Here is a 57,671-nt window from a genome sequence, read left to right on the forward strand (position 1 = left end):
TACACTCTGTCTGCATCGGGTTTTCTTATAGCTTACGAAAATTTCTTTTGTGCAAAACAGACTTTTTCATAATCTAACCCGATGTACAACCCTTCTGTGAGATTTCCGCGTTGTGGACGCACCAAGCCTTTTGCGGATGCGGCGCAGGTGGTTCTCTACTGTGCGTTCCGAAAGCCCCACGGTCGCAAGCGATTTGACCTGCCTGCGACCGCACGCAGTCACTTTTATTTGTGGGCAGCCTCAAGCAGGACTTCAGCCGCCAGTTTACCGAGACTGTTCGACGCCAGCGGGCTATCGCCCGTCAGCAAAAGACGATCACGATGTACCTGACCGGTAATGCCTTTGTTGACGATTTTTACGTTGTATTTTCGAAGATTTTCACCGACCAGCCACGCCATCGGCCCCGGGATATAGCCGATTTCGATATTGGCACCGGTATCCAGACTGTCTGGAAATACGCACATCTCATATCCTTCGTATGCAAACCTGCCACCATCGACGGCTGTAGCCAGCAGGCTGGCAGGTCCATGACAGAGCGAGATCGTGAAGCGCTCGTTGTTCTGTGCCCAGCGCAGGATATCACCGACCTGTTTGCTGAAAGGCACACCATTGAGAACGCCGTGACCACCTGGAATGAACACGCCGAGATATGGCGTGTCAGCGGTGAAGCCTTCTCCTATTAAGTCAGCAAGCTTCTTCGGTGTTTTGAGCTGCTTTTCGTATTTCTTGTAGATCGATTGGACGGCCTCGTCTTCATGCGGAAAGGCCCACCATTCGAGCTTGACCGGATCGCCGGAGATGGTCGCGATATCGATCTCAAATCCCGCCGCATCCAGATGATACATGGGCAGAAGCATTTCGACCGGATGATTGCCGGTCGAGAAAAACTCGCCGTCTTTCATCATCAGATACCGCTCCTGCGTGCCAATCATCAGGATTTTCCACTTTCCGCCGGTGTAGGGCTTAGGGTAGGTGGTGCCGTCAAAATCGGTCTTTGAAGACGTGTATTGGGTCAGGGAATATTCCGACGGGAAGAAGGCGTTGTCCTCTGCCCGATCGGGCACTGGCGTGCGGCTCAGCTGTTCGTCGCTCATGGGTATTCTCCTGTTGTTAGTCTGTCGCGAGCGAGCGGCTGCTGGTCAGACCTCGCGGTGTCCCCAGTCAGAAAGCGCGGCAGGGATGCAGGAGACCATATGGTGCTTTGTAGCAGAGATGAATGCGGGAAATCCCTCAACACCGGATTGTTGCGCAGAGCGCTCATATGACTTTCCGGTCGCCCGGGATACAATCCTCTAGCCGACGTTCCATTCTCCCCCCGCCTGCGCCATTGAGCGCAGCGACCAATGCGTGGCATCGCGCGGTGTTTCTTCCGGGGTCATGCCGATCGTCTGTGCGATCTCCTCGTCGCCGATCGAACGCGGCGTCCCCGGCCGGGGTTCATCGTAAAGCCCGTCCAGACGGTCCGCCGCAAAACGCCGGCGCCACTTGCCAACCATGTTGATGTCCGCGCCCGTAAGGTCACGGATCGCTTTGTTCTCATGCCCATTGGCGGCGGCAAGGACAATACGGGCTCCCCGCGCAAGCGCTTGGCCCGTCTTGCGCGCCCTTGCCAGAGATTCCAGTTCCTGGGGCTCCAATACCGTCAGTTCGATCGCAACCGCCGTGCGTCCCATTCGATTGCCCCTGCCATCAGGATAATCATATAAACTTCTCGATCAGGACACTAGTTAGCTGATCGGATTGGTGCGGAGACTATCGCTTTCGCTCCGCCCCAAATTAGCTAGTCTTCCCACTAGGGCGGAGGGGCGGTACGGTGCTTTCTTGCTTAATTCGCGGGTGAGCAGGAGGGGGAATTGGTGGACGAGGACGAGACAGCAGCACCAGAGGAGGCGGTGGCGTTCGAAATGATCGCGGAGCTTGCCGGGCCGGACACGGATATGTTGGAAACGCCAGATGCGTTTCTGACCGGGGTCGCTGCTGCGCTCAACGCCTCCGATGATGTGGATGCCGATTTGGCCGCGATCCTGACGGATCATCTGTTGACCGTGATGCCGCACGAAAATGTCATTGCGAATGCCAAGGCGGCGATCCTGACGCTGGCCGCTGAGCGCGCGGCCACGGCCGAGGAAGCGGCCGATGGCTGATCCGACGCTGTTTCACTCGCTGACGCTCGAAGGCTTTCGCGCCTATCTTCAGCCTAAGACCTTCGATTTCAGCAAGAAGCCGAGCCTCGCGATTTTCGCGCCCAATGGTCTCGGCAAGTCGAGTGTCATCGACGCGCTCGAATTCCTCTTCTCCGAACATGGCACGCTCGATCGGCTCGGGCAGCGTGCGCTCAATAACCAGGCCGGCCCGTCCGCGCTGGTCCATAATGGCGCGCAGGCGGCAGGGATCGCGCCGGTGGTCAAGTTCACGACCATCACCGGCAAGGCCACCACTGCGGGAAGCCGCACGGCGCTGGGCAATCCACGCCCGATCCATGCAGCAGCCACCGCAATGAAAGCCGGGTTCGTCGTCGCGCCGATCATCCGCGGTTATACGCTGCGCACTTTCGTCGAAGAGCAGAAGGCGGAGACCCGCTACAGCGACGTGGTGAGCTGGCTGCAGCTCTCGCCACTGGTCGAGGTCCAGAAGAATCTCCGGCTGCTGCGCCGCGAGGTCAAGGCCGCTGCCGAGAGCACGACTGAGCAGGTTCGTCTCGCCGGGCAGCTACGCACCGAGACCGCCCAGGCCGTCCAGGCGTGGGACGACGCGGCTGTGCTCGACTTCGTCAACACAAACGTCATTGCGCCACTCGATCCCGCATTGACGATGGCGGCGCTCGATGCCGCAGACGCCGGCTATGTCGATATCGGCAAACGCGTCGCGGTCGAGGAGAAGAGCGTCGGCCTCGCCGGTCTGCGACAGGTCCGCAACTCGGTTATCGCGCTGTGGCAGAAGATTGTGCCCGAGGACGGCGGCGACCCCGAATATTCGGGTGCCATTGCCGCCTTCGACGAAGCGCTGGCGGTGCTGGCCGATGCCATGGTCACCGAAGCCGACGAGCGCGACAAAGCGGCGGACACGGTCTTCCGGTCGGTGTGGAAGGAAGCCGAGAAACTGTTTGCCGACGATGCTGCGGCTCCGGACAAATGTCCGGTCTGCGCGACGGCGATCGGCGATACCGCTGCCGGAAGCGTCCCCGCGATCCGCGATCTTCTGAAGACCCACCTCGACGATCTGCAAAGCTACAACGACGCCAAGACCGCGCTGGACGACGCCGACAAAGCCACTATCAAGGCGCATAACCAGTTGATCGCGCGGCTTCCAGCGATGATCGATCATCTGTCCGAAGATGATCCCGACGACTTCAGGGCAGCACTCATCGAGTATCAGGCCGGGGTTGCCGCATGGCCGGCCGCCGCCGCCGCCCCTGCGTCCGCCGCGATCACCGCCGAGCTGGAGGCGCGCCTCGCCGGTCTCGACCAGGATATCGCCGACATCGAGGACAAGCAGGGCGAACATACCTGGGTGAAGGCAAAGGCGAGCATCGACCGACTGGTGAAGCTCCAGACTGATGTAGCGGCGGCGACACGGACGACCGAGGAACTCACCGCGCTGCACGAGTCTCTCGGCACCCAGGCCACGCTCGTCTCGGGCAAGATTCGCGAGAAGATTCAGTCGCTGCTCGACACCCTCCAGGCGCCGATGAACGACATCTACAAGGAAATCCAGGGCGACAAGGCCAGGCCGATCCGGCTCGAGCTGCCCAGGGAGGACGATACCAATCAGCAGCGCATGCAGCTGGTCATCGACTTCGCCGACAATCGTCAGGGCGTTGCGCCCGGCGGCTATCTGAGCGACTCCCAGATTCACTCGGTGGCGCTGGCGCTGCGCCTCGCGGCGATCAAGAAGTTCAACAGAGCCGCCCCTGTGATCGCGCTCGACGATGTCGTTACCTCCTATGACGCCGACCATCGCCGCGCGATCGGCGCGCTACTCGCCAAGATGTTCACCGACTGCCAGATCATCCTCGTCACCCATGACGAGCGGTTCTTCAATCACTTGAAGGATCAGCTCGCCGCGAAGGACTGGCAGTTCACGCGCATCATCGGACTAGACCCGGCATACGGCCCGCGCTTCGCCGACCATAAGGTGACAGACGAGATGATCGCCGATCGCTGGGACAAGGGCGAATCCGCTGCCAACGAGATGCGTCAGGCCGAGGAGGAATGGCTGCTCGGCATCGCTCGCGGCTTCGGCGTTAACGTCCGCATCCGTCAGCTCGAGAAGGCCTATTCCTACGAGCGATCCGAATTGGCCTCGGCGATCGGCGGCTTCCTCAGCGATATCAAATTGACGCCGGCCGACGTGCCCGGGGTCAACAACCGATTCATCACCAGCTTGGTGAAGGGCGACATCGAGAATTTCGGCAGCCACTTCCAGGACGCGCCCTATGGCGATGGCTCGATCGGCGACGAGAAGACACGCTGGGGCGAATTCAAAGCATTCTGCGGTCAATTCGAATGCGTGTGTGGCCGAACGAAGTATCAGAGGCCTTTCGGCCTTAGCAAGCCGGTCTGCGCTCACAATAAATGCGAGACACAATTCGAGTTCAAACCGCTTGTCGTGTGAGGAAAGCAAGGTTGAAGCGCTCTGCTATTGATGAGGAAAAACCGAGGAATGCCGACCTATTTCTTCATCGGCGGCAAGGTGAGGGTGTGAGAACTGTGCACAGTCAAATTGAAACTACGGAACGCGATCCACGTAGCGCGCAGGGCCCCTGGAGCGATCTCGCGCTTCACACGATCGGTTGGCGCGCCTTTCAGGACCTTTGCTCGCAAGTCTGCGAAGTGGTCCTAAGGCGCCCCGTCGAAATATTCCGAGAAGCGCAGGACGGCGGTCAGGATGCGGTCTTTCTCATACCCTCGCCAAATGGCGAGCAGCTCATCGGCACGATCCAGTGCAAGCACACTTCGGACGCCGGCAAAGCATTGAAGCTCAGCGACCTCTCCGCTGAAATCGGTAATGTCGAGGAACTCGTTAAAGGCGGCCAGGCAGACACATACATCTTCATGACCAACATGAGCGTGGATGCGCCGGTTGCGGCCGCCATGCGCGCCAAACTGCGCGAGTTCGGCGTTCGCAAGCCGCATATCCTGGGCCGCCAATACATCGTTCGGGTCATCAAGAGTAGCGCACGCCTGCGCGCCCTCGTCCCGCAGGTTTACGGTCTAGGGGATTTGACAGCGATCGTCGATGAACGGCTTAGCGAGCAGAGCCGCGCGCTGCTCGATAGCTGGATTCCGAAACTTCGTACCTATGTTCCAACTCAGGCGCATCGCGACGCCGTCAACGCCATCTCGGACCACGGCGTGGTGCTTCTGCTCGGCAATCCTGCGAGCGGCAAATCGGCGATCGGTGCGATCGTTTCAACGATCGCTTCGGAAAATCCCGACAACACCGTGTTGGCGCTGACCAGTCCACGCGATTTCGAGGCTGGCTGGAATCCCAACGATCCCGGGCGATTCTTTTGGATTGATGACGCTTTTGGCTCGAACGTGCTGCGCGACGATTACGTACAGGATTGGGCGTCGGCGTTTTCGAAGCTGCGCGCAGCAATCAAGCACGGCAACCGCTTCCTGCTGACATCGCGCAAGCATATTTACGAAGCAGCTCGGCGCCGACTGGGGCAGCGTAATCTAGCGCAATTCGCTGATGGCAGCGCCGTGGTCGACGTCGGTGAACTTACCTTCGAAGAGAAGGCACAAATCCTTTACAACCACATCAATTTCGGCGAGCAGAGCCAAAGCTGGCGTTCGAACGTCAAGCCGCATCTAGCCGCCGTTGCCGCCGTCGAAGAGTTCTTGCCCGGAATCGCTGAGCGGCTTGGCGACCCGAACTTTACCAAGGGACTGACGCCGCGCGAAAGTTCGCTCGTCCGCTTCATGGAGGAGCCGACCGAGCACCTTATCGACACGGTCAGCGCACTGGACGAGCAACTCCGGGCCGCGCTCTATCTCATTTACGTACATCAAGCCGGCTTCGATCCCAGCGATCATGATGCGGCGGCAGCGCAGGCGGTTTCGGACTTGACCGGTTTCAGCCTAGCCAAGATCCAAGATTGCTTCGCCGAATTGAAGGGATCCTTTCTCAAGCAATCCGGCGCCAAATGGACCTTCGCGCATCCGACCATCTCGGATGCTCTGACAGAGGTTTTGCGGCAAAAACCTCATATGATGGCCGCACTGATCCGCGGCGCACCAATTGATACGATCCTCGGCAGCTTCACCTGCGAGGGATCGCCGCTTATTCGGGATGCCTTGGTCATTCCGTCCGGGCTGAACGAAGCGCTGGTAGCGCGTCTCAGCCACACGCCGGACGAAAACCATCGAAATTGGATGCTGTTTCACTTCCTGTCCTACAGGGCGAACGACGCGGTTTTCGCCAAACTAATCGGACAGTTTCCGGAGATACTCAGGCGCCACTGCTGGCAGTCCGATCCCCTCGCCAATGACCCTCGGTTTCATACCTACGGCCGCGCCCATCAATTCGGTCTACTCCCGGAAGATTTGCGGTGCGAGGCCGCAAGGAGCCTCGAATCCGCAGCGCTCTCAGACTTCGATATGTCCTTCTTTGCCGAGAGGGGGATGCTCGCACTCATATCGCCGCTTCGTCTCGTCGGATTAGGCTTGGCACTGCGAACCAATCTTCTGCCCGCTCTTGAGGAGAAGATCGACGAGATCGCCGCAGATGCCGATCTGGATGAAGAGCCCGACAGTCACTTCAAGAAATTGCTCGGTGCGCTCGAGCGCATCGAGGAGATGGGCGTCGAGCTGGATGACGATGCGGTTGGCTTGGTCGGCGACGCGCGGGATCAGGTGAATCGGGCGGTCGACGGACTTGAAGAACGCAAGCGGGAGCGCGACGAAGAGAACGAAGACGACACGGACTGGACCTATATCGTCACGCAGAAGAAAGAAGAACCGTCACCGCCGGAACCTGCGGTTACGAAGCGCTCGGTCTTCGACGATGTCGATAAGTGACGATCACCAGATGGGACGATCGGATACAAGCGTATAACTCCGCAACTTCGGCAACTCCTGTCCAGCGGCCGGAAGCAGCCCGAATGACTGCTCTTGTGAGACTACAACGTTCGTGCAGCCAGTAACGAACGTCTCAATTGGTCGTTAATCGTCATAAGCGTGAGCACTGCGAATGGCAGCTTTCGATCACTCCTCCCCGATAACCGACTTACTGCTTGCCCCCCAAATCTGACATCAAGAGGGGGTTCACGGGGGAGAGCAGTGCTCTCCCCCGTGACCAGTTTGCAAACCATCGCGACACAACGTGTCCGCTGGTTTGCACGACTGGCTCTCCTCTTTTCTCTCCTCTTTTTTGACAAGTTAGCTTCACGCCATACATGGCCCCTTCTCTCTTTTGGCTTGACGCCACCAGAGTGTTTAACCAAAATCAGAAGTAGAAAATTCAACCAGAAGACCGCGTGTCATTATCCGCTGTCTTTTCAAGATGTTGCGAAGCTGACCTTGCGGGTCAGTGCGGGTTCGAGTCCCGCAGTTCGCACCACAGACACCTGAAATAGCACGATTTTTCGGCTGAATGAGGGGCAAAGGCTGTCTTTGCTCCATCGTCCTTCCCCACTTAGGGAAGATTTTATGCTCCGAGTTAGAGGCACCACTTACCACTTCCGCCGTATCGTTCCCCCTACCCTGCGAACAGCCCTAAATCGGCGGGAAATCTGGGTTTCCCTGAAAACTGGCTACCAGAACGAAGCCCGCAAACGGGCATCACTCCTTCATGCTAGAACCACAGAACTGTTCATGCAGGCCCACTCTGTGCTGGCTGAACCGGAGGCTTTAAGTAGGCTTGAGGGACTGCGGGTTGCACTGCGGGATTTGCAGAGCGTGAACCTGCCTTCATCTGCTCAGGAAACGGGGGCCATGCCAGTTTCAGCACCGATGCCAAAACCCCGAACAATGAAGAAAACGGCCAAAACACCCAAAGCCCAGCCTTTAATGCTCTCGGACGCTCTGAAACGCTTTGTTCTGGATAATCCCCATGCCAGCGCCGACACAAAAAAAGCCACCCAACGGGCTGTAGACCTGTTCCTGCAAGCCTTTGGCGATGCTCCTGTGTCCATTATCGGTGGCGAGAAGGCTGGAGCCTTACGCGACCTGCTGTTTTCCCTTCCCGCATCACTGGGCAAACGTAAAAGCAATCTTACCCTTGAGGAAGAGGCTCAGAGGGCCAGAGAGGAAGGTTTACCCACCCTGAGCGGTAAGAGCGTCAAAAATCACATGATGAGACTGTCAGCCCTGTGGAACCAGTTACACCAAAGGGAATTGGTCACACGCAACCCGTGGACGGGCTGGAATTTCGAGAATGGACAGAAGATAGTCAGGAGAAGCTGGACGACAAAGGAACTCGCTTTGCTGGCCTCTGCCTCATGGCATAGCACGTCAGTGCCAGAGCAGACCTTCCGACTGGTCACATTGATTGCTGCTTATAGCGGAATGCGATTGGGCGAGATTTGCGCCATGCGCAAAGAAGACCTCCAGACCGTTGACGGTATCCCTTGCTTTCTCATTCGCCCACACCCCGAAACCGGCTGGGCACCCAAGACAGAAGCTGGCACCCGCATTGTGCCCGTACATTCAAAACTGATTGAAGCAGGAGTACTGGTCCTTAAGAATACCATTGACGGCCCTTACCTCATTCCCGGTCTGGAAAACTCGAAACAGGGTATCAGGGGCGCAGCACTGGGACGGGCCTTCTCGTTACTCAAGACCCGTATCGGCCTGCCCGCTGAAATCACGTTTCACTCGTTCCGGCATACCGTCTCCACCCAACTCAGAAACGCAGACGCCAATATTCGGGAAGTCTGGATTGACCGCCTGCTTGGACATGAAGCCACCCACAAAAGTCAGGGCACCACAACCTATCTGACAGGCATTTCAACAGCCAACCTCAAGCAAACCATAGAGGCAATCAGCTACCCCGAAACAACCTTTGCAAACGTGACGATTTAAAAGGGAGCCAGCAGTGTCGAATGGCTACCCATTCGACATCTGGCAAGGGGGAGTGACCTCCCCCGTTGACCCCCTAAAGCACAGAAACCTGTCCTTTTAGCCTGCACCTTGCTGGGCAGTACATATATGGAAAAGAGGGGGTTCACGGGGGAGAGCATTACTCTCCCCCTGACCAGTTTGCAAACCATCGGAACACAACGTGTCCGCTGGTTTGCACGGCTGGCTTCCTAATAATAAAAAATTAACCATACACTTTATTAAACACTTAACCTAAAAAATTTTAACCTGTTTCTGAACACTCAGTTTCAGACTTTCGAAGCAGGCTATCGAATAAGATTACTCTCTAACTTGCCTTAGGTATACTAACGTTATCTTTAGGTTTATAGAAAAGTCTTTCAATATAAAAATAAGTTAAAATGGAACAAATACTTGCTAAGGAAAACCCCATTTCCATTTTTACAGTTGTTCCAAGAAGAATATGATACCGTTTTAGGAAATCGTTTAAGGCACAGAAAACAACAATATGGCATAGATAAAAAGAGTAAGACATTTCGGCCATCCAGAAAATAGTGCTTTCCATGAAGGCAGGGATTTTAATAAAACCACGATTAAGAGAAGCAAAGGCCAAAATACAGGCCGTAACAAAGCTTATTAACGAAATAGCAAGCGGCATATAAGCCTCACCAATAGAATTGGGGGCATTGGTAGAGCAAATAAGGAGACCTGTGACTGCGGTAAGAGACGCAAGTGCTCCCCACTTCGGAAAATAAGCAATAAAAATATTTTCTATTTTTTTGTTGGACATGAGTTTGTATACTAATAGTCCCCAAATAAAACCTGTTGGCCTGAACCAAAACCAATTATTGCCACCGGGAGACCAGAACAACAAGACAACGGCAAGAGCTTTTATAAGCCACCAAAAATACCTTTTCCCCATAAAAAACCAAAGTAACGGCAGAATAAAATAAAATTGATTCTCAAGAGAAAGCGACCAATACCAGCCCAAATGTGATTGATGTAAAGAATTTTCGAAGTTCCTAACTTGGAAAATAGAGGCGGCCCATTTGGCAAAAAGGTCATGCCTCATAGCCCAAACGGCGCTGTCTCCAGATATAGAGCCTAGAAGTAGCAAGACGGTAATCCAGAAGAAGGAGGCGGGGAAAAGACGTAAAAATCGTTTTTTTAGGAAAAGTATTGTTTGCTCTAATTTTTGTTCTACCGTGTTAATTTCACTAGTTTTTCCAAGAAGAATATTCCCCATCAGGTAGCCTGAAATCACAAAAAATATATCAACACCTGCCCATGTCGAGAAAGAATGTTCAATTCCATGGAAAGGATCACGTCCAAATGAGGTGAATAAAATACCTCGATGCGTAATAGCAACTAGAACGATAGCTACCACCCTAAGATATTGAATTTCAATATTTTTTTTCATTAAACGCCTCGCACCTATACTGGGTCGTGATGGAATAGAATGTGTATAATTTATCCTTACATGCTCTATGTGTAGGCTGCATAGTGGGCAAAAGATGTCGCCTATACATCTGTAAATTGAGAACTGCGTGCAAGAAGCGGCGTTTGGTTTCTTCGATAATAGATTTTGAAACCAAAATATCAGCACATCCAAATGTAAAACATCCGACTAGGCCAGTCTGAGAGTTATTCGGGTTAGGCTCTAACATAATCAAGATGAATCTTGACTGCCCCACGGGTTTGCCCGCATAGTGAACCCGCAGTCACCATGTGAAGGACAATTTCTTCTGAAATTATTGTTCTATTTCAATGGGTTGCTTTGTTGGTTGCGACCAAAGCGAGCGGGTTCGAGTCCCGCAGTTCGCACCATAACCTGTTGAAATATAACAGTAAAATGAGAATGTGACGGGTCTGCGGGATTTTCCCGTTTGTCTTCCCAGACTGGGAAACGCAGATGCTCCGACTCATTGGGTCTCACTACCATTTTCGCCGGGCTGTGCCCGTTGCCGTTCAGGCCAGACTGGGCCGAACCGAAATTTCTCTCTCCTTGCAGACTCAGAGTAAGCTGGTGGCCCGCGAACGGGCAGCAGCCCTTTACGCCCGAACCGGCGCACTTTTTGAGAAGGCAAAGACGATGGAGACTGACCTGTCCCGTGAGGAACTGATTGCCCTGCTGACCGAACAGGGCAAAATCATCGCGGAACAGGAAGAACTGCTCACCCTTGCCGATGATGCCTTCCGGGCTGAAAAACGCGCCCTGCAAGCCGATCACGCCATGACTCTGATGGATCAGGCGCAGAAGGAAGGCGCTTTCATCTCTTTCGCCACAGACTCACTCAAAGCACTGGAAGCCCGGCTTCAAAGCATGATGCAGAAAGTCTTTACAGACAGCGCCGTGAGCAAAAAAGAAAAGGACATGCTGCGCGAGCAGATCAAGAGCCTTTCCACCCTGATTGTCGATCTGGGCAAACATCGCCCTGCTGGTTTGACGGAGGCAGCAGCCGGAAGCCCGGTTGAGAATGAACGGCCCCAAGCCCGCAAACCGACCTCTCCGCCTCTTTCCGTCATGGCAGAAAAGTTTGTCTTTGCTGACAAAGACAAGAGCGAAGATACCAAGAAAGCCACGCGCAAGACCGTGGCCCTCTTCATTGAAGCTTTTGGCGACATGCCGGTGAAACAGATCACGGGCACGGTTGCTGGGGAATTTTTCGACCTGCTCTCTAATCTCCCGGCAACACATGGCAAAGGAAGAACCGGCCTTCCCATCCGTGAAGCCGTTGCGCAGGCCCGCGAACGTGGGCAGGAAACCGTCAGCGGGAAGACTGTGAAAAATCATTTCTCCCGTCTGTCCGCTCTTTGGATGCATCTTGTGCAACGCGAGATGGCTGACCGGAATCCATGGGCTGGATGGGATTTCAACATCACAAAGAAGATCGTACGGAGAGGCTGGACAGATAATGAACTGACACGGCTTGCCCATACCCCATGGAATGGCACATCGGTTTCCCATACCACTTGGGCCGGGATCATCAATGTTGGCATGTTTACGGGGATGCGTCTGGGCGAAATCTGTAATCTGAGAAAACAGGATATGGGAATTATTGAAGGGGTTCCGTGCTTTCATGTGCGCCCGCATCCCGAGGACAACTGGTCACCCAAAACCTTGGCAGGCACACGGATCATTCCCATTCACTCACACCTGCTTACCACGGAAGGGCTCGACCTCTTCAGGGATACCGGGGAGCATTACCTGTTCCCTGACCTCACGGTGTCATCGACAGGTGAGCGCGGAGACAATTTTGCGCGGGCTTTCTCGAAGCATAAAAAACGTATCGGTATTCCCGAGGATGTGACGTTCCACTCCTTCCGCCATACAGTTTCCACCAAGCTCAGAAATCAGGAAGCCCACATCAGAGAATTGTGGATAGACACTGTTCTGGGACATGAAGCATCTCACAAATCTCAAGGAACAATGAACTACACAAGCGGAATTGAAGTCGCCAATTTGAAACAGGTCATTGAAGCCCTTCACTACCCAGCAGAGTGCATCATACCTTTTTGAAAGGTTTATTCTCGCCATCTCGTTTGCATCAAAAGAAAGTTCGGAAATCAGGCATCTGAATAGGTTACCCTTACAGGGAGCCAGCAGTGCTCCATGGCTACCCGTTCCGGGTGCATGGCGCAGCTGGCAAGGGGGAAGACTTCCCCCGTTGACCCCCTTTAAGGAGAACCCTGTTATGCCGATTGTCCGCACTTCCCGTCTCTCCGTGAGAGCCAGCCCTGCCGAACTGGACCGCTGGAACCATATCGCCAGCGCTCATGGCCATGCCACAACCGCCCACTGGATACGCTCCCTTCTGACCAGTGCGGAACTGGCCGGGCATGATGGGCCACGCGTTCCCGATGAACTGCGCGGGATACGTCATCAGCTTTCCCGTGTTGGGAACAACCTTAATCAGCTTGCCCATTCTGCCAACTGTGGCGATGCAGTGCATTGCGGGGTTGTCCTGAACGAGATTGAGAAGCTGATCCAGCATCTTGACCGCCTTCTCCCCCGCTCACGGAGACACCGCTCTGACAGGTCTGCCCGTCACAGGTGCGACAGGTCAGCACCGACCCTGCACTGACTGTTTGTGGTCATGCCCCATGATCGTCAAAGAAAGCAGAATTAAAACGCGCAGTGGCGCGGGGGCTTTGTCCCGCCATGTGCTGCATGGTGCGAAGAATGAAGCCATCCGGGTTCTGGCGGGTTCGGACTGGCTCATGCGTGATGCCATGCGCGAAGCCAGACGCGAAGGGCTGACCTATGGCCTGCGCCATATCGCCTTTAATCCAGACGACGCCATGAGCGATGACCAGCTTTCGGGCTTCGCCCGTCGCCTGTGTGAAGAACTCCATGCAGACCCGGAACACCTCACCCTTGTGGTTCACCAGAAGGACGGCAGCACACACGGACACCTGATCCTGCCAGAATGGCAGAGCAACCATGTTCTGGAAAGCCGGTTTACATGGATGCGTCTGGAGAAAGTCGCACGGCTGGAGGAAATCCGGCTTGGTCATGCTCTCGTACCCGGAAGGCATGACAGGGCTATTGCCAAAGCCCTGCGGAGAGAAGGCCATCATCAGGCAGCGGAACAGGTCGCAGCCCTGATCCCTGCACCTGAGAGCGCCAAACCTCGCGCCGCCTACACAGCACAGGCCCGACGGATTACAGAACGACAGGGGCTTGACCTCCCGGCGATAAAACAACTGGTCAGCACCCTCTGGTCACAGTCGGACGGGTTAAAATCATTCCGGGCGGAGCTGGCGGAACACGGCCTGACTATGCGGGAGGGTGATCGAAAAGAAGCACGCCCTGGCGCTCATATCATTGAAACCAGCGATGGAACGCTGATTGGCAGTTTTACCCGGCTGACAAAGGTGCGCATGGCGGAATTCAGGAAGCTGCTGGCAGAAGAATACTCACCGGAACACGAAAAGCCTGAACTGGATATCAGGAGCACCCGTGTTCCTGTGCGCATGATAGCTGAAAATGACCAGACCGGGATACTATCGGCCCCTGCCTCCCCACCAGCCAGAAAAAGAGAACCGAAACGCATTTCCCTGCCACGCAGGAATCAGGCGATTGACGCACTCAGACTCAGGCAGATGAAGGATGTGGACAGGCCAGCCATCATGCAGCACGCCCCTTCGGAACCATTGTATCCGCTGATTCTCAGCGCTGACGAAGCCCGTATCCGCCGTCGGATCAGGCTGGCTATTCAGGCCCAGCAGGCTATCCTTGACCAGAGAGCGCCAGAAGCGGACTGGGCACCACTGAAGAGGGAAGAAATGCTCGCAAAATGGCGCAAAGCCCTCACACCCTACCAGAAGCAACTGCGGAGCAGCTTTGCGCGTTACCATCGTGCCAAAAAAGAGTCGAAACAAGCTGACGAAAGCCGCTGGCAACGCATGACCGGACGAGCCGGGAAACTGGAAAAAGTCTGCCAGCAGCTTTTGCTCGCATTTCTGGAAGTCCTGCGGTTTGTTGTGCAAGCCCTTCTACATGTTGTCGGACTGCGCTCAACACCGCCAGACCCCGTCCGGCCTGTTCTGACAGAACAGGATAGACCTGCCCTTGAAGCATTCAGGAAACAGTATGACGCAGAATTTACTGCTCTGGCCGACCCGGAAAAACTGGAACCATGGCTCTCATACCGCTTTGACAGTCTGGTGCAGGCCAGACAGGATCGCATCTGGAAATGGAACAAAGCCCACCAGCCGGAAAAAGAGCGGGCAAGGCAGGAAATCGCCCGCCTGCGCTCAAAACTGGCTGCTCCAGAAGGCTTGATGAACACCATGGCCGCCGTCCCGACCCGACCGGCCATGGGACCGTCCCCATAAAAAATCCCGGTTCAGCACTGGCACCGATGCCCGACAGAAACCTCTATCCCGCCATTACCTCTCGACCAGATCGCCCGTTTCCGTCAAACTGGAGTATCTGATTATCTGAGAAACAAGGCTTTCTTTCATGCCTCGCGGTCGCCCTCGCAAGAACCCTGATACTGCCCCTGCCCCCAAGAAAACCACCAAGGTGAGCAAGGCCAAGGCTGCGACCGCAACACTGGGCTTTGAGCAGCAGATGTTTCTGGCGGCTGACAAGCTGCGCAAGAACCTTGAACCCTCAGACTACAAGCATGTGGCCCTTGGCCTGATCTTCCTGCGCTATATCTCTACAGCCTTTGAAGCCCGCCATGCTGAACTGATGCAGGACGACCCGGCAGCGGCGGAAGACCCGGACGAATATCTGGCTGAAAACATCTTCTGGGTGCCTGAAACCGCCCGCTGGTCTCACCTCAGGGACAATGCCCGTTCCTCCGGCATCGGCAAGATGATTGATGAGGCCATGCTGGCCATTGAAAAAGCCAACCCGGAGCAGCTCAAGGGGGTTCTCCCCAAGGATTACGGACGGCCTGCCCTTGATAGCGTGATGCTGGGGGAACTGATCGACCTGATTTCCGACATCGGTATGGGCGATACAGACGATAAGGCGCGGGACGTGCTGGGCCGGGTGTACGAATACTTCCTCGGCGGGTTTGCCGGAGCCGAGGGCAAGCGTGGGGGCGAGTTTTACACGCCTTCCAGCGTGGTGCGCACGCTGGTTTCCATGCTCGAACCCTATAAGGGCCGGGTGTATGACCCCTGTTGCGGTTCTGGCGGCATGTTCGTGCAGTCTGAACGCTTTGTGGAAACCCATGGTGGCAAGCTGGGTGACATTGCCATTTACGGGCAGGAGAGCAACCACACCACATGGCGTCTGGCCCGCATGAACCTTGCCGTGCGGGGTATTGGCGCGGATATTCGCTGGAACAATGAAGGCAGCTTTCTGCGTGACGAGCTGAAAGACCTGCGCTTTGACTATATTCTGGCCAACCCGCCCTTTAACGTGTCGGACTGGTGGAATGCGTCCCTGGAGGAAGATCCGCGCTGGCAGTATGGCAAGCCGCCTGCGGGCAATGCCAACTATGCGTGGCTTCAGCATATCCTGTGGCATCTGGCTCCCGACGGCACGGCTGGCGTGGTGCTGGCCAATGGCTCCATGTCCTCCAACCAGAACAGCGAAGGCGAAATCCGCCGCCGGATGGTGGAAGCCGATGTGGTGGACTGCATGGTGGCGCTGCCCGGTCAGCTTTTCTATTCCACCCAGATTCCGGCCTGCCTGTGGTTCCTCACCCGCACCAAAAAGCAAAAAGGCTGGCGGGACCGGCGCGGGGAAATCCTGTTTATTGACGCCCGCAAGCTGGGCACGATGGTTGACCGCACCCGCCGGGAACTGACGGACGAGGATGTGGCCCGCATTGCTGACACCTACCACGCATGGCGTGGAGAAAAGGGTGCGGGCAAATATGAGGATAGTCCCGGCTTCTGCAAATTCGCCACGCTGGATGAAGTAGAGCAGCACGGCTTTGTGCTGACACCGGGCCGCTACGTGGGCGCAGAGGAAGCCGAAGAAGACAGTGTGCCATTTACCGAACGCTTTGCAGCCCTTGAGAAGACGCTGAAAGAGCAGTTTGCACAGGGAGAAGCCCTGAACGCTAAAATTACCGCCTACCTGAAGCTGATCGTGCAGAAGGAGAGTGCGTAATGCTGTATCTTACCCCATTGGAACGCGCACTCGACCGGCTGACGGAAGGCTGGGCGCGCCACCTTGCCCAGCCAGACGACGAACAGTTGCGGGACGGCCTGATCCAGCGTTTCGAGTTTACCTATGAACTCAGCCACAAAACCCTGAAACGCTTTCTGGAAGCCAATTCCGCCTCGCCCGAGGAGTATGACCGCATGGGCTTTCCGGACATGATCCGCTCCGCCAACGAGGCCGGACTGCTGAAAAGCGCATGGCCCCAGTGGAGCGTGTTTCGCAAAATGCGTAACCTGACCAGCCATACTTACAACGAGGCCACAGCCAAACAGGTTGTCGCCACCATTCCAGATTTTATCGCAGAAGCCGAGTTTCTGCTGGCCACGCTGAAAGAGCGCACAGCGTGACGGGGCAAATCGACATCACGCCCGAAGAGCGGGCCATTGTGCTGCGGATACTCAACGAGATTGTGCCCGACCGTGAAGTACGGGCTTTTGGCTCGCGCGTGACGGGCAAGGCCAAACCATTTTCTGATCTTGATCTGGCGGTTATGGGTGATGAGCCTTTGTCTCTGGAAACGCGAGCACGGTTGGAAGATGCTTTTTCTGAATCAGAACTACCGTGGAAAGTTGATGTGCTAGATTGGGCGCTGATAGACGTAGAATTTCAAAATATAATTTCTAAAAAATGGACTATTTTTTATGAATAGTATGAATTTATCTAGCCTCCTTACTTTCACACGAGATGGTGAATGGGGGCAGAATAAAGCTGGTCCGGGATTGGTTGAGATGAGGGTCATCCGAGGAACAGATTTCAAAAATATTCAGATTGGCGATATTTCGACTCTTCCTGTTCGATATATCCCAGAAAACGCGGCATCACGAAAAATACTTCAACCCAATGATATACTCTTTGAAACTGCCGGGGGAACAAAAGATCAGCCAACAGGAAGATCAGTATTCTTACCAAAAAAAATCTTCTCTTTATCAAAAATTCCATTAATTTGCGCAAGCTTTAGTCGATTTTTACGAGTCGATTCGGAAAAAATTGATCCTTATTTTCTATATTTATACCTAAATTACATTTATAATAAAAGAATTATTTACAAATACCACGTGCAACACACAGGGGTTGCACGATTTCAATTTACACAATTTACAAAAGAACAAAATATACCTATTTTCAATACTCATCAACAACGAGCTATAAGCTCTATTTTCAGCGTTCTTGACGACAAAATAGAGCTCAACCGCCGGACGAACGAAACGCTGGAAGCCATGGCGCGGGCGTTGTTTCGGGACTGGTTTGTCGATTTTGGCCCGACACGGGCAAAAATGGCCGGAGAAGCTCCTTACCTCGCACCAGAACTGTGGGAACTCTTTCCCGACGGGCTGGATGAGGAAGGGAAGCCTGAGGGGTGGAAGACGGAACCTCTAGACGAAACAGCCACATTTTTAAATGGTTTAGCTCTTCAGAAATACCCCGCTACCGGTGATACATCGCTTCCAGCGATCAAGATCGCACAATTACGTTCAGAAAATACCGAAACAGCTGATCCTGTTTCCCCTGACATTCCAGATGACTACATTGTTGAGCAAAATGACCTCTTATTTTCATGGTCTGGTAGCCTGCTTTGTAAATTTTGGAACGGGCAACGTGGAGCATTAAACCAGCATCTTTTCAAAGTAACATCAAAGCGCTTTGAACCATGGTTCATTTATGAATGGATTCAGTTCTACATGCCTGAGTTTCAAGCCATTGCAGCAGCCAAGGCAACAACGATGGGACATATACAAAGACGGCACCTGACTGAAAGTCTTGTAACGATCCCACCTTCAAATATCGTGCTGGCTGCAAACAAATCTATTGGCAGTCTGATTGAACAGATTCAGTCTCATAATGGGCAATCCCACACTTTAACCCACCTTCGAGACCTCCTCCTCCCCAAACTCATGTCCGGCGAGATCAGCATTCGGGATGCCGAAAAGATGGTGGAAGACGCTGCATGAGCTTTCTGTCCGAAAACGAGATCGAAGACTGGGCCTGCGATATTCTGCGTGAATGTGGCTACACCGTTGTGTGGGGGCCAGATATCGCCCCCGGTGGCAAAAAGCCCGAGCGTACCTCGTTATCGGACGTCATTCTGGAAAAACGCCTCCGTGCAGCAATAGACAAGCTGAATCCGCACCTTCCCCAAGCCTCACGCGATGAAGCCCTGCTGGCCCTGATCCGCGAAGACACACCCGACCATGTGGACGAAAACCGCCGCCTGCATGACTATCTGGTCAATGGCGTGCCGGTGGATGTGGTGCGCGAGGATGGCACCCAGTCTGGCGATCGGGTAAGCCTGCTGGATTTTGAGAACCCGGAGAACAATGACTTTCTGGTCGTGCGCCAGTTCGTCATTGAAAAGGACGAAGCCAACCGCAGACCAGACCTTGTTCTGTTTATCAACGGTATGCCGCTTGGGGTCATTGAACTCAAAAGCCCCAGTTCTGAAAACGCCACGCTGGATTCAGCCTGGAACCAGTTCCAGACCTATCGCAACCTTATTCCATCGCTGTTCCGCTTCAATGAAGCCTTGATGATTTCGGATGGCACACAGGCCCGCGTTGGCTCGCTCACAGCGGACCGTGACCGCTTCATGCCATGGCGCACGATCAACGGCGAAGACCTGATCGCCAAAAACCATGAGGAAATGGAAACCGTTCTGCGGGGCGTGTTCACCCCGCGCTGTTTCCTGGGCCTGATCCGTGACTTTGTGCTGTTTGGTGAGAAGAACGGGAGTCCCATCAAGATTCTGGCGGGCTATCACCAGTTCCATGCCTGCCGAAAGGCCGTGGCTCAGACTGTGCGGGCCTCTGCCCCGGATGGAGACCGCAAGGTCGGGGTAGTCTGGCACACGCAGGGGTCCGGCAAGAGCCTGCTCATGACCTTCTATGCAGGCGTGATCGCCCGCCACCCGGAGATGGAAAACCCCACCATCATTGTGCTGACAGACCGCAATGATCTGGACGACCAGCTCTTCGCCACCTTCTCCGGCGCACAGGCTTTGTTGCGTCAGACACCGGAACAGGCGGATAGCCGGGAGGACTTGCAGAAACTCCTCCGGCGGACCTCGGGCGGTGTCATCTTTACCACCTTACAAAAGTTCCAGCCTGAAGACGGGGAAACCAGTCTGCCTATGCTGACCGACCGGCGCAATGTGGTGGTCATGGCAGATGAGGCGCACCGCAGCCAATATGGGCTGGAAGCCAAATTCAACCCCAAGACCGGCAAAATGACCTACGGGTTTGCCAAATACCTGCGCGATGCCCTGCCCAATGCCTCCTTTATCGGTTTTACCGGCACCCCCATTGAAAATGCCGATGTGAACACACGCGGGATTTTTGGCGAGTACATCGACATTTACGACATCGCGCAGGCTGTCGAGGATGGAGCAACCGTGCCCATCTATTACGAAAGCCGCCTTGTGCGCATCGAACTGGATGAAGACCTCAAGGAAGAGCTGGACGACGAACTGGCTGATATTGTCGAAGGGCTTTCTGAAAACGAGGAGCACAAGCTCAGCCAGAAATACTCTCGCGTGGAAGCGTTGGTCGGCTCGGAACCCCGCCTGCGCCGGATAGCCGAAGACCTTGTGACCCATTTTGAAAACCGCCTGACTGCCCTTGAGGGCAAAGGCATGATCGTGGGCATGAGCCGCGCCATCTGTGTGGCGCTCTATAACGAGATCATCCGCTTGCGCCCCACCTGGCATAGTGACGATGACAATGAAGGGGCCATCAAGGTGGTGATGACCGGCAGTTCATCTGACCCTGCCGGATTCCAGCCCCATATTGGCAAGAAGTCCAAGGCCCGGCGTGAGCTACTGGCAAAGCGCATGAAGGACAACAACGATCCGCTCCGACTGGTCATTGTGCGCGACATGTGGCTGACGGGCTTTGACGTGCCCTCCATGCACACCATGTATGTGGACAAGCCCATGCGCGGACATGGGCTGATGCAGGCCATTGCCCGCGTCAACCGCGTGTTCAAGGGCAAACCCGGCGGCTTAGTGGTGGATTATATCGGTCTTGCCCAGAACCTGAAGACGGCTCTGGGCGAATACTCCGCCGGAGACCGCGAACAGGTCGGCATTGATGAAGGCGAGGCCATCCGCGCCTTGCTCGAACGCTACGAAGTGGTGCGGGCCATGTTCAATCCCGCTCAGGCAGGCGGCTTTGACTACCGCCCAGCCTTGCAGGATGGCGCAACACCCAAGGCCAAACTGTCCATTATGGCGGGAGCGCTTGACCATATTCTGGGCCAGCAGCAACGGGCCATGGCCTCCGCCAAAAATGATGAAGAGCGTAAAGCGGCCCAGAAACGCTACCCGGATGCCGTCAAGGCACTCTCGGTTGCCTTTGCACTGGCGTCTGCCAGTGATGAAGCTGCCAGACTGCGCGATGAAATCGGGTTTTTTGAAGCTGTCAGGGCGGCTCTGGTCAAGAGCGTGAGCACGGGCAGCGATGGACGCAGTGCGCAGGAGCGCGAACTGGCCATCAAGCAACTGGTCAGCAAAGCGGTCATTTCAACCGATATCATCGACATCATGGAAGCCGCAGGCATTGGAAAGCCTGATATTTCCATCCTCTCGGACGCCTTCTTGCAGGAAGTGCGGGAAATGCCCCAGCGCAATCTGGCCATTGAAGCGCTCAAGAAGCTGCTGGAAGGCCAGATACGCAGCCGGACACGCACCAATATCACGGAAGCCGAAGCCTTCTCACAGAGGCTGGAACAGGCTGTCGCCCGCTACCATGCCAATGCCCTGACATCCGCTCAAATTCTGGATGAACTCATCCGCATGGCCCATGACATGGCCTCCGCCCGTGACCGTGGCGAAGAACTGGGTCTGACGCAGGAAGAAATCGCCTTCTATGACGCACTGGCCCAGAACCAGAGCGCCAAGGAAGCCATGGGCGACCCCAGCCTGCGGGTTATCGCCACAGCGCTGGTGAAGACCATTCGGGAAAATGCCACTGTAGACTGGACAGTGATGGCACAGGCTCGTGCCAAAATGCGGACTTCCGTCAAACGCCTGCTCCGGCAGTATGGATATCCGCCCGATATGGAAGCGGAAGCGGTCAAACACATCCTGCGTCAGGCGGAGCTGTTTGCGCCTATTTGGGCGGGCCAGGAAAAAACGTCAATATAATTATTGCAGAAATTATTAATATAAACAGAAAAAATTTTATTTTTTTATTGTAATTTTACAACATAGAAATTATTTATCTCCCCGCCATGATTAAATTTACTCTTGATTTCCAGTAATTATTTTATAAAATTCCGTTACAACTTCGATAGAAATACGTTCAATATATTAATTCCCAACAAAGCTAGGCTACACAGACAAAATAGATTGGCTAGCCAATCTGTTGGCATCCTTTCAGAAGGACGTAAAATTGTATATGGAAAATGATACGCAATCTATGGAGTGTCTTGTGTCTTACGAGGGATTATTTACCAACCGTGGGGTTGAAGATTTATATATTAGAACATTGTCTGAATGTGATGGATACGAAGAAACTGACAATTCTGCACTTGCTGTGTCAGAAGTTATAAAAGCACATTATTTGCTTGCTGACTTCTTTCTCACAGAAGGTGAAGGTATTGGTGGTTTTGGTCCAAAATCTTTAAACCTTCTAATTTCAGCAGTAGAACGACAGCACACGTGCTTTTCTGGAGTAAGTAAATGGAAAAATATTTACGAAAAATCTGCAACAATTCTATATGGTTTAATCATGAACCATCCATTTCATGACGCAAACAAGAGAACTGCATATCTAAGCACTGTACACTATCTATACAAAAATGGTTATATGATTAGCTGTACAGAAAAAGAACTAGAAGATTTCACAGTTGAAATATCAGAAAAAAACATAAACAAATATTCAAGATATAAAGATCTTGCAAAAAATACAGACGATCCAGAAATTTATTTCATCGCTTGGTGGATAAAAAAGAATACAAGGCATATAGATAGAAATCAATACCTTGTAACCTATAGAGAATTGGAAAAAATATTAAATAGATATGGATGTAGATTTGACAACAATCATGATGGACAGATAGATTTATTGAAGGAATTTAAAATAAAAGAAGAAAAAAGAAATTTTATATTTAAAAGAAAAATTGAAAAAACAGAAGAAAGAAAAATTTGTAGAATAGGCTTTCCAGGATGGAGCAAAGTTGTCGGTAAAGGTAGATTAAAATACATAAGAAACCAATTAAATCTCACTCCCCAACATGGCTTTGACTCTCAGTCTTTTTTTAATAATGTAGATGACATGAACTCCTTAATGCATTTATATCAGAACGCATTACAAAATTTAGCATATAGATAGAGAAAATTAATATAACATCTCTTTAAGGAAAATTTCTTCTATTCATAATATAGAATAACCTTCCAAAAATCCAAAATTTTATGTTAAACTTTTAGCTTTGTTTCCCCAGATTGCTTAACCAACTCTGGGAACACAAACACCAACCAGAAGACAGCACGTCGCATTCTTTTTGCTGTTTCAAAGGGTTAGAAAAGTGTCACTGCGGGTTGATGCAGGTTCGAGTCCCGCAGTTCGCATACCTTAAGGTGTTGATTTTATTGAGAAAAATTGAAAGCGGTGAAGTGTAAACCCGCTTCTCCATAGTCCTTCTCCAAACTGGAGAAGTTCTCAATGCTGGCTCTCGTGGGCACCCATTACCATTTTCGCCGCGTCGTCCCCGTTGCCTTACGGCCTCTCTTCGGCAAAACTGAATTCTGGATTTCCCTCAAAACGGGGAACAAATCAGAAGCCCGCCTCTCTGCCATGGCCCTCCATGCCCAGACGAGTGCGCTATTTAGAACGGCCCGCCTCATGACTGACCCAGCCCAGAAGAAACCCATCACCAAAGACGACCTTCTGGCCCTGTATGAAGACATCATCAAACAGCAGGAAAAGGTCATAGAAAACAACGAACGCGCTACTGCAGGGCAACTCAAACTTGAGCGCTACCGTGCCAGCATGACCCGCTATGCAGACCTGCTCAAGACAAGAGCCTTCATTGCCTACTCTTCCGAGGCATTGGAACGTCTGAACCAGAACATGATAAAACTGCGCAAGGACATGATAACGGGCACGATGCAAGACAAGGCCAGCCTTGCCCGCAAGACGGAAGAGATAGACCGGCTTCATGCCACGCTAGTGAAACTGTTCCAGACAGGCCCAGCCCTCTCTCAGGCTCCCGGTGCAGTGCCACCTTCCCATCAGTTGGCACCCCCTACACCGTCTCCGGCCCCAGTTCTCCCATCTTCCCCACGTCTGACAGAAGCCCTTCAGCTTGCCTTGCTAGCAGATAGCCAGAAAAGTGAGGCCACCAAGAAAGAAACCGCCCGCACGGTAGCACTCTTTGTGCAGGCTTTTGGCGATAAGCCAATTAAAGAGATTACTGGGCGCGTCGCTGGAGAGTTTAGAGACCTGCTTTTCTCCCTTCCGACCTCCTACGCCAAAGGCAAGCAGGACTTGGATTTAAACGCTGAGGTTGAACGGGCACAGGAGCATGACCTGCCAACCCTCAGTGGCAAAAGCGTGAAAAACCACTTCATGCGGCTCTCAGCTCTGTGGAACCAGCTTATTCGCCGCGAGATTGCAGACAAGAACCCATGGAGCAACTGGGATTTTGACCTGACCAAGCGGAACCCACGCAGGGCATGGACAAATGATGAACTGGCCCTGCTTTCGTCTTCAGCCTGGACATGCAACACCATCTCGCAAGCAACCTTTGCAGGCATTACACTGGTCGCCGCCTATAGCGGTATGAGACTGGGAGAAATCTGCAACCTGCGCAATGAGGATATTCAGGAGGTTGATGGTATCCCCTGTTTCCTTATCCGCCCTCACCCCGAAGACAAATGGACACCCAAAACAGAAGCAGGCACCCGTAATGTGCCCATCCATAGTGCTTTGCTGGACTGGGGCATTCTGGACTTTAGGAAAGACGGTGAGAAATTCTTGTTTTCAGAACTAAAAACACCCAAAAGCGGCCCGCGTGGCACAGACTTTGGTCGGAATTTCTCGAAGTTCAAAACGACCATAGGCCTTCCGGCTGCCATTACGTTCCATAGTTTCCGGCACACGGTATCCACCCGTCTACGCAATCAGGCTGGAGACCTCAGAGAACTCTGGATTGATGCCCTGCTTGGTCATGAAGCCAGCCACAAAAGCCAAGGGGCCACGACCTATCTCTCAGGTATTGCAACCGAAAACCTTAAGCAGACTGTGGAAGCACTTAGGTATCCTGCACTCTGTTTAAGATGTAGTCTGTAAAAATTGATACAAACACGTCGTTAGTCAGCAGTTGCATAGAGTAGAATTACCATGTCATCTAAACGTCGCTTTTCATTGGCTGAACAATGCATGGATTTGCAACCGGAACTTCGAGCATTTCTCAAATCCAATCCCGACAACCTAATATCAAATTCTTGGGAATTTCTTGCATACAGCTTTGAGCGCGGATTTGAGGAAATGTGGGATTGCGCCCAACTCGATAGCTCCAGAAGTCTCCTCCTAAGGCCTCTTCTCATGCTCTGGCGACAAAGTGTAGAACTTCACCTCAAATCAGCCATCGCATATATCGCTGGCAATCTACCCAAAAATATCGGTCACGACCTTAACAAATTATTTGCTCAACTGCTCAAGGAACGCAATACCCTCGGATATTGCGATGATGACGATCTCACTCGGCGCGTACAGACTATGATCGCTGAGATGCAATTTTTCGACCCTTTTGCCGATCGCTTCCGTTACCCACATACCTGTAAAGGCAAACCATTCGAGGATATTGCCGTCAATCTAGATTATCTCTTCCAAGCCCATTGGATTATCACAACTTGGTGCCAAGGCGTAGAAATAGAGGTTGAACAGAGCAGAGGGATCTTTTAAAAATAGCGTCACTTTTAGGATTTAAAGCCTACCCCCTTACTTCGTGAGCGCAAATAACGAAGTAAATGCGTCCCAATACTTTACCAATACATATAAAATTTCTTATAAATTATATTGTTAAAAATAAAAAAGTTTAAATTGATAAATTTCTTGGATTTATAGACAAAATCAACACTTCCGTTTGACCAAAGCCGCTTTTTGGGGATCATAAACGTATCCCGTAATCGTCCCATCCTTGATTTTTTCCACGGCCTCATTGATAACAAACATAGGAACAAGGAACCATTCGCGAGGAATCACAGGGTTCCCGAACCTGTCCTCGATCTGGATGTCCAACCGTGCTGGATCGAAGATGCGATGGATGATGTTCTCAAGTTTCGTCCGGCTGATATTGAACAGATTGTAAGTCGCTACGATCTCCACGTCCGCCAACAGGAATGTCGGATCGAGTTTTGCGCTGGCTATCCGTTTTGCAACGTCTCCGCCAGTTACGCCAATCTTGTGGATAAGGTCTCTGTTGGCCGCGACAATGGGATTGTCGGATTCACTCCTCAGAACGTAAATGGTTCCGCTTGCAAGATCGTCTTCGTCGTTGTCTCCGGCGAATAATGGCCCGGCACTGGGTTCGGACACTCGGCGGCTGGCTTCATCTTTGTAAAGCGCACGCTGTAGGGAACGAAGCAGGATGTTGCTTTCGGTTCCATTGGAATAAATGACGCGGAGACGGGCATCACTCTCACCATTGGGCGCTCTGAAGGTCTCACCAATCTCGGCAACATATGCTGTCTGACCGCCAAGGATAAAGAACTCACCAGGTCTGATGTCGGTCTTCAGAAAACCGGCCTCTTTCCTGATCGGGCGTGTAATGCGCGTTCCAACCTCAATGTCTTTCTGGACTGCGTTGAATATCGGCTTGAAAGTGTCGAAATCCTCACAGCGCTCCCGGTTGGCGATTTCCTCGGCTGCCCGCTTTTCTGCTGTGGAACGGACATGGCGCAGTTCAGTGATTGAGTTCTGCTCGATGCCGTCCACGCCGAGCATGGAAAGCAGTTCATCGTCGCTAATGTTTTCATCGATCTCTTCAATGACAACGGCATTGGAGAGAATACCTTGATGATCCATAGGCAGAAGCAATGCCATGCAATCGGGTTGCGAGCGAAGCCGATCGAGGCGGACTGCGTATAGGCGCTCGAAAATGTCGTGGCCTTCCCCATGACGAGGGGAGCGTCCGTGTTCATCCACAAACCGCTGGATTTCCTCAAACCCGGCTATAATGCGCTCTTCTTTTGGGGTTTTAGAGGCTTCTTTCTTTGTCTCGACTTCAACGCCCAGCGCTGACAGGAGCGCATCATCTTCGTCGGTAAAACCCTTAGCCACGAGCCGCCTCCGCCTTCATGCGAGCAAGGAACGCAACGCCCTCGGCCATGCTTTTCTCCCAGGGGTCAGTCGATGTTATGGAGGGGAGCCGGCCACGTTCCTGCATGAACTTTAGCGCTCGTTTAGATAAAACACGGGCTTCTTCCAATGTCATAGTCGCACGTTTGGCACCGATTACGGCCACAACCTGCTTTAGACTCTCCTCGCTCATTGCTTTAGCCAGGATGGAATAAGCCTCACCAAACGGATTGATGCGATCAATCAGATCAATGTCCAGTTCTCGCACGTCCATTGCGAATTTACGCACGCCATCGATCAGGGCCGTGTTGGCTCCTGGTTCTCCATCGCCACTCGTCGCAATATGAGCCGCCTGTTGTGTCAGGTTCAGAGCCGCGATGGCGTGCTGTCGAACGGCCTCCTGATCTTCCTCATCCAGTTCGGGATATTTGTCTTTGATGATTTTTCCCATGCGGGAGATCGTCAATTCCTCCGGAACGAGTTCTTTGTCGAAAAGCCCACGTTCAAGAGCAGTCTTGTCTTGAACGAAGGCAGTGATGACTTCGTTCAGGTCTTCCTGGCAGATACGGGTTGCCTCTTCGCTCTTGGGTTCTGACAGCCCCTTGATCTCGATCTGGAACTTTCCTTTCTCTTCGTTAAACCCGACATTGCATTTGTCCTGTTGGTAGCCGTCGTCTCCATAATCGAAGCCGTCAGTCGGTTCGTTGGTTGGCGCTTTCGATCTGAATTCGAAGCGGGGGGCGAGAACCTGTTCCATCAGCAGACTGGCGGCAATGGCTTTAAGGGTATCGTTCACGGCCTCGGTTACGGCCTCTTCCGACGCATCCGGCTCGGCGATAAGGTTGGTAAAGCGAGCGCGGGTCTTCCCAGGCGCATCGCGGGTAGCGCGTCCTATGATCTGGATAATCTCGGTCAGGCTGGATCGATAGCCAACGGTGAGCGCATGTTCGCACCAAATCCAGTCAAAGCCCTCCTTGGCCATACCCAGGGCAATGATGATGTCCACATGGTCGCGGTTGTTCTTCTGGGTTGGGTCTTTCAGTGCGGTGGACACGCGGTCACGCTTGCTCTTGTCATCGTCCACCAGATCAGCGATCCGCAACGTCCGGCCGTCTTCCGTTTCTACCAACTGAAAGCCGGTAACAGGGTCAGCCCCTTGCCAGTCGCCCAGAGCCTCGATGATGTGCTCCACTTCCCTCATCTTGTCCTTCGTACTTTCGCGCGAATTGACGCTGGGGATGTGAATGATGGTTTTTTGCTTTGGGTCGAGAACCTTCAGGATGTCGTCGGCATAAGACCCGGAATAGAAGAAATAGCCGATGTCGAGATGCTTGAGGTATCGATAACCGTTTAACTGCTCGTAATAGGTGTAGGTTACGGTATCAAACTTGGCCTCGTCCTGTGGAGATAAGACATCAACCGCGTCGCCCCGGAAGTATGAGCCGGTCATGGCGACGATATGCACTTTGTCGCGGCCAATAAACGCGCCGAGATGATGACCCAGTTTGTTGTCTGAATCGGATGAGACGTGATGGAATTCATCCACAGCAATCAGACGATCGTCGAAAGCCTCAACGCCGAACCTGTCCACGGCGAAGCGGAAGGTGGCGTGCGTGCAAACAAGCACCTTGTCCTCACTATTAAGGAACGCCTCGACCGAATTGACCTTGCCCCCATTATCACCGCCGGCTGCGTCACACAGGTTTCTTCTAGGTTCTACGTGCCAGTCTTCCCAAAAGCCAAACTGGGTCAGAGGCTCGTCATGGAAACTTGCGCCAATGCTTCTTTCAGGCACGACGATAATGGCCTGCTTCAGTCCCTGGTTGGCCAGCTTATCGAGGGCGATAAACATAAGCGCCCGGCTTTTACCTGAAGCCGGAGGAGACTTGATGAGAAGATACTGTTCACCGCGCTTTTCATAGGCGCGTTCCTGCATGGGGCGCATCCCCATGGCATTGGCCTTGGTTGAACTCCCATTGGCCGCGTAAGAGACAGAGACAGAAGGGACGGATTGGATTTTTTGGGTCATGCTCTCTCTCCTGCGACACTGGCTAATGCCGCTTTTAATGTTTGGAAGCAAAGTGTCGCTGTGTGTTTATCCGGGGAGAAGCGGGATAACATTTGCGCGTATGGATGGATGTAATTTCGGAAATCACGCAGACCGTGACTAAATTTCTGCACGTCTGGCTTCAGTAATCCTATTTCACACGAGACGTCTATCAACTGACTGAGCGTCCAGTCATGAAATAGCTTGGGCTTGCCCTCTGGTGATTTGGGGCAAGCAGATGAACGATTAAATCGCGCCGGCTCTTTCTGCGCGGCCCCCAGAAGAACGGCTTCCAACACGCTACCGCATAGAAAAATTGTGGAAAGATACGCTTTTGCAGACATTGTCGCTTGCGCTTCTTTTAACCGACTTTCGATGATGGATGCGACTGCTCCTTCAACCGGGAGTTTCTGGAGGTTTGGAATGGAAAATTCACTGTGAAGAAAGGCTTCTTCAGCACTCATAGTTTTAGCGGCAAGGGGTTTTCCGATCAGACGTGCGACTACCTTTCGGGATTGTTCGAGAATGACTGCATCAGGTTGATTGCCATTTAGGAGACAATTTACCTCATAGACGCCTAACATTTCATCAAGCACTTGGCCGACAATGGCGTTAGGCTCTTTCTCCCAGAAGGCCCGCATTTTTCTGGCTTTTGATGAACCATACGTCTGATATTTTTGACTATGAATCTCAATCCCGTAACGGGCAAAAAACTCCTGAAATGTTGTGTCTGAATAATCCAGAACGTAACCGCTCTGCATCCCAAGAATTTTTTCAAGGTATCTTTTGTCGATCTCTGTAAGAGCGCTCATACTGCCCCTACCTTTTTCTTATTCTTCGATCCGGTTCCGGCGGTCATTTTGGTATAGAGATCGAACAGTTTTTCCAGTCGCTCCGTATCATTGCGAAAACGTCGGCCAATGTAGATGCGCTCCAGCACTTCGTCATTGCGGTCGTGCGCCTCTCTCAAATCGGCGGGCATTTTTTCGGGGTCATACAGTTCCGCAATGGTGGCGGGGAAATGCGCCTCGCGTGCCAACAGGATGTCTTCAGCACAGCGGGTCAGGTCTGCTTTCATCTTGTCGGTCAGGGTTGGAACGGGAAAAGTGTTCCAGCCCAGCGTGTTGGAATAGGAAAAATCGTTCCGCATCCGCACGCAAACCGTGCCAATCCATACCCAATGGAGGCGCGACGCGACAAGCGCCATATTCCATAGCGGGGCATCATACAGGGCAAAGCATTTATTAGATGCAATATATTCTGAAGGTAGATAATCGCAGGGTAAATATTCTCGGTTCTCAGAACTGATTCCAGCCACAAATATCGCGTTCTTTTTAGCAACGCCACCGATCTGAACAAACCTATATGGTCGTTTCGCAAAATCCCTTGTTGAACCCGCCTGTGACTGCAATCTGTTTTTGGCAACAAGCGCCAATCTATCGGCAATAAACGCACTTTTTTTTGCCGTAACAGCATCTTCATCATTTATCCAGAGACAATATCTCTGCTTGCCATGAATCAACTCCTCGGCACCTACGAATCGCTTAACATAAGCGCTTGTTTGTGGATTCCGTCTGAGGTCATCGGCTTCATCTGTGCTAAGAAAGAGATGACCGCCATCACGCGGCATGTTGCCGAATAGCATTATTGATTGTCGTCCGATTGGGTCAGTTGCCTTCTGCACGACATCGTCCCTGTTAGGCACGAGATACGGGCCGATCGTATTACAGTCACGGACAAGGCTTGAATCGTCAAAAAGTTGCTTTGACTTGGTCGACTTACAGCCAAGTCCAATAATTATGACGGTAACGCCCGCGTTATGACTGGCAAGATTGCTCCAATGGAACGGGGTGTGGGCGAAGCGAATTTCGATGCCGCGAGCAAAAGCTACGGGCCAAATTTCGGAGGCTTGTTGGCCCTGACAGATGCTGTTCGTAGTCACGAACGCAGCGACAGCATCGGGAACCTTTTCTGCGTAATCCAAATAGCGAGCGATCCAACCAGAAACGTAGTCTGTAATCTTGGCGAGATGTGGAAATTTTACCCAAGCATTTGCCAGCTCGATTTTTTGTTTCTCATTCTGCCATTTACTACCTTTATAAGGCGGATTCCCACAGATATAGGTTTCTCCACCCTCGTTCTCGAAATCGATTTGCGGCTGATCTAACGGAGAATGAAATAGATCATCTGCGCTGTGTTTCACTCCGGTTCCCGTCGGCGGGCAGATGCTCAACCAATCCAAGCGAAGAGCGTTACCGCAGGTAATCCAGTTTTCTGCGTTCAGCGGAAGGAATTCGGCCAAGGCCAGTTTCTGACCGCGATACAGCACATCGCATTGGAATTCTGCGATAATGAGCGCAAGTCGTGCAATCTCGGCAGGGAAATCACGCAGTTCGATCCCCCGGAAATTGGTCAGAGGAATCTCTGACGGACGATCGGCTTCCCCGCGACGACTGTTGATCTCAGCCTCTATGGCTCGCATCTCCTTATAAGCGATGACAAGGAAATTTCCGCTGCCACATGCTGGGTCAAACACCCTGATCCTCGCCATACGCTTGCGTAGGTTCAGGAGCATCCGGGCATTGTCGCCGGCCTCATTCAGTCGTGCCCTCAAATCATCCAGAAAGAGAGGGTTCAGAACCTTGAGGATGTTGGGAACGCTCGTATAGTGCATACCAAGAGCACCACGTTCCTCATCATCTGCCACGGCCTGGATCATAGACCCGAAGATGTCCGGGTTGATTTTCGTCCAGTCGAGAGCGCCGATGTGGATAAGATAGGATCGGGCGATCTTGCTGAAACGCGGCACGTCGGGGCTGCCCGAAAATAGACCGCCATTAACGTATGGGAACCTATCGGCGTAACGAGCGATGCCGGCTTTCTTTCGCTCTGCCGTGGGGGTGTTCATTGCACGGAACAGTTCGCCAATCACCTCGTGGGTGTTAGACGAATCTCGCTCGGTCATTGTATCGACCGTGTTCGTGAACGAGTAACCCACTTGGAAAATATCCGTGTCTTCGGCGAAGAAGCAGAAGATTAACCGGGCCATGAAGTGGTTCATGTCGTGGCGGCGGTCGGCCGTTCCCCAGTCGGGATTGTCTTTTAGCAATTCGACATACAGCCGGTTCAACTTGCTGGTCGCACGAATATCGAACGAACTTTCGCGGATTTGTTTGACCGTCGTGATGCCGGCTAAGGGCAGGAACGCGCCGAAATGATTCGGGAAGTCCGCATAGGCACAGGCCACGGTCTCACCTGTATCCAATTCCTCCGCCTCGAAGGTCTCACCATCCGTCGCCAGAATGAACTTGGCCTTGGCCTTCGACGTGGCTGGGCTATCCCGGAGGGCGGTCAAAGTCCGCGTCACCTCACCGGGCGGGCAGGTCGCAATATGGATGTTATTCCGCTGGAGAACGGCGCCTGGGATGTCAGAGGCATTGGTCGAGCCTTTGGTGGCCCGGAGACGCTTTATGGTGGTGTCTTTATTACCGAATGCCGAGAGAAAAAGGTAAGGAAACTCTTCTGCATCAAATGGTTGCTCCACAAGTGCAGATACGGCTTCTTCAATCTCTACGGCGTTCATAGCCTCTACCCAATCCTGTTTCCATATCAACAGCCACTCAACAATTTTGGTGTTCTGTTGAGTCTTGCTCACATGAATAGCATGTCTACATAGACTCTGTGTGTTCGGCCATGGAAGAGGTTGAAGCTCTGCTCTGAAAATGTACTGGCTAGCCACCTCAATTTTCTCAATAAATAAAATAAGCGAATTTCACAGCCTTATAAAAGCCTCTTTGTGTGCATTACCCCATTCCAATTTTTTAATATTTTGTTCTTTTTTCGTTCCTTGCATGGAAATAGAGTACCTTAGTCTCCATGGGGTTTGTGTCAGGAGCCAGCAGTGTCCAATGGCTACCCGTTGGGTGCCTTGGACAAGCTGGCAAGGGGGAGTACCTCCCCCGTTGACCCCCACATTATGGAGACTGAAACCATGCCTGAAATCCGAACGTCCCGCCTCTCCGTCAGGGCTAGACCCGACGAACTCGACCGCTGGCAAGTCGTCGCCAGACGGGCCGGACACCATACTACCGCCGGGTGGATACGCGCTCTCTTGCGTGATGCCGAGTTCGCTGGCCAAGAGGGCGACCAGCTCCTTGCTGAACTCAGAGGCCTAAGAGGAGACCTTGCTCGCGTTGGCAACAACCTCAACCAACTAGCCCATGCTGCCAATCGTGGCGAGGCTGTGGCCTGTGCCGCCACTTTGGACGACATCGACGTCCTGAAAGATAGAACAGACAGGCTGTTGAACCGTATCCGCCCCGCTTCCCGGCAGACGATACATTGACCCTGCCCTCACAGATGTGTGGCCATGATTGTCAAGGAAACCCGCATCAAGACGGGCAGCGGCCATAAAGCCCTTGCCGCCCATGTCTTACGCGGTGAGAAAAATGAAGCCATTCTGGTGCTTGAAGGCAGCGAATACTGGCTTAAAGACTGGGTTAAGGAAGCCAAACGTGAAGGCCTGACCTATGGCCTCCGTCATATTGCCTTTAATCCCGAACAGACCATGACAGACACTGAACTGTCAGAGTTTGCTGACCGAATTTGTGAGGAACTCAAGGCCGATAAAGCCTCTCGCGCCCTTATCCTTCACCAAAAAGACGGTAAGAGGCATGGACATCTTATTCTGCCTGAATGGCAGCATAACCATGTGTTGAGTAGCCGCTTCTCCTATATGCGACTGGAGAAGGTCGCCAGGTTAGAAGAAATCAGGCTAGGACACTCTTTAATAGCAGGGCGTCATGATGCGGCTCTTGCTACCGCCTTACATCGAGAAGGTAAGCACAGCGAAGCCCAACTGGTGGAAGCCCTCATACCTGATGGTACTGTCCTCCCCCGTGCCGCGTACACCTCTCAGGCACGCCGGATAACAGAACGACAGGCTTTGGATTTACCTGCCTTAAAGAAAGAAATTGTCGCTCTCTGGCAACAGTCGGGCGAAAAACTCCCAGCCTTCCGCCGTCTATTACAAGAACAGGGTCTTGTGATGCGTGAAGGCGATAAAAGCAACACCAGACCGGGTGCCCATATCATTGAAACAGCGGACGGCACTCTGATTGGCTCTTTTACCCGTCTAACCAAAATACGCATGAAAGACTTCCGTGCGCTTCTGATGCAGGAGGCCCTACCAGCAGCAGAACCCCGCCTTGTACGCTCGGTTGCCGCCCGTGCCCGCCGGTTAAGCCCGCTCAGCGCCAGACCGCCTCGCGCCTTGCCACCGGATGCCATGATTGTGCCGCTGCGTAGAGAGCCAAGGTCTCGTCCGACAGTAACTTCTCTCACTCAAACCCACACCCTTAATCCCGGCTTTGCCCATTACCTGACAGACTGGAAAAAAGAAGTAGCCCGATGTGAACACATCATACGCCAGAACCCTTTATCGCTTTATGGCCCAGTCCCAACACGCGACCAAGTCTTCCAAAATATCTTACGCGAAATAAAGCCCCTTCAGATAAAACTGAAAAAGGCTAAGCAAACACTCGACTTAGCGCATCAGGAACGTGAAGCCGCTTATGCATCCTTATTGGGAGGTTTAACCGGACGGCGTCACAAGGCTGATGAGGCTTTTGAAAAAGCCATTCTTATTCTTGCTGAAATACTCCGTTATCTCATTGAGACCTTACTTTACCTCTTTGGCCTGAGAGAAAAACCACCCCATCCTCTGACCTTGCCGGTGCCTACAGCACGGGAACGGTCTCTGGAAAACTACTATGACCAGAAGAAGAAATACATCTCAGTTCTTCTCGATAAAGAAAGAACGCTCTCCTTGCTAAGGGCACTTTATCAAAAGTCTATGGCTCAGCGGAAAGAAGAGCAAAGTAAGGCTGAAACGGCCTATAGGCCAACTCTCGAAGCCGCTCAAAATCGCTTACGTCACCTCAGGCAGCTACCCGGCCTGCACAAAGACCTTGATGAAGCCACACGGAAAGCCTTCTTCCGTGCCCAGCATACAGGACAGCTTGAACAAGCCCTCAAAATTTTACAAACACACGCCCTTAAAACAGATCAGCCTCAAAACGGGTTTTTCAAGTCGGAAACAGAAGCCACAACCCGCCAAAAACCCGCACCGAACCCGCAGACCACACAGCGCCCCTCTGTCACCCCCTCACCTTTTTGAACGTTTTGGGAAGTCTCTTGACGAGAACTTGTTTCTTCTCCAAAGTGTTTCTCGTAAATCGTTACCAAGAAGGACGTCTTTTAGCGTTTTCCTTGATGAAATCAGCAAGGTTTTGAACGCAACTCACCCCCTTCTCAGGGTTCGAGTCCCGCAGTTCGCAATCTCTAAGGCGCTGATTTTATTGAAAAATCATAAAAAATCTAAAATGTGAACTTCTATACGTCCGTCTTCCCAATTAGAGAACTTTTTAGACTTGCGACCGCCCTATAAATTCCAGACGTCTCGTGCGCTTGCGGTCGGACTACGTAACTTTCGCAAATATTACGTCAAGCGATCTCCCCAAAATTAGTCATGCATACGCCCTCTATAAGAAACACTGAATACGGCTGACAGGGATCCGTGCACCATTTTTGCACCACAACAAGAAAGATTTAGGGTGACAACGCATGATGTTGTGTGACACATATATGTATGTTTATCATATAGTTATGAAAGGAACTCGCAGATGACTGCGGTCTATTTTTGCCCTTTCACGGCGGCAACACGGGTTCGAATCCCGTACGGGACACCACTTTTACTTTAACGCGTTGTTACTCCCCATAAAAATAATACATGCCTTGCAGTTCATGCGGTGCCTTAACTGTGTTCAGACTACCAACTTGCAATATTTTCTGTATGCAACATAGAGCAACACAAAACCCCTTTTTGCGCTCAAGGGGCATTGTGTAATTTGTCTTCCATTATGTTATGGGCAAACGCTCTTCTGGTACACCGCTCTTTTTAAGAATAAAAAGAGCCAGCAGATAAACCAGCAACCCACCAATGGACAAAAGTGCGCCCCCAACACCCAGCGCGCCATACCCATACTGCTGGCCCAGCAGTAGGCTGCCCAACGATGCGCCAAGCGCATTGGCAATATTGAATGCCGAATGATTAAGGGAGGCCGCCAACGTTTGCGCATCTCCCGCAAAATCCATCAATCTGGTTTGTAAGGCCGGACCCAATGCATTTACGCAGGCTGGGATCAAAAACACATCCAGCATCAACCCAAGGTTGTTGTGCAGAAGTGCCGAAAAAACCAGCATGGCCACAGCACTACCCGCAAGTGCAAAAATAGCCGCGAAGTTAATGTTGCGGTCCACCAGCCATGCCCCGATATTGGCACCCGCCAGCATGCCCACGCCCCAAATGACCATGTACAGCATGACCTGCCATTCGGGAACATGCGTAACATTTTGCAAAACACTTGTCAGGTAAGTGTAAATTGCAAACATACCACCAAAACCAATAGCCGCGGTCAGCAAGGTCAGCAAGACCTGCGCATTGCCCAGTGCTGTGACCTCCCTGAGTGGAGAATTGGAACGGTTTGGCGTATCGGCCGGAATAAAGCGCCATACTCCCACAAAGGTTAAAAACCCGAACAGGCCAATAATCAGGTAAGCAATACGCCAGCCAAAATGGTTGGCCGCAAAAGTGGAAAAAGGCGCCCCCACCAAGGTGGAAATAGCAATACCGGACAGCACACGCCCAACTGCCCAGCCCCTGCGCGAGCGCTCCACCATGGATGCGGCCACCAGAGCAGACACACCAAAAATAGCTCCATGCGGCAGACCGGTAATAAAACGGGCAACCTCAACCAGCCCCGGCGTTGGCATGACAACACTGAGCAGATTGCCAAACCCGAACAAAAGCAGCAGCACAAGCAACAGTTCCCGGCGCGACAGACGCGCACCCAGAATGGTAATGAGCGGTGCGCCAACAACAACCCCCAGCGCGTAGGCCGTAATGGCGTAACCCGCATCTGCCGTAGATAGGTGGAGGGAGGCTGCAAATTCTGGCAACATGCCCATAATGGCAAACTCGCCGGTGCCTACAACAAATGCGCCAAATGTCAGCACAAGAAGTGCGGCGGTTCTACCCGCTGGAGGCGGCACCAGAGAGGCGCGGCCCGCAGGGGGTACGGTTTGTGTTGTCATGGAGTTTCTCTTAGCCAAAAAGCCTGTCAGGCTGAAAGAATGTTCGCGGCAACCCGGGCAATGGCAATATCTTCTTCCGTGCTGGCACCAGAAACCCCGATCGCCCCCAGCAACGTGCCATCCGCTGCTTTAAGCACAAGCCCCCCACCAAAACTGGCCATGCCGCCATTGGTGTTTTCCAACGTATAGGCACGGCCATCCGGGCGGCCAATTTTTGCAAAATCCGCGCTGTCCATCTGGAACAGGGCTGCGGTACGCGCCTTTTTGCTGGCAACATCCACCGCACCCAGAATTGTGCCTTCCATACGCAGGAAGGCAACGGGCCATGCCGCGGCATCCAGAATGGAAATGCAGACATTCACGCCCATCCGCTGCGCCTCAGAATGTGCTGCATCCAGCATGGCGGTTGCTATTGTTGCTTTCATGGTCCGTACATCCCTTTTGCATAAAGGAGTGTACGTTAACCCGACCGCTGGAGAAGGGAATAAACAAAATAGGGCAAAGCTTATTTATTCAATATTATTGAACATTGAGTTGTTCGAGTGCGCGCATCATCATCCATGCAAGCCGGATCAACCTGTGCTGCGGAAACCTTGCAGGGGGGCCGGTCAGGCACAGGCTTGCCCTGACCTCCCCATTCTCGCGCCATGGAATGGCAACGCCGTTCAGCCCCGGCCTATATGCCTCAATATCCAGCGCATAACCTTTGATGCGTACATCCTCGATCTTGCTCAGCACATTGGCGTCCAACGCATTGGCGCGGGTTGCCAGCACCCGTTTGCCCAACCCCGGCACACAGGCCAGAAACACCCACCCAACAGCTGAGCCTTCCAGATTTTCCCGCCGGGGCATGGTCGCCAGATTGAGGCAAAACCCGTTTGGATCCACAATATCCAAATACGTCGCCTGATCACCGCTGGGGACCGCCAGCCACGCCGTGGCACCACTTTTATATGCTACGGCCTCCAGCACCGGGCGCAGGCGGGCACGCAACATGTTATCATCCCCCGCAATACGCGCGAGATTGAGAATGCGCCCTCCCAGATGGTAGCGCATATCCCCCGACCGGCGCTGGACGTATCCCAAATGGTCCAGCGTTTGCAAAATATTGTGTACCGTTGTTTTGCCTATGCCGGAAATACTGGCAATCTGCTGCAAACGCGCACCACCACCCTGCTGGGCAATAATTTCCAGAATAGCAGCAGAGCGCTCTATGGACTGAATAAGCTTTGGTGTTTTGCTCATGGACCATCCCTGTTGCCAAAGGGGCTTTGGCATACCCCGTCCGCCTTATGCCGTGCGCACCACAAGTTCATCATAGCTGAACAGCTCAGAGTATTCCGGTGCTACCCGATCAGGCGGGAAGACCGCTCAGAGCCAGCCTGAGTGCAAAATAGATGAACACACCCCCCGTTAGCATATCCAATGCACGCACAACCCTGGGACTGGACAGAACACGGCCAAGGGAAAACGCCAGACAGGCCAGAGCCGCGTACCATGCTACCGCCATAACCACCTGCACTCCCGCCAGCAGCAGGGAATAGCTGACACGCTCCACACCTGCGGGAATAAACTGGGCAAAGGCTGTCAGGTCAAACACGCCGACCAGTGGGTTCAGGCAGGTCGTTAGCAGACCGCGCTGATACCCCGCGCCCATACTGGTAATCTGGCTGGCCTGTGCCGCCCCCTCCGCCTGATCATGAACACCAGCAGACGGCATAAGCAGGCGGATACCCAAGTAAGCCAGATAAAACGCACCAGCCCATTGCAACGCCAGATACAGCGTGGGAGACGCGGCAACCAGCGCGCTCACCCCAAACGCCGTACCGGCCCCCCATATTGCCAGCCCCGTGCCAGTGCCCAGAGCCGCCCCCAAGGCGGCCTTGTGCCCGACATTCATACCCAGACGGATAACAAGAGCAGTTTCGGTCCCCGGTGTCAGCACCAGAACACCCCATGCGGCGGCAAAGGTCAGTATGGGCAAAAACGCATGGGGCATAACCTGATCCTGCTCTGTAACACCGGGCAACACACGCCACCTTGCGGGCCATAACGACCAACATGGCAGGCGGCGCCTATGTAAAAGAGAACAAAAAACAGGAAAAGTCCAAGATCGGCCAATAAAAAGGCCGCTATGGTTCCCCCCCTACCTACCGCAGTACAAATCCATGGCCATACGGCGCGCTCCCAGAAGCTGCTGCACGGCCACATAGGCCATGACCATGGCGTGCCCGGTGGCATTCTCTGCCACCTCGCTCTACGCCGGGGCAAAACGGGCTTGCATGACCAGACTCAGTGCCTGATTGAGCATTATACGGAACTGTGCCTCAAGCTGATGTCCTCTTTCCCGGTACGTTACGGGCAAGTCTCGCACGAATAGCCCAAACATATGTGCCCCGGCCTGTTGCAAAACGGCCTCTTCCGCCAGTGGTGCGGCGGCCCCCAGCAGGGCCAGAACCTCTGCCCTGTCCGGCGCTCTGCGCAACAGGTTTTGCAACAGTGGATGCAGGCCACCCACCCCATCAGCCAACCGGGCGGAACATGTGGGAAAATACGGGTGAGAACCCCGCAGAAAATAACGTGACATCAGTCATCTCAGCCCCCGGTCTGCCCGCCCGGTGACATGGCATGTAAAGACGAAGGCAGGTCTCCTGACTTGCAGATACGCCTTGCACCCTGCCTTCCCGGTTATGCACCAGTGGCTGCCCCCAGTTGGGGCTGCGGATGTCAGCTTCTGCCTACAGTTGCGGGTACAGTCTCCGACTTGCTCCAAAATGGGGCTGACGGTGTTCCCTTTTCATCCGCTCGCACGGAACCTTCGACCAATGGGGTCAGGCTATAGCCCCATGCGCCAACGGCTGCGAGCAAAAAATGGGAGGAAGCTTCCCTACGCCGGGGCACCCAGCATGCCCACGCGCCACCGGCCTGCGTGGCAGGTCAACAGGCTGTAACTCAGGGGCGGCACGTCCACCCGCGCGGCATGGGCCATATCCACAGGGCCGCTCTGGTACAACACGTGCAAAACCAGATTCCGCACAATGGCGGGCCGTGCCAGCACCACCGCACTTGGCAGATTCTGGCTGAGACTATCGAGCCAGAGGGCCGTTCTTTGGTAGCAGGACGCAAAACTTTCACCCTCCGGTGGGGCAAAAGTTGCATCGGATAAAAAAGCAAGCTGTTCCGCAGGAGCCATACCCTGCAAGCCCTGCCCAGCCCACAAACCATAGTCCCTGTCCCGCAGGGAGGGCTGTGGTTGCAGCCTATGCAACCCCGCATCCGGCGCCGCTACATCGGGGGCATAATAAAGAGTAAGCTGGCTGGCGGATGGCAGGTAAGCCGCCACTTTTTGCTGATCATAGCCATTTGCGACCTGTTCGGTCCCATTGGGCAGCCCCCCCTTGCGCACAACAGGGGGCAACTCAGACGCACAGCAAAGCAGCTTCAACACACCGATCTTTCCCGCATTGGCCCTTGGTCTATGGGCATGGCCATAATGGCGCAGCATTTGCCAGCATGGCACAGACACCCTACACCATCAGACATTATTTGACCGCGATTTTAAACCGAGAATCGGATGCCCCCCCCTCCCCGCCTTTTATCCAGCGCTTTGTGTTCCCGTTTGTCGTGGGTGGCTCTTTGTCTGGCTTTTTCTGGCTGTGCGGCCCCTATTACCGTGCAGCGCCTGAGCCTGACGGACAGCTACAGGGACCGAAGCCAAAGTACGCTCAGCGGGCAGACCTTGAGCAACACCACACGCATTGTGCTTGAGCGCCAGAATCTTTTGCCCAGATGGAAAAAAAATCCGGCACAGGCTCTGGCCATCCTGCGCGCCAGCACTCAGGCGCAGTTTTATACTCCCGATCTACAGGATCAGCTTTTTGCTCTGGCAGAGCTGCACTACCTGATGGCCCGCCAGAACACGGACCGCACGGCTTTTATGGCAGCCGCACTCTATGCCTACGCTTACCTGAACCCCGATGGGGCGGAAAACGCAAAACCCAACCCATATGATGTGCATTTCCGGCAAGCCTGCGACATTTACATGTTTGGCCTGACCGAAGCGCTGGGCAACCCTGTAAATGTTGCGCCACAGCGCTGGACGCTCCCATTTGGCACGCTCGACCTGTCCACCACCCCCGCGCAGACGCAATGGTATGGTTACACCCTGACCGACTTCCGCCCCACGGCGCGTCTGTCCGTGCGCGGGATTAAAAACGTTTATCGCCGGGCAGGGCTGGGGGAACCTCTGGCGGCAGTGCCACGCCCCCCCGCCGATAGCCAGATTTCCTTTTCCATTACGGACAAGCTGCGTATTCCCGTTAACCTTCTTCTGGAAATTCCCAACCCACGCCAGCAAATTTTCACCAGCCAGATTTCCGGTCGGCTAACTCTGGCAACAATTGACAAAACCACCAGCCTGCCAACAACAGATGGCGTTATTCCCCTACAATACGACCAGACCGCATCCCGCGCGATCAGCCTGAGCAATGCGGTTGACTGGTCGGTTGAATACAAGGGTTTTCTGGACGGCAATCTGTTTAGCAAGCGCGCGCAGCTTATTGCCATAGAGCCACACCAGTATGGCCACCGGCCCGTTGTGCTTGTGCATGGCACGGCCTCCAGCCCCGGACGTTGGGCGGATATGGTGAATGACCTGCTCGAAGACCCGCAAATCCGTGCGCATTATGAGTTCTGGTTTTTTTCCTACGCAACGGGCAACCCCATTCCCTACTCCGCCCTGCAACTCCGCGACGCCCTGAACCGCACCATTCATGACCTTGGCGGCACACAGGCCGACCCCGCACTGGGGCAGATCACCCTGATCGGGCACAGTCAGGGCGGGCTGTTGGCAAAAATGCTGGCCATTGACCCACAGGATGCACTGTGGAAGGGGCTGACCCATCGCTCCCTTTCCAGCCTCAATCTCTCGCCCAACGTGCGGCAGTTTCTGGAGCGGGCACTTTTTCCCACGCCCATGCCTGAGGTCAAAAGTGTTGTGTTTATTTCCACCCCACAGCACGGCAGCTATCTGGCGGACTTTTCCATCGCCCATCTTATCGGACGAATGGTCACTTTCCCCGCCGCCATTACAGAAGTGACCCAGCAGATCCTGCAAGGCAATACAGGAGCGCTCAAGGTGGATATGAGCCCCGGCCGCCTTGGCAGTGTTTATGGCATGTCCCCCCGCAGTGCGTTCATACAGGCGCTGGCCTCCGTGCCTGTTGCGCCGGACGTGCAAAGCCATTCCATTATCCCCGTACTAGGCAATGGCCCGCTGAATAATGCGGACGATGGCGTTGTGGCCTACGCCAGCGCACATGACCCGCAGGTGCAGAGTGAACTGGTCGTGCGCAACTCGGGGCATTCCACGCAGGCCAACCCCATTACCATTGCGGAAGTGCGGCGTATTCTGCTGCAACAACTGGCCACCACCCAGCCCGACATGCGCATGAAGGGCGATATGGACCACACCAACATCATGCGTATTGGTGGGGACTATGTCATTCCCGCAGCATGGGCAAAGCAGCAGCCATGACCAGGCCCCCCCGCGCCCGCCGCCACACAAAGCGCAGACTAACTGTTCCGATCTGCCTGTTTGCAATCTATGCCTGTGCGGCACTGTACTACTCCACGCTGGAGCCGGATCTGTTGCGCCTTGGTGCAACCGTGCTGTGTGGTGTGCTCTGCGCGGCAAGCCTGTGCATCCGCCAGCCATTACGCCGCCTTGCGGCCCTGAGCGGTCTTTGCGTGTGTTTTGCTATCTGGTTCTGCACCGACCGCCCCAGCAACAACCGTGAATGGGCTGGGGAATATGCCGTTCTGGCCGATGCCATACAGGATGGGCGTCTTGTGCATGTGCGCAATATCCGCGATTTTACGTATAAAACCGAAACCGATTACACTGCGCACTATTACAACGCGGACTTTGATCTGGACCACCTTGCCACCATAGACCTGATAACCTCCTACTGGGCGGGAGACAGCATTGCCCACGTGTTTCTGTCCTTCGGATTTGATGATGGCCGACACCTTGCCGTATCCATTGAAACACGACGCCAGAAAAAATTTGCCTATTCCACCATCGCCGGATTTTTTCATCATTACGAACTTACTTACGTAACAGCCGATGAACGTGACCTGATTGGTGTACGCACGGACATACGCAAGGAACGTGTGTATCTTTACCGTCTTGAACTCTCCGCCCAGACGCGTGAGGCAGTTTTTAAAAACTACCTTTCTGAAATACACATGCTGACCACCCAACCTCGGTGGTACAATACGCTTATGGACAACTGCACAACGGAAATTCTGGCAAGGGCCAATGCCCGTACCCGTTACAGACTGGACTGGCGGGTGCTGCTGAGCGGGTACACAGCCTCCCTTGCCTACGATCTGGGGCTACTGAACACACACTACGATTTTGCAACACTTCACCGACTCAGCCGGATAAAACGCCCCGCAAATGCCATACCAGATGCGAATTACTCTAATGAAATACGAGAATCCCTCCCCCTCGCACTTGAGAATAAATAAAAACAACGATAAATACATGCACATCACTCGCAACCAGAAGTAAGGTTATTGCAAGTGATAATTATTTCTTCAAAAGCATTTGATTTTGCACATTTTTTTGTTTGCGAATGGACGCACTTTATACTATGTTCGGCTCCAGTCCCTCCTTTAATTGCGAGTAAGCCATCATGGTCAAAGACCCCAAAGTTATTGAACACCTGAACATCCAGCTCACCAACGAGCTGACCGCCATTAACCAGTATTTTCTGCATGCCCGCACCCTGCGCCACTGGGGCGTAACCCTGCTGGGCAAAAAAGAATACGAAGAATCCATTGAGGAAATGCGTCACGCTGACTGGCTGATCGAACGCATTCTGTATCTGGGCGGCCTGCCCAACGTGCAGCGCCTGAACACGATTCTGATCGGGCAGGACGTCAAGGAAATCCTTGAATGCGACATGAAGCTGGAAGAAAAAGCCATGAGCGACCTGCGCGAAGGCATTGCCTATTGCGAAAGCGTGCGTGACTTCGTATCCCGCGATCTGCTGCTGAAAATCCTGTCCAATGAAGAAGAACATGAAGACTTCATTGACCGCCAGTTCGACCTGATCAAGCAGATCGGGGTTGAACGCTACATCCAGCTCAACTCTGCATCCGCTCCCGAGCAGGAATAAAATTATCCTGCCGTCCTGCCTTTTTGGGGCAGGACGGCAGTCTGCTTTTCTGGTCTAGTTTTTACCCAGTGCCGCCGCGTAAAGTTCCGGCTTAAAGCCCACCTGCAAACCCTGCGGCGCTTCCAGCACCGGGCGTTTGATCAGTGTTGGATGGGCAACCATAAGTGCAATGGCCCGTTTTTCCGTCAGATCAGTCTTATCCGCATCTGGCAGCTTTCTGAACGTTGTGCCTGCCTTGTTCAGCAGTTTTTCCCACCCCACCTGTGCCACCCATGCCGCAAGCTTATCCTCAGTTACACCTGCCAGCTTGTAATCATGGAAGATATACGCAACGTCATGTTCTTCCAGCCAGTTGCGGGCCTTGCGCACGGTATCGCAATTTTTAATGCCGTATAACGTCAATCCACCAGACACTTCATTCTCCCCTACCGGGCAAATCCCCAACGCCTTACGCATTTTTTGCATGAACGCCGCATCTGCCTGCGCATCGAATGCCCGTGCCTGAGCAATATCATACGCAACACATAACGGAAGCAACCGCTGGGCCTGCGGCTCCGTGGCATAACGCGGCACAATATGGGTGTGCAGCGAGGGCGCCTGATTACACCATGTTTCGTAATTAATGCGCGCAGCTCCCGTAACTTCAAGCAACGCATCCCCCACACGCACAACATCTTGCAGGTAATCCTGCCGCTGCTGGCCGTGCAGGTCATTCACACTGGGCACAACGGGGTCTGCCAGCAAGATGCAGTAGCCCTCCACCGGCTGCGTATCCGCCACCACCAGCCAGCCGGATGCCATACGGCCGATTACCTTGGGATATGCCCCCCTACGTGCCAGTTCCACGCGGTGTTGTATTACATTTTGCGTCATTACTTTGCCTCTATGCCTTCAAAACTGGTTAGTATAAAATTAACAATCATGTCTTATCCAAAAAATGGCACATAAATACCACTAATGACTGCATTTTCTTGACAGTAAAAGCATGTTCACGTCCTAATGACCCGACCATGCGCTATCAACCCATCCAGCGCGCCATACCTATTCTGCTTCTGCCCCTGGCAGGCTGCAAGGTTGCGGGCGCACCGTCCTTTCCACTGGCCGGAGCATACTTTCCCAGTTGGATGCTCTGCGGTCTGCTGGGCATTATTGTGGCGGTCGGGCTGCGTGTGCTGTTCCTTGCTACAGACATTGACGCCCTGCTCAGGCTGCGGCTGTTCACCTATGTCTCGCTTGGCACCATAACGGGCCTGCTGTGCTGGCTTTTGGCATTTGGGCCGTAACGCATGAAAAAAATATCCCTTTCCACCCGCAACCCCATTGGCCTTGTTATCGCTGCCATATGCATTGCCGCGGCCACAGCCCTTGGTTATTACGTTTTGGGACAGGACGAATCCTACCCATCGTCCGATACCGGAACGGTGGATGCCGAGGTCGTGCACATAGCCTCCACCGTTGGCGGGCGGTTGCAGACATTGCATGTGCACGTCAACCAGTCGGTCAAAAAAGGCGACGTGCTTTATCAACTGGACCCTGAGCCCTATAATCTGGCCGTGCAGCAGGCTACCGCCGGGCTGGCGCTAACGCAGGCAGGGGTCGAGCAGCAGCAGCGTCTGGTTGCGGTGGAAGCCGCCAATGCTGATATTGCCAAAAATCAGGCCGTACGCGCCAAAACCAACCATGAACTGGCCGAGCGCACCGTGGAACGCCTCCGTCCGCTGGCCAGCAAATCCTATATTCCGTTGCAGCAATATGATCAGGCACAGGTGGCCCTGCATGATTCCAGCATAACACTGGACCAGAGCCACCTACAGGCCAGCGCCGCACAGGTGGCGGTCGGGGATCTCAACAGTTCCATGGCGGCACGGCAGGTGGCCGAGGCCACACTGGCGCAGGCCCGCTACGCCCTGCGCCAGACCACCGTTATTGCTCCAGCCGATGGATACGTGACCAGTCTGCGGGTCATACCGGGGGAAGTCCTTATTCCATCGCAGGTTCTGTTTACGCTCATCGCCAATGATGGCTGGTTTGTAACCGCCAACATGCGTGAGGGCACGCTCCATGCCATTCACCCCGGCGACTGCGCCACGGTTTATTCCATGATCAACAGGAACACCCCCATACGGGGCCATGTGGAAAGCATTGGCTGGGGCGTTTTTTCCGTTGATTCCGCAGGTCTGAGCCGCACCTTACCGATTGTCCCGCGTGAGATGGACTGGGTGCATGTGGCCCAGCGTTTTCCTGTGCGGATCAGGCTGGAACAGGCCAACCCGCAACTGCTGCGGCTTGGGGCCACAGCCACAGTGGAAATACGCCATGGCGCCGCCTGCGACTGACACAGGCGAGAGCACTCTGGCACGGATATGGTGGCTGATACGCGCCCCCCTGCCGGGCCGGGGTGGCCATAGCCTACGCATGGCTGCGGCCTGCTCCATGGTCGTGCTGATCGGGGAAATATGGCAGATCCCCGATGTGGCCGTGCCCGCACTCTGCACCATGGCCGTGTGGCAGAAGGACCGCACAACCAATATGCTCGCAGGTGTTGCGATCAATATTCTGATCATAGCCATTCTGGCGCTGCTGTTCGTGCTGATCCATCTGACACTGGACCACCCGTTTGGCCAGGTGGTCGCCATTATGCTGCTCTCTTTCACCTTCTTTTTTCTGGGCTCGGCCAGCAAGCTCAAGCCTGTTGCCTATCTTCTGGGCCTGATCGTTGTCTTTGCACTGGTTGTTGCGGATCAGGTACCTATTGGCGAGATTGCAACCCGGGCACTGCTTTACGCGGACCTGTTTATTCTGGTCCCCGGTGCGGTCATGATCGTGTGTGGCCCGCTGATCTGCCCCTCCCCCGCAACACTGATGATGCGCGAAATTGCGGCCCGCCTGCGCCTGTGCGCCACATTGCTGGAACAGCCCGATGGTTACCAACTGGACTACGCCCGCGCCACATTGCGCGCTGGGGCTGGCGGCATGCTCAAACTGCTCAAAATGGCCAGACTGGAAAAAATCCTGCACAAGGACCAACTCGCCCATCTGGAGCAGTCCGCCTATTCCAGCGTTGCGGCTCTAGCACTGGCCCATACTGCTTTTCGGGATGGAGAAGTGCAGCAAGCCAGTCAGGAGTTTTCGCAAACCCTGCGCGACATGGCGGAAATGTTCTCGCACAATGGTTATCCGCAGGATATTCCTCTTCTGAGCGCGCCAGACAACGCCCCCGCTTTGGCCCAGTTGGCCATTGTGCTGCATGGTTTTACAGAACCGGCCGCACCCACACCGCAAGATGCCCCACCGGCTGAGCAGAAATCAGGCTTTTTCACCCCCGACGCCTTTAGCAACCCCGAGCATGTACGTTTTGCGGTCAAAGGTACGGGAGCCGTGCTGATCAGCTATTTTATCTTCACCATTCTTAACTGGCCGGGCATCCATACCTGCATCATCACCTGTTTTATTGTCGCCCTGCCCACTGTGGGAGAAATGACAACAAAGCTCCGCCTGCGTATTAGTGGCGCTCTGGTGGGGGGGGCTATTGGCATTGCCTCCATTATTTTTGTCATGCCCCATCTTTATAATATTGCCGCTTTTCTTCTGCTTATTTTTGTCGTGTCCCTTTTTGCATCGTGGGTCAAAAATGGTGATGAGCGCATAGCCTATGCAGGGTTCCAGATCGGCCTTGCCTTTTTTCTGAGCGACCTCAAAGGGTATGGCCCCACAACAGACATGACCACCGCCCGTGACCGTATTATTGGCATTCTGCTGGGCAATTTTATAACCTATGCCGTATTTGCCACTTTCTGGCCCTCCAGCGCTTATACGCCTATCGCGAAACGCTGCCGCACTTTGCTGGATGTTTTAAAAAAGCAGATCGCCACAACCAATCCGGCCGAGCACACCCGACTGGCCGCCACAGTGCAGGAAGACCTGTCCAGCACAGAGCGGGCACTGGAACTGGCGGAGGCCGAACCCCCACACATGCGCGCGCACATGCCACTCCTGCCCACCTACGCCATGATCACACGACAAGCCGCCATTGTGGCCGAGGACGGGCTGCTACCATCCCGCCGAAAAGCCGTTCAGCAACACATACAGGACATGGAACAGGCCCTGACATGACACACCGCGCACAGACCCGGGTTCTGCTTGGCCTGCCCTGCCTTTTGCTGGGCCTGTCGGGGTGTGCCACACAGGCACTGGAGAGCGCTCCCGCCCGGCCAGACATGCCGTGGCAGCCCAACGTTGCCGCCAATGGCGAACTCCTGCCCGGCAAGGCAGGCCGGCGGGGGCTTATGCTCCCCCCCGGCTACGTCTTGCCCGCCAACCATGCCCTTACCCCCCGCCCGGCGGATAGCAGCATAAACCCCACACACACCTATTCGCTCCCCGAACTGATTGATATTGCCCAGTCAAACAACCCGAGCACACGCAGGGCATGGGATGCCGCGCGGGACGCTGCACTGGCGGTCGGGATTGCCCGCACCACCTACGTGCCGCATCTGACGGCCTCCATTGTTGGCGGGTATGGCACCCGGCACAACAATAATTCCTTCGATGTTGAAAACGGTGGACTAGCTGGCAATATCATCAACAATACCAATACCCCCCGCACCCAGAATAACGGGCATGGTGAGGTGCAGACACTGAACATGGAATGGCTGCTCTTTGATTTTGGCAAGCGCGAAGCCATGATTGATGCCGCATCCCAGTTGCAGTTAGCCAGCAACGTGCTGTTTACCGCCGCCCACCAAAAAGTTATTTATGGTGTTACACTGGCCTTTTACACACATGCTGCCGCCGTGGCGCGTGCAGGGCTGGTCGAACAGTCACTCCGCAATGCCCGTAGTATTCAGGCCGCAGCGGAGGCGCGCCTGCGGCAGGGGCAGGGTACTGTTGTGGATGTCGCCCAGACCCAGCAGATGACCGCACAGGCGGAACTGCGGCTGGTGCAGGCCCAGAACGGAATTGAAAACACCTATCTGGAACTCATGACATCCATGGGCATTGCCCCCTCCACCCAACTACGTACGCAGGACGTGGCAGGGCGCGCCCTTAACATAAACGATATGCGCATGACGGATGACATGATCCGCACTGCTGTGTCTCAACGCCCGGATGTGCTGGCTGCGTATGCTGCGGCAAAAGCTGCACGTAGTAACGTAACAGCTGCAAAAGCCGAGTTTTTGCCAAAGGTTTTTGTTACAGGCAACGTTGCCTACACGACCGGGCATCTGGCCCTTTCCTCCGTTCCGGGTGCGGGGTCTGATTCCTCCCCCACCCTCAACCTGTCCTCCAATAACTTTAGCAGCCTCGTTCTGGGCGGTATTTCCGTGCCTATTTTTGACGGTGGCATGCGCGCTGCCGTGCTGAAGCAGGTGCAGAACCGCGCGGACAGCACACAGGTCACGCTGGAACAAACACTCGACGACTCAGCCAAACAGATTGTTGCGGCACAAAATGGCCTGCATACGGGCCTGAGCGCTTACCGCGCGGCCACCAAGCTGGAGGCTGCGGCCCAGACCAGTTTTGATGCGACCTTTACGGCCTACCGCAGTGGTGTGGGGTCCATAACACCTGCAACATTGGCCCAGAGTGGCCTGCTCGATGCCCAACTTGCGCAATCCGATGCTTATTATGCCGCTCTTATTGCCGCGGCCAGCCTTGGCTTTGCAACGGGGGCAATCGGTAATATGCCTGATCAGGGCGCGGAGGACGCCCCCCGGTAGCAAAAACACGCTACCTCATGCCCATCCAGCATGCCAATGGCCTGCATCCACGCCTGTGCGGTTGTTGGCCCCACAAAACAGAACCCTTTGTGCTTGAGGGCTTTTGCAACCGTGACAGACAGAGGGGACTGTGGCTCCAACCCCGTACCGCGCTCATGCGCCAGTGCCCTGCGCACCATACCCCATGCAAACGCAGAAAAATCCTCCCCCGCGTCTTCCATCGCAAGCCATGCCCGCGCATTGGCTATTGTCGCCGCAATTTTGGCACGGGAGCGGATAATACTGGCATCCCCCAGTAACCGCGCCTCATCCTCCTGCGTGAACATGGCCACTCTATATGGATCAAACCTGCAAAAAACCCGCCTAAAATTCTCACGCTTTTGCAGAACCGTATTCCACGACAACCCGGCCTGAAATGTTTCCAGCACCAGCGCCTCCCATAAGGCACGGCTGTCTGTTACGGGTTTTCCCCACTCATGGTCATGGTAGACACGGAGCAGGGTATTGGCCTCGGCCCAGCCACAGCGTACCAGCTTACCAGAAGCCTTCACTCCCGCTACCGTTTTACGGCCGGGGTGTATCGCTTGTGCGGATAAAGGCAAACTGTGCCCCACCTTCCGCCTCCCGCTGGGCTGTGGTGCGGCTACCCGACCCATACCGTTCGGACACAGCCCGCAAGGCTGGCAGGGCCGCACGCTCCCCACGGAGCAGGCCTATAAGGGCACGCACGCGCAGGGCTTCTTCCTCACTGGCAAGGCTGTAATGGATTGTGCGGGATTCGCGCCTTGGCACTACAATTTCGGCCCGCCGCAAGGCACCAAGCTGCTGGCTGAGGGTTGGCTGGCCTATGCCTGTGCAGGCTTCCAGTTCCCCCACGGCAAGGGAACCACGCTCAAGCAGGGCATCCAGAATCATGAGCCGTTGTGGCTGGGCAAACAGCTTCATGCATTCAACAAGCTGTCTGGCTTCCTCAACGCTCAGCCCACTCATGCCTCGGTATCCCGGCTCATGTTCATGAACCAGTCCGGACCTGCGGCCATAATATCCTCATGCGTCTGGCCTGCGGGCAGCACCACATCCGCCCCCGGTATCCAGCCTTCGGGGGTCATCACATCCCCCCGCTCGACCCGTTGCAAGGCGGCGAGCACACGGAGCATTTCGGCCACGGAGCGACCAACCGTTGCGGGGTACCAGGTGATCACGCGCACAATACCGTGCGGGTCAATAAAATACGCAGCACGCACCGTTGCACTATTGCGCGCATCCAGATCCAGCATACCGTAGGCACGGGCAATAGCCAGCGAAGGGTCCTCGATCACGGGGAAGGAGATTGTTACGCCAAACCGCGACCGTATCGCTTCCAGCCATGCCAGATGTGCAGGCAGACTATCCACCGACAGCCCGACCAGCGCGCAGTCCATGGCCTCGAACTGGGGAACAGCACGCGCCATGGCAATAAATTCGCTGGTGCAGACCGGAGTAAAATCCGCCGGATGCGAAAACAGGATAACCCACCGCCCCCGCAGGCTGCTGAGTGTAAAGTCCCCCTGCGTGGTCCGGGCCGTAAAGTCAGGCGCTTCGTCTCCTATCTTTAAGGAGGAGGCGAGAGGCACCAAAGGACAGGCATCTGCTATGCGATCGTTCATGGCAGTTTCCTTTACGCGAAATCCTGATCTTGACGCAAGATGGTTTCATATTTAGTGAAATCAAATATACAATATTACAGTAAGTTATAAACAATCGGAGTCTCCCATGTCGGATACCGCCATCACAACAGCTACGGCCCAGATTCTGATGATGCTCCGCCATCCGCAGACCCGACCCGTAGTACGGAGTTTTTTTGACCCCGCCACCTTTACTGCCAGCCATGTTGTACATGACCCGGCCACAAAGCAGGCTGCGGTCATAGACAGCGTTCTGGATTATGACCCCGCATCTGGCCGCACCAACTACGCCTCCGCCCAGCAGATTGTGGACTACGTGCGGGCACAGGGCCTGCATGTTGTCTGGCAACTGGAAACACACGCCCATGCCGACCACCTGTCCGCCGCCCCATGGTTGCAGGAACAGCTTGGCGGCCAGCTAGGCATTGGGGCCGATATTGTGCGTGTGCAGGAGGTTTTTGGCAAAATATTCAATGCCGGATCCGAATTTGCGCGCGATGGGTCCCAGTTCAACCACCTGTTCAACGATGGCGAAGGCTTTAAGCTGGGCAATCTGGACTGTATGGCCCTACATGTGCCCGGCCACACCCCAGCGGACATGGCCTTTATTATCGGGGATGCCGCTTTTATTGGGGACACGCTGTTCATGCCCGATTATGGCACCGCACGGGCTGACTTCCCCGGGGGGGATGCCCGCATGCTGTACCGCTCCATCCGCCGCCTGCTGACCCTGCCCCCACAGACCCGCCTGTTCCTGTGCCATGACTACAAGGCCCCCGGACGCGACACATTTGCGTGGGAAACAACCGTAGGGGCCGAACGCGAGCACAACGTTCATGTGCATGACGGTGTGAACGAAGAAGACTTTGTGGCCATGCGCACCACGCGGGACGCAACGCTGGGCCTGCCCAACCTGATCATGCCCTCCGTGCAGGTCAACATCCGTGGGGGTCATATGCCCGAGCCTGAAGACAATGGCGTCAGCTACATCAAAATTCCAGTCAATCGCCTGTAAGCTGCTCAGCCCCCTGCCCGACCACACTGCGGAGAACCCATGTTAACGCCCCACATTTTGCATATCGCGCTGGAAATTGCCTCTGGCGCAACCGTGGGGTTTACCCTTGGGCTGGTTGGGGGGGGCGGGTCCATTCTGGCGGTGCCGCTCATGGTTTATCTGGTTGGGGTGCCCAACGCGCATGTGGCCATAGGCACCAGTGCGCTCTCCGTTTCCATCAATGCGCTGGTGGGGCTGGCGCAGCATGCGCGCAACAAAACCGTAAAATGGCGGTGCGCGGGTATTTTTGCTTTTTGCGGCGTGGGTGGGGCTTTTCTGGGCGCATCCCTTGGCAAAGCGGTAGATGGCAGACACCTGCTGCTGCTGTTTGCCATTCTTATGATCGGGGTTGGTGTGCTGATGATCCGTGGCCGCCACAATACAGGTTGCCCCGGTGCGAGTTGCAACAGGGAGAACGCGCCCAAGGTCATGGCCTGCGGGTTTGGCACGGGCGTTCTGTCCGGTTTTTTTGGTATTGGCGGGGGCTTTTTGATTGTGCCAGGGCTTATGGCCTCCACCAGCATGCCCATCCTTAATGCGGTTGGTACATCGCTTGTGGCTGTGGCGGCTTTTGGGTTCAGCACCACGTTCAGCTACATGCTCTCTGGTTACGTGGACTGGCAGCTTGCCGGGCTGTTTATTCTGGGTGGGGCCGTTGGATGCAGCATTGGCACCAGAGCGTCACGCACGCTGTCGGGGTCAGCGGGCAGACTGAGCACCGTATTCGCCAGCCTGATTTTTGTTGTTGCAGCCTACATGATCTGGCAGAGCGTCCGCCAGCTTTAGGGTTGGGCAGCCCCCACGCACGGCCGGAAAACGCACACCCAAGAACGCTCTCCCAGTCCTGCTCAGGTCTTTAAGGGCTGGTCACCAGCGCGCCGGTTGATGGCTGCTGTGCCACCGTATGCTGCGCGCTGGCCATGGCCTGATGGAGTTGGGCAAAAATATTACCTTCCCCCAATGCCGCAACAATATGGTGCCGCTCCATATCGGCCAGTGCATAGGACGCAACCCTGCCAAAAATAACCCGCACGCCCTGCATGTGCAAACGGAACAGCACATCGCGCACAACACTGGCGGCGGAATAATCAATATCCGTAATAGCGCTACAATCGACCACCATGCACCGCACCGGCGTTGGAGCGCTGGAAAGCAGGAGGTCAATATCCTCCGAAAAAAGCGAGCAGTTTGCGTAGAACAGGTCCGCGCAAAAACGGTACACCACAAGCCCCGGTGCTGTCTGCTCCCCTGCGCGTACGGGTACAGCCTCAAGCTCATGCGTTGTGGTGTCTGGTTTGAGCACCATGGTATGGGGTCGGTAGCTATGCCGCACATGCCGGAACAAGGAGAGGGCAATGGCAATAAAAATCCCCTGCTCCACTCCAATGCTGACCACCGTAGCCATTGTAACCAGTGCGAGCCTGAACTCCCCCGGACTTTCCTGCCGAATATGGTTGAGGGCTGCTGTATCAATCATACCCACAGCAACACAGAACACCACCGAGCCCAGAATACAGCGAGGCAGATACTGGAGTGGCCCGGTAAAAAAGAGCAGAACACATAAGGTCACCGCGGCAAATACCAGTTGCGCCTTCTGGCTTGTTCCCCCTGCCTGCACAGCCATGGCGGTCTGGGTCGGGCTACCATTAACCGTAAATGTGCCACTCAGCCCGGCCGCGGCGTTGGCCGCACACAACCCCACAATATCCGCATTGGCATCCACTGTTTCGTGCAGCCTGTAGGCAAAAGCGTGGGATGTGGCAGCACTTTGCGCAATAATAACAAACACGCAGGAGCCAGACACAGGCAGAAGCGCTAAAAACTGATGCCACGAAACCACGGGCACCGCAAAATGCGGCAAGCCCCCCTGCATTGGCCCCAGCACGGTCACCCCATACTGGGCCAGCCCCAAAACCCAGCTCAGCCCCAGCCCACCCAGCACCACCACCAGCGCCACGGGCCGACCGGGTAAAAAACGCGCCCCACATAACAGCAGTCCACATGCCAGGCAGGAAATCCCGGCCGTAAGCAGGTGCATATGCGAACCCGCCCGCACAAGCCCCACAAACTGGGCCAGAGTATTATGCGATCCAACATCCAGCCCCACCATGTCGTACAACATGCTCATGCTGACCTGCACACCTACTCCGGCCAAAAAGCCGACCAGCACGGTGCGTGACAAAAAGTCCGCCAGAAAACCAAGCCTGCACAGGCGGGCCACCAGCAAAAAGCCCGCATTCAGCAAAGCAACGGCACTGACCAGATGAATGTAGGCAGCACTGCCCACCGGCTCCATTTCCGACAGGGCGCTGGAAAAAATAGCCGCCGTGGCGGAATCTGCGGCAACAACCAGATGGCGGGAGGAGCCAAACAGCGCAAAGGCTACTAATGGAAACAGCACCGTGTACAGCCCGGTTACGGTGGGCATGCCTGCAATCCGCGCATACCCCAAAACCTGCGGAATGTTCATGGATGCCAAAGACAGCCCGGCCCACACGTTTTTGCTTATGGAAAACGGTTTTTGCCACCAGCCAGTTAATGTACGCACGCGGCCCCTGCTCCCTTCTTCCCTACCCTGTGGTTTCTGGCTGCCTGATCCGGGGCATGCGAGCTCTTGTCAGCCTTGGAGAACATGCAACAATCGCGCCTTTGTAAAAGAGGCATGTAACATGACTGTAACAGTTTACCACAATCCGTCCTGCGGTACGTCCCGCTCCGTGCTGGAACTGGTGCGCAATGCGGGCATAGAACCCGAGGTGGTGCTTTACCTTAAAACACCACCCAGCCGTAAACAGCTTGAAGACACTCTGCTCCACGACAAACTGGGCGCGCGCGACCTGTTACGCGCAAAGGAAAAACTGTGCGCAGAACTCGGTCTGGACAAACCCGACGTAACAGACAGCCAGATACTAGACGCCATTGCCCAGCACCCCGCCCTGCTCAACCGCCCTGTTGTGGTAACCCCCAAAGGGGCAAAAGCCTGCCGCCCGGCCACTCTGGTGCTCGACCTGCTGCCATAAAAACGCGCCTGTGAGCACAATAGCCATGTGCCACAAAAAAGGGCCTGTCCGGCTTATAACAAACCAGACAGGCCCCATATGTTGCGTCTAAGACCCGGAGTTAGTGCGCGGCAGCACCTTCTGGCAGGGCATAGGCAATAATATAGTCCCCGACATCAGGCGAATGGCTGGCGCCACCTGCGGAAATCACCACATATTCCCGCCCGGTTTTGGGTGAGCGGTAAATCAGGGGAGCGGCGACAGCCCCCACTGGCAGGCGCTGCTTCCACACCTCCTGCCCGGTCCGCGAGTTGAGTGCCCGCAGGTAGTAATCCTGCGTTCCGGCAAAAAAGACCAGACCCGAGGCAGTAGAGGTGGGACCACCCAGCGTTGGCATGCCAATAGGCACGGGCAGATGGGTTTTAACCCCAAGTGGTCCAAGGTCTTCCACCGTACCCATGGGCACCTGCCAGACAATTTTTTTGGTGTGCAGGTCAATGGCTGTCATGGTGCCAAAAGGCGGTGTGCTGCATGGCACAGCCAGTGGCGATTGCAGGATGTCAATCTTGACCCCGCCATAAGGCCCGGCCAGTTGCGGGCGGATGGTTCCCATAAAGCCCGGAACCTCGTCCGTTGAGACCTTGAACTTTTTGGCGTTCTCCCGCGTGACCAAAGACATCCTCAGCGGCATGCGCATGTCGTTGACGAACATGAGACCACTGTTTTCATCCACGGAAATACCGCCCCAGTTCATCCCGCCCAGCAGGCTGGGCCATTCGATGTACGGCTTTTCACCCGGTGGGGTAAATGGCCCTGTATAGACCGAACTTTTGAACATGATCCGGCAATAAAGCTGGTCAAACGTACTCACCCCCCACATGGCGCCCTCGCTCAGCGGGTCCGCACCAATGGTCGGCATACCAACAGAAAAAGGCTGGGTGGGGGAAAGATGCTCGTCCTGTGCCGCAGGTGATGTAGCGACCGGCTTTTCCACAACCTCGGTCACCGGCTTGCCCGTGCGCCGATCCAGCACAAAAATATGACCCGTCTTGGTGGTCTGGATCAGGGACGGAATTTTTTCGCCCTGTGCGTTGGTCACGTCATACATGACCGGCTGGGATGGCAGGTCATAATCCCACACATCATGATGGATAAGCTGCGAGACCCAGCGGGTCTGGCCCGTGGCCGCATCCACCGCCACAACGGCAGCCCCAAAGCGGCTGTTCACCGCATTACGGTCCCCGCCCCAGTAATCCGGCGGGCCATTCCCCGTTGGCAGGTAAACAAGGTTGAGTTCCTTGTCGTATGTGGGCACCGTCCACACATTGGGGGTGGACAGCGTGTAGGTCTGGTCTGGTGCTGGGGCCTGCGTGTTATCCGGGTTACCAACATCCCACGCCCAGGCAAGCGAGCCATCGCGCACATCAAACGCGCGTACAACGCCTGAGGGCTCACCGGGCATAATGTCCCGCACCCATCCACCAACAACAACCAGATGCCCCATCACCACGGGCGCTGCGGTGGGGTGGTAACGTTTGCTGTTTTCGGTCGGCCCCATCTGCTTTTTAAGGTCCACAAACCCTGCGTTGCCAAAGCCTGTGCATACTGCACCACTATGGGCATCCAATGCGAACAGACGCGCATCAATGGAGGAGACCAGAATACGCTGGTGGCAGTCCGGCGCGGTGTAAGCCGTCTTCTGCTCCGGCGTCAGGCTCGTATCCGCATCCATGTCGTAATACCCAACGCCACGGCAGCTCACATGCTCGGCCGAAACTGCATTGGGGTTAAACTTCCAGATTTTTTGCCCCGTATCGGCATCAATGGCCGTAATCAGGTTTTCTGGGGTGCAGGAGTACAGCACATTCCCG

Annotated in this window: 46 protein-coding genes, 1 tRNA gene, 1 pseudogene and 1 riboswitch (1 of these 49 running past the window's edge); of the genes and pseudogenes, 28 read left to right on the forward strand and 20 right to left on the reverse strand. The window is 54.4% G+C overall.

Annotated elements, in window-relative coordinates:
- Window positions 1-224: 224 nt before the first annotated feature.
- Window positions 225-1,094, reverse strand: a complete 870-nt coding sequence (hchA, locus tag GOB86_RS07845) for a glyoxalase III HchA (protein ID WP_165991803.1) — start codon at window positions 1,092-1,094, stop codon at window positions 225-227.
- 198 nt (window positions 1,095-1,292) lie between these two features.
- On the reverse strand, window positions 1,293-1,673 hold the full coding sequence (locus tag GOB86_RS16590; RefSeq protein WP_408737353.1) for a helix-turn-helix domain-containing protein: 381 nt from the start codon (window positions 1,671-1,673) through the stop codon (window positions 1,293-1,295).
- 180 nt (window positions 1,674-1,853) lie between these two features.
- On the opposite strand from GOB86_RS16590, the gene GOB86_RS07855 reads away from it, so the two are divergent.
- The 4 genes from GOB86_RS07855 to GOB86_RS07870 all read left to right on the forward strand — a co-directional run bounded on the left by GOB86_RS07855 (window position 1,854) and on the right by GOB86_RS07870 (window position 9,029).
- Window positions 1,854-2,144 (forward strand): hypothetical protein, encoded by a 291-nt coding sequence (locus tag GOB86_RS07855; protein WP_165991804.1) that lies wholly within the window; start codon window positions 1,854-1,856, stop codon window positions 2,142-2,144.
- Window positions 2,137-4,614: an AAA family ATPase gene (locus GOB86_RS07860; protein ID WP_165991805.1), complete on the forward strand. Its 2,478-nt coding sequence runs from the start codon at window positions 2,137-2,139 to the stop codon at window positions 4,612-4,614. The genes GOB86_RS07855 and GOB86_RS07860 overlap by 8 nt, the downstream gene beginning before the upstream one ends.
- An 11-nt stretch (window positions 4,615-4,625) precedes the next feature.
- Window positions 4,626-7,025, forward strand: a complete 2,400-nt coding sequence (locus GOB86_RS07865; RefSeq protein WP_198912030.1) for an nSTAND3 domain-containing NTPase — start codon at window positions 4,626-4,628, stop codon at window positions 7,023-7,025.
- A 630-nt stretch (window positions 7,026-7,655) separates the two neighbouring features.
- The gene (locus GOB86_RS07870) at window positions 7,656-9,029 is read left to right on the forward strand and encodes a DUF6538 domain-containing protein (RefSeq protein ID WP_165991806.1); all 1,374 of its coding nucleotides are present in this window, start codon (window positions 7,656-7,658) and stop codon (window positions 9,027-9,029) included.
- Between the two features lie 343 nt (window positions 9,030-9,372).
- Here GOB86_RS07870 and GOB86_RS07875 read toward each other — a convergent pair whose 3' ends face one another.
- On the reverse strand, window positions 9,373-10,464 hold the full coding sequence (locus tag GOB86_RS07875) for an acyltransferase family protein (protein WP_165991807.1): 1,092 nt from the start codon (window positions 10,462-10,464) through the stop codon (window positions 9,373-9,375).
- 492 nt (window positions 10,465-10,956) lie between these two features.
- On the opposite strand from GOB86_RS07875, the gene GOB86_RS07880 reads away from it, so the two are divergent.
- The 11 genes from GOB86_RS07880 to GOB86_RS07935 all read left to right on the forward strand — a co-directional run bounded on the left by GOB86_RS07880 (window position 10,957) and on the right by GOB86_RS07935 (window position 25,580).
- Complete coding sequence (locus tag GOB86_RS07880) at window positions 10,957-12,564, forward strand: DUF6538 domain-containing protein (protein WP_165991808.1); 1,608 nt, start codon at window positions 10,957-10,959, stop codon at window positions 12,562-12,564.
- A gap of 175 nt (window positions 12,565-12,739) precedes the next feature.
- A complete protein-coding gene (locus GOB86_RS07885) occupies window positions 12,740-13,129 on the forward strand; it encodes a MobC family plasmid mobilization relaxosome protein (protein WP_165991809.1) in 390 nt (129 codons plus the stop codon).
- A 19-nt stretch (window positions 13,130-13,148) separates the two neighbouring features.
- A complete protein-coding gene (locus tag GOB86_RS16035) occupies window positions 13,149-14,885 on the forward strand; it encodes a hypothetical protein (RefSeq protein ID WP_242012551.1) in 1,737 nt (578 codons plus the stop codon).
- Window positions 14,886-15,012: 127 nt separating this feature from the next.
- Window positions 15,013-16,626: a class I SAM-dependent DNA methyltransferase gene (locus tag GOB86_RS07895; protein WP_165991810.1), complete on the forward strand. Its 1,614-nt coding sequence runs from the start codon at window positions 15,013-15,015 to the stop codon at window positions 16,624-16,626.
- Entirely contained in the window at window positions 16,626-17,027 is a 402-nt protein-coding gene (locus GOB86_RS07900; protein ID WP_165991811.1) for a nucleotidyltransferase substrate binding protein, read from the forward strand. The genes GOB86_RS07895 and GOB86_RS07900 overlap by 1 nt, the downstream gene beginning before the upstream one ends.
- The gene (locus GOB86_RS07905) at window positions 17,024-17,329 is read left to right on the forward strand and encodes a nucleotidyltransferase domain-containing protein (RefSeq protein WP_165991812.1); all 306 of its coding nucleotides are present in this window, start codon (window positions 17,024-17,026) and stop codon (window positions 17,327-17,329) included. Before GOB86_RS07900 ends, GOB86_RS07905 begins: the two co-directional genes overlap by 4 nt.
- Complete coding sequence (locus GOB86_RS07910; protein ID WP_165991813.1) at window positions 17,322-18,629, forward strand: restriction endonuclease subunit S; 1,308 nt, start codon at window positions 17,322-17,324, stop codon at window positions 18,627-18,629. The genes GOB86_RS07905 and GOB86_RS07910 overlap by 8 nt, the downstream gene beginning before the upstream one ends.
- Complete coding sequence (locus GOB86_RS07915) at window positions 18,626-21,817, forward strand: type I restriction endonuclease subunit R (RefSeq protein ID WP_165991814.1); 3,192 nt, start codon at window positions 18,626-18,628, stop codon at window positions 21,815-21,817. The genes GOB86_RS07910 and GOB86_RS07915 overlap by 4 nt, the downstream gene beginning before the upstream one ends.
- Before the next feature lie 253 nt (window positions 21,818-22,070).
- Window positions 22,071-23,006, forward strand: a complete 936-nt coding sequence (locus GOB86_RS07920; RefSeq protein ID WP_165991815.1) for a type II toxin-antitoxin system death-on-curing family toxin — start codon at window positions 22,071-22,073, stop codon at window positions 23,004-23,006.
- Between the two features lie 330 nt (window positions 23,007-23,336).
- A complete protein-coding gene (locus GOB86_RS16040) occupies window positions 23,337-24,965 on the forward strand; it encodes a site-specific integrase (protein WP_242012552.1) in 1,629 nt (542 codons plus the stop codon).
- A 51-nt stretch (window positions 24,966-25,016) separates the two neighbouring features.
- Entirely contained in the window at window positions 25,017-25,580 is a 564-nt protein-coding gene (locus tag GOB86_RS07935) for a HEPN domain-containing protein (RefSeq protein WP_165991816.1), read from the forward strand.
- Window positions 25,581-25,748: 168 nt separating this feature from the next.
- Here GOB86_RS07935 and GOB86_RS07940 read toward each other — a convergent pair whose 3' ends face one another.
- Genes GOB86_RS07940 through GOB86_RS07955 form a run of 4 tightly spaced genes read right to left on the reverse strand, consistent with a single transcriptional unit; the run spans window position 25,749 to window position 32,605 of the window.
- Window positions 25,749-26,957: a GIY-YIG nuclease family protein gene (locus tag GOB86_RS07940; RefSeq protein ID WP_165991817.1), complete on the reverse strand. Its 1,209-nt coding sequence runs from the start codon at window positions 26,955-26,957 to the stop codon at window positions 25,749-25,751.
- On the reverse strand, window positions 26,950-29,004 hold the full coding sequence (locus tag GOB86_RS07945) for a DEAD/DEAH box helicase (RefSeq protein ID WP_165991818.1): 2,055 nt from the start codon (window positions 29,002-29,004) through the stop codon (window positions 26,950-26,952). Before GOB86_RS07945 ends, GOB86_RS07940 begins: the two co-directional genes overlap by 8 nt.
- Window positions 29,001-29,834, reverse strand: a complete 834-nt coding sequence (locus GOB86_RS07950; RefSeq protein WP_165991819.1) for a hypothetical protein — start codon at window positions 29,832-29,834, stop codon at window positions 29,001-29,003. The genes GOB86_RS07945 and GOB86_RS07950 overlap by 4 nt, the downstream gene beginning before the upstream one ends.
- A complete protein-coding gene (locus GOB86_RS07955) occupies window positions 29,831-32,605 on the reverse strand; it encodes a class I SAM-dependent DNA methyltransferase (protein ID WP_165991846.1) in 2,775 nt (924 codons plus the stop codon). Before GOB86_RS07955 ends, GOB86_RS07950 begins: the two co-directional genes overlap by 4 nt.
- A gap of 318 nt (window positions 32,606-32,923) precedes the next feature.
- Between GOB86_RS07955 and mobC the strand changes: the two genes are divergently transcribed.
- From mobC to GOB86_RS07970, 3 genes are all read left to right on the forward strand, one after another.
- Entirely contained in the window at window positions 32,924-33,367 is a 444-nt protein-coding gene (mobC, locus tag GOB86_RS07960; RefSeq protein ID WP_165991820.1) for a plasmid mobilization relaxosome protein MobC, read from the forward strand.
- A 24-nt stretch (window positions 33,368-33,391) separates the two neighbouring features.
- Window positions 33,392-35,200 carry a relaxase/mobilization nuclease domain-containing protein gene (locus GOB86_RS16045; protein ID WP_242012553.1) on the forward strand — a complete coding sequence of 603 codons (1,809 nt, stop codon included), beginning with the start codon at window positions 33,392-33,394 and terminating at the stop codon, window positions 35,198-35,200.
- 503 nt (window positions 35,201-35,703) lie between these two features.
- Window positions 35,704-35,771: transfer RNA gene (locus GOB86_RS07970), tRNA-Glu, on the forward strand.
- 169 nt (window positions 35,772-35,940) lie between these two features.
- Here GOB86_RS07970 and GOB86_RS07975 read toward each other — a convergent pair.
- From GOB86_RS07975 to GOB86_RS08000, 6 genes are all read right to left on the reverse strand, one after another.
- Window positions 35,941-37,176 carry an MFS transporter gene (locus GOB86_RS07975; protein ID WP_165991821.1) on the reverse strand — a complete coding sequence of 412 codons (1,236 nt, stop codon included), beginning with the start codon at window positions 37,174-37,176 and terminating at the stop codon, window positions 35,941-35,943.
- Window positions 37,177-37,202: 26 nt separating this feature from the next.
- A complete protein-coding gene (locus GOB86_RS07980; RefSeq protein ID WP_165991822.1) occupies window positions 37,203-37,601 on the reverse strand; it encodes a GlcG/HbpS family heme-binding protein in 399 nt (132 codons plus the stop codon).
- Between the two features lie 94 nt (window positions 37,602-37,695).
- Window positions 37,696-38,421 carry an IclR family transcriptional regulator gene (locus GOB86_RS07985; RefSeq protein WP_165991823.1) on the reverse strand — a complete coding sequence of 242 codons (726 nt, stop codon included), beginning with the start codon at window positions 38,419-38,421 and terminating at the stop codon, window positions 37,696-37,698.
- Between the two features lie 109 nt (window positions 38,422-38,530).
- A complete protein-coding gene (locus GOB86_RS07990) occupies window positions 38,531-39,205 on the reverse strand; it encodes a LysE family translocator (protein WP_242012554.1) in 675 nt (224 codons plus the stop codon).
- 228 nt (window positions 39,206-39,433) lie between these two features.
- Window positions 39,434-39,763, reverse strand: a complete 330-nt coding sequence (locus GOB86_RS07995) for a hypothetical protein (RefSeq protein ID WP_165991824.1) — start codon at window positions 39,761-39,763, stop codon at window positions 39,434-39,436.
- 37 nt (window positions 39,764-39,800) lie between these two features.
- A riboswitch (cobalamin riboswitch) is annotated at window positions 39,801-40,011 on the reverse strand.
- Window positions 40,012-40,063: 52 nt separating this feature from the next.
- Complete coding sequence (locus tag GOB86_RS08000; RefSeq protein ID WP_165991825.1) at window positions 40,064-40,624, reverse strand: histidine phosphatase family protein; 561 nt, start codon at window positions 40,622-40,624, stop codon at window positions 40,064-40,066.
- 126 nt (window positions 40,625-40,750) lie between these two features.
- Between GOB86_RS08000 and GOB86_RS08005 the strand changes: the two genes are divergently transcribed.
- The 3 genes from GOB86_RS08005 to bfr all read left to right on the forward strand — a co-directional run bounded on the left by GOB86_RS08005 (window position 40,751) and on the right by bfr (window position 44,363).
- Window positions 40,751-42,712, forward strand: a complete 1,962-nt coding sequence (locus tag GOB86_RS08005; protein ID WP_165991826.1) for an esterase/lipase family protein — start codon at window positions 40,751-40,753, stop codon at window positions 42,710-42,712.
- Window positions 42,709-43,710 (forward strand): Lnb N-terminal periplasmic domain-containing protein, encoded by a 1,002-nt coding sequence (locus GOB86_RS08010; RefSeq protein ID WP_165991827.1) that lies wholly within the window; start codon window positions 42,709-42,711, stop codon window positions 43,708-43,710. Before GOB86_RS08005 ends, GOB86_RS08010 begins: the two co-directional genes overlap by 4 nt.
- A gap of 164 nt (window positions 43,711-43,874) precedes the next feature.
- The gene (gene bfr, locus GOB86_RS08015) at window positions 43,875-44,363 is read left to right on the forward strand and encodes a bacterioferritin (RefSeq protein ID WP_456304163.1); all 489 of its coding nucleotides are present in this window, start codon (window positions 43,875-43,877) and stop codon (window positions 44,361-44,363) included.
- Window positions 44,364-44,417: 54 nt separating this feature from the next.
- On the opposite strand, the gene GOB86_RS15845 is transcribed toward bfr, so the two are convergent.
- Window positions 44,418-44,777, reverse strand: coding sequence for an ArsC family reductase (locus GOB86_RS15845; protein WP_253544048.1), 360 nt, complete (start codon window positions 44,775-44,777; stop codon window positions 44,418-44,420).
- 15 nt (window positions 44,778-44,792) lie between these two features.
- A pseudogene (locus GOB86_RS16515) lies at window positions 44,793-45,236 on the reverse strand (HIT family protein); the annotation flags it as partial.
- 137 nt (window positions 45,237-45,373) lie between these two features.
- On the opposite strand from GOB86_RS16515, the gene GOB86_RS08025 reads away from it, so the two are divergent.
- From GOB86_RS08025 to GOB86_RS08040, 4 genes are read left to right on the forward strand one after another with little or no spacing between them, the layout of a single operon-like run.
- Window positions 45,374-45,646 (forward strand): YtcA family lipoprotein, encoded by a 273-nt coding sequence (locus tag GOB86_RS08025; protein WP_165991828.1) that lies wholly within the window; start codon window positions 45,374-45,376, stop codon window positions 45,644-45,646.
- A 3-nt stretch (window positions 45,647-45,649) separates the two neighbouring features.
- Window positions 45,650-46,699 (forward strand): multidrug transporter subunit MdtN, encoded by a 1,050-nt coding sequence (mdtN, locus tag GOB86_RS08030; protein ID WP_165991829.1) that lies wholly within the window; start codon window positions 45,650-45,652, stop codon window positions 46,697-46,699.
- Window positions 46,680-48,476, forward strand: a complete 1,797-nt coding sequence (locus GOB86_RS08035) for an FUSC family protein (protein ID WP_165991830.1) — start codon at window positions 46,680-46,682, stop codon at window positions 48,474-48,476. The genes mdtN and GOB86_RS08035 overlap by 20 nt, the downstream gene beginning before the upstream one ends.
- Window positions 48,473-50,083 carry a TolC family protein gene (locus tag GOB86_RS08040; RefSeq protein WP_165991831.1) on the forward strand — a complete coding sequence of 537 codons (1,611 nt, stop codon included), beginning with the start codon at window positions 48,473-48,475 and terminating at the stop codon, window positions 50,081-50,083. The genes GOB86_RS08035 and GOB86_RS08040 overlap by 4 nt, the downstream gene beginning before the upstream one ends.
- Here the strand turns inward: GOB86_RS08040 and GOB86_RS08045 are convergent.
- Genes GOB86_RS08045 through GOB86_RS08055 form a run of 3 tightly spaced genes read right to left on the reverse strand, consistent with a single transcriptional unit; the run spans window position 50,056 to window position 51,729 of the window.
- Window positions 50,056-50,634 (reverse strand): DNA-3-methyladenine glycosylase I, encoded by a 579-nt coding sequence (locus tag GOB86_RS08045; RefSeq protein ID WP_338421518.1) that lies wholly within the window; start codon window positions 50,632-50,634, stop codon window positions 50,056-50,058. The two genes, GOB86_RS08040 and GOB86_RS08045, sit on opposite strands and share 28 nt — an antisense overlap.
- 13 nt (window positions 50,635-50,647) lie before the next feature.
- The gene (locus tag GOB86_RS08050; protein WP_165991833.1) at window positions 50,648-51,073 is read right to left on the reverse strand and encodes an ArsR/SmtB family transcription factor; all 426 of its coding nucleotides are present in this window, start codon (window positions 51,071-51,073) and stop codon (window positions 50,648-50,650) included.
- Complete coding sequence (locus tag GOB86_RS08055) at window positions 51,070-51,729, reverse strand: peroxiredoxin (protein ID WP_165991834.1); 660 nt, start codon at window positions 51,727-51,729, stop codon at window positions 51,070-51,072. Before GOB86_RS08055 ends, GOB86_RS08050 begins: the two co-directional genes overlap by 4 nt.
- Before the next feature lie 106 nt (window positions 51,730-51,835).
- Here GOB86_RS08055 and GOB86_RS08060 point away from each other — a divergent pair, with 106 nt between their 5' ends.
- Together GOB86_RS08060 and GOB86_RS08065 are read left to right on the forward strand one after the other, a co-directional pair.
- Complete coding sequence (locus GOB86_RS08060; RefSeq protein WP_165991835.1) at window positions 51,836-52,762, forward strand: MBL fold metallo-hydrolase; 927 nt, start codon at window positions 51,836-51,838, stop codon at window positions 52,760-52,762.
- Between the two features lie 39 nt (window positions 52,763-52,801).
- Window positions 52,802-53,587 (forward strand): sulfite exporter TauE/SafE family protein, encoded by a 786-nt coding sequence (locus GOB86_RS08065; protein ID WP_165991836.1) that lies wholly within the window; start codon window positions 52,802-52,804, stop codon window positions 53,585-53,587.
- Window positions 53,588-53,657: 70 nt separating this feature from the next.
- Here the strand turns inward: GOB86_RS08065 and GOB86_RS08070 are convergent, their stop codons facing one another.
- The gene (locus GOB86_RS08070) at window positions 53,658-55,349 is read right to left on the reverse strand and encodes a SulP family inorganic anion transporter (protein ID WP_338421519.1); all 1,692 of its coding nucleotides are present in this window, start codon (window positions 55,347-55,349) and stop codon (window positions 53,658-53,660) included.
- A gap of 121 nt (window positions 55,350-55,470) precedes the next feature.
- On the opposite strand from GOB86_RS08070, the gene arsC reads away from it, so the two are divergent.
- On the forward strand, window positions 55,471-55,821 hold the full coding sequence (gene arsC, locus GOB86_RS08075; protein WP_165991837.1) for an arsenate reductase (glutaredoxin): 351 nt from the start codon (window positions 55,471-55,473) through the stop codon (window positions 55,819-55,821).
- Between the two features lie 100 nt (window positions 55,822-55,921).
- On the opposite strand, the gene GOB86_RS08080 is transcribed toward arsC, so the two are convergent.
- A protein-coding gene (locus GOB86_RS08080; RefSeq protein ID WP_165991838.1) for a membrane-bound PQQ-dependent dehydrogenase, glucose/quinate/shikimate family crosses the window boundary here: on the reverse strand, window positions 55,922-57,671 show its 3' portion. Its footprint extends 689 nt past the window's final position; only the last 1,750 of its 2,439 coding nucleotides appear in the window; its start codon lies off the right edge, out of view; the stop codon is at window positions 55,922-55,924.

Origin of the sequence: Acetobacter lambici (assembly GCF_011516885.1) — a bacterium.
Taxonomy (GTDB): domain Bacteria; phylum Pseudomonadota; class Alphaproteobacteria; order Acetobacterales; family Acetobacteraceae; genus Acetobacter; species Acetobacter lambici.

Coding starts and splice junctions, on each gene's coding strand:
- GOB86_RS08055 (WP_165991834.1), bottom strand. CDS start 51,729: ATGAACGATCGCATAGCAGATGCCTGTCCTTTGGTGCCTCTCGCCTCC.
- GOB86_RS07955 (WP_165991846.1), bottom strand. CDS start 32,605: ATGAACGCCGTAGAGATTGAAGAAGCCGTATCTGCACTTGTGGAGCAA.
- GOB86_RS08025 (WP_165991828.1), top strand. CDS start 45,374: ATGCGCTATCAACCCATCCAGCGCGCCATACCTATTCTGCTTCTGCCC.
- GOB86_RS08035 (WP_165991830.1), top strand. CDS start 46,680: ATGGCGCCGCCTGCGACTGACACAGGCGAGAGCACTCTGGCACGGATA.
- GOB86_RS07985 (WP_165991823.1), bottom strand. CDS start 38,421: ATGAGCAAAACACCAAAGCTTATTCAGTCCATAGAGCGCTCTGCTGCT.
- GOB86_RS07910 (WP_165991813.1), top strand. CDS start 17,322: ATGAATAGTATGAATTTATCTAGCCTCCTTACTTTCACACGAGATGGT.
- GOB86_RS07935 (WP_165991816.1), top strand. CDS start 25,017: ATGTCATCTAAACGTCGCTTTTCATTGGCTGAACAATGCATGGATTTG.
- GOB86_RS08040 (WP_165991831.1), top strand. CDS start 48,473: ATGACACACCGCGCACAGACCCGGGTTCTGCTTGGCCTGCCCTGCCTT.
- GOB86_RS07995 (WP_165991824.1), bottom strand. CDS start 39,763: ATGTCACGTTATTTTCTGCGGGGTTCTCACCCGTATTTTCCCACATGT.
- GOB86_RS16590 (WP_408737353.1), bottom strand. CDS start 1,673: ATGGGACGCACGGCGGTTGCGATCGAACTGACGGTATTGGAGCCCCAG.
- arsC (WP_165991837.1), top strand. CDS start 55,471: ATGACTGTAACAGTTTACCACAATCCGTCCTGCGGTACGTCCCGCTCC.
- GOB86_RS08060 (WP_165991835.1), top strand. CDS start 51,836: ATGTCGGATACCGCCATCACAACAGCTACGGCCCAGATTCTGATGATG.
- GOB86_RS08065 (WP_165991836.1), top strand. CDS start 52,802: ATGTTAACGCCCCACATTTTGCATATCGCGCTGGAAATTGCCTCTGGC.
- GOB86_RS07950 (WP_165991819.1), bottom strand. CDS start 29,834: ATGAGCGCTCTTACAGAGATCGACAAAAGATACCTTGAAAAAATTCTT.
- hchA (WP_165991803.1), bottom strand. CDS start 1,094: ATGAGCGACGAACAGCTGAGCCGCACGCCAGTGCCCGATCGGGCAGAG.
- mdtN (WP_165991829.1), top strand. CDS start 45,650: ATGAAAAAAATATCCCTTTCCACCCGCAACCCCATTGGCCTTGTTATC.
- GOB86_RS07920 (WP_165991815.1), top strand. CDS start 22,071: ATGGAAAATGATACGCAATCTATGGAGTGTCTTGTGTCTTACGAGGGA.
- GOB86_RS07975 (WP_165991821.1), bottom strand. CDS start 37,176: ATGACAACACAAACCGTACCCCCTGCGGGCCGCGCCTCTCTGGTGCCG.
- GOB86_RS07860 (WP_165991805.1), top strand. CDS start 2,137: ATGGCTGATCCGACGCTGTTTCACTCGCTGACGCTCGAAGGCTTTCGC.
- GOB86_RS07895 (WP_165991810.1), top strand. CDS start 15,013: ATGCCTCGCGGTCGCCCTCGCAAGAACCCTGATACTGCCCCTGCCCCC.
- GOB86_RS07945 (WP_165991818.1), bottom strand. CDS start 29,004: ATGACCCAAAAAATCCAATCCGTCCCTTCTGTCTCTGTCTCTTACGCG.
- GOB86_RS07900 (WP_165991811.1), top strand. CDS start 16,626: ATGCTGTATCTTACCCCATTGGAACGCGCACTCGACCGGCTGACGGAA.
- GOB86_RS07885 (WP_165991809.1), top strand. CDS start 12,740: ATGCCGATTGTCCGCACTTCCCGTCTCTCCGTGAGAGCCAGCCCTGCC.
- GOB86_RS08005 (WP_165991826.1), top strand. CDS start 40,751: ATGCCCCCCCCTCCCCGCCTTTTATCCAGCGCTTTGTGTTCCCGTTTG.
- GOB86_RS07980 (WP_165991822.1), bottom strand. CDS start 37,601: ATGAAAGCAACAATAGCAACCGCCATGCTGGATGCAGCACATTCTGAG.
- GOB86_RS16045 (WP_242012553.1), top strand. CDS start 33,392: ATGATTGTCAAGGAAACCCGCATCAAGACGGGCAGCGGCCATAAAGCC.
- GOB86_RS16035 (WP_242012551.1), top strand. CDS start 13,149: ATGATCGTCAAAGAAAGCAGAATTAAAACGCGCAGTGGCGCGGGGGCT.
- GOB86_RS08050 (WP_165991833.1), bottom strand. CDS start 51,073: ATGAGTGGGCTGAGCGTTGAGGAAGCCAGACAGCTTGTTGAATGCATG.
- GOB86_RS07880 (WP_165991808.1), top strand. CDS start 10,957: ATGCTCCGACTCATTGGGTCTCACTACCATTTTCGCCGGGCTGTGCCC.
- GOB86_RS07875 (WP_165991807.1), bottom strand. CDS start 10,464: ATGAAAAAAAATATTGAAATTCAATATCTTAGGGTGGTAGCTATCGTT.
- GOB86_RS08010 (WP_165991827.1), top strand. CDS start 42,709: ATGACCAGGCCCCCCCGCGCCCGCCGCCACACAAAGCGCAGACTAACT.
- GOB86_RS07915 (WP_165991814.1), top strand. CDS start 18,626: ATGAGCTTTCTGTCCGAAAACGAGATCGAAGACTGGGCCTGCGATATT.
- GOB86_RS07870 (WP_165991806.1), top strand. CDS start 7,656: ATGCTCCGAGTTAGAGGCACCACTTACCACTTCCGCCGTATCGTTCCC.
- GOB86_RS16040 (WP_242012552.1), top strand. CDS start 23,337: ATGCTGGCTCTCGTGGGCACCCATTACCATTTTCGCCGCGTCGTCCCC.